This window comes from Sulfitobacter noctilucae (assembly GCF_000622365.1).
GTDB lineage: Bacteria > Pseudomonadota > Alphaproteobacteria > Rhodobacterales > Rhodobacteraceae > Sulfitobacter > Sulfitobacter noctilucae.
Window position 1 is genome coordinate 1,710,240 of the sequence record NZ_JASC01000014.1, and the last position, 55,637, is coordinate 1,765,876.

The following is a 55,637-nucleotide window of genomic DNA, read 5'->3' on the forward strand; positions in this document are numbered from 1 at the left end:
GCTTCAATCGCTTCCAAAGTACCGTCGGGCGTAAACGCAGGGATAACCACATGGGTGCCCGCCATCAGGGTTACAGCGGGAAACCAGATCAGGTCAGCGATGTGGAACATAGGGGCCGCGTGCAGATAGATCGTTCCGTCCTGCATGTTCAGCTCATGCGCATTGGCCACGGCACCGACATAGAAATTTTCGTGTGACAGCATCACGCCTTTGGGGAACCCGGTGGTCCCACCGGTATAGAATATCCCCGCCAGATCATCGCCACCGCGCCCTGCGTCCTCGACCGCCTCATGCGCCGCGATGATATCTTCGTAGCTCTCCATTCCTTCGGGCGTTTCGCCATCCCCGGCGTAGATCACTGTCTTCAGTCCCGGCACCTGCTCCCTCACCTCGGCACCCAAACCTTTGAACGCCTCGTCCACGATCAGGATCTCTGCCCCGGCATCATTCAACGCATAGGCGCATTCCGCTCCGGCCCAGCGGATATTCATCGGCATCATCGCCCCGCCGCCCCAGACCACAGCGAAATAGTACTCGATGAACCTGTCAGAGTTCAGTGATAGCAAAGCCACCCGGTCGCCCGGCTTCATGCCAAGCGCCTGCAAGCCCCCCGCCAGCCGCGCCACGCGGTCTTCCATTTGCACCCATGTCTGTTGCCGGTCTCCGCAAATTGTTGCGATGCCGCGCGGGTTGACCTGTGCTGCGCGGCTTAGAATGGATGTGATGTGCATGGTGTCTCTCCTTGGTGCCTCTGCGGGCGGGTTTCTCCCAGACTGCGCAACCCTGCGGGGAAGTGTCAATCGGTGTCGCTGGGTCTGTATTGCCGAATACAAAGCAGAATATCGCCGCCCTGCCCTTGAAACCCTACCCGGTCTGCGCAATGTGAATACCAACGCCGCGAACCGGAGAGACCCGATGGCCCTGCCAATCCGAGAACAACTGAAATACTGGGGCATCGCCACGGCGGTTTTCATCGTCGTGCTTTGGTTTGTCGGCGATGTGCTACTACCCTTTCTTTTGGGCGGGGCCATCGCCTATTTCCTTGATCCAGTGGCTGACCGGCTGGAACGGCTGGGCCTTAGCAGGACCCTTGCCACTGCTGTTATCACGCTGTTTGCCATCCTAATCTTTGTTCTGATGGCTCTGCTGGTGGTGCCGACGCTGATCAACCAGGCGGCAAGCCTTGTGGAAACTGCGCCGCAACTCTTCAAGGACTTCACCGCTTTCCTGACCGACCGCTTTCCCACGCTGCTGGTCGAAGGGTCCACTCTGCGTAATTCGCTGACCTCGATCGGGACCACAATCCAGGACCGGGGCGGGCAATTGCTGGAAACCGCCCTGTCGTCCTTCGCGTCGATCATCAATGTGGTGATCCTGTTTGTGATCGTGCCGGTGGTGGCGGTCTATCTGCTGCTGGATTGGGACCGCATGGTCGCCTCCGTGGACCGCTTGCTACCGCGTGATCACGCCCCCACCGTGCGCCGCTTGGCCCGCGACATCGATAGAACCCTATCGTCCTTTGTGCGCGGCATGGGCACCGTTTGCCTCATCCTCGGCACCTATTACGCAATTGCGCTGATGCTTGTCGGCTTGCAATTCGGGCTGGTGGTCGGGTTCATCGCAGGTCTGGTCACGTTTATTCCCTATCTCGGTGCACTTTTAGGCGGCGCATTGGCAATTGGTCTGGCGCTTTTCCAGTTTTGGGGTGACTGGGTCTCTATTGGGCTGGTCGCCGGTATTTTTGTGCTGGGTCAGGTCATAGAAGGCAACGTGCTGACCCCGAAACTGGTCGGCGATTCAGTCGGTTTGCACCCGGTATGGCTGATCCTCGCGCTCTCTGTTTTCGGCACGCTTTTCGGCTTTGTCGGTATGCTGGTCGCCGTGCCCGTTGCCGCGGCTTTGGGCGTCATCGCCCGCTTCGGCGTCGAACAATACAAGGAAAGCCTGCTCTATCGCGGCACTGGCAGAACTTAAGGCGACAGCTGACATGCCCCAACAACTTGGCCTTGACCTGCCCAGCCGAACGGCATTGGGGCGTGACGCTTTTCTTGTGGCCCCGTCCAACGCCGTGGCCATCGCCATGATCGACAGATGGCCAGACTGGCCCGGCGGCAAGCTCTTGCTCACCGGGATAGCTGGTTCCGGCAAAACCCATTTGACCCACGTCTGGGCTGAGAAATCCTCAGCCCGCATCATTGCAGCCGCCGATCTTGGCAAGGTTGACGTCGCCGATATTGCCCGCGGCCCCGTCGCGGTAGAAGACGTGGATCAAATCGCAAAGAACGGCAGCGCGCAAACCGCGCTTTTTCACCTGCACAACCTCGTCCTGGCCGAAGGCCATAGCCTGCTGCTCACCGGGACAGCCGATGTGGCACAATGGGGCCTTGCCCTGCCCGATCTGGTCAGCCGTCTGATGGGGACCACCACCGTGACGCTGCATGCGCCTGATGATGCGTTGCTCTCTGCGGTGCTGGTCAAGCTTCTGGCCGACCGCCAGCTTACCCCCAAACCGGCGCTGATCCCCTATCTGCTGGGCCGTATGGACAGATCGTTCGCTGCCGCAATTGATCTGGTGGCGCGACTTGATGCTGCCAGTCTGGCACAAAAGCGCCCGATCACCCGGGCCTTGGCCGCTGCAGTGCTGGACAAGGGTACCACCAGCGCGTGATACTCGCTGTGCACCTCGTGCCACCACCGTCATAAAACGATGACATTTCACCGTCAAAAGGCCCCCATGTCACAGACCGATTTCCTTCAGGGTTCTTTCCCGCCGCCCGCCGACTTGCCTGACCTCGATATCTCGGGACCGGGCAGGTTCTTTAATCGCGAACTCAGCTGGCTGGCCTTCAACTGGCGCGTCGTCGAAGAGGCCGAAAACCCTCGTGTGCCCCTTCTGGAACGACTGCGCTTTTTGTCGATCTCCGCGGATAACCTGGATGAATTCTACACTGTGCGCGTGGCCGGCCTGCGCGAACTGGCACATGCGGGCAATACGACCCCTGCCGCTGACGGGCTGACACCCGCCGAGCAGCTGGTGCTGATCAACGAAAACGCCCGCAATCTGATGATGACACAGCAGCGTGTGCTGGTCTCTTTGATGGCGGAAATGGATGCGCAGAACATCTATCTTGAACGGACCGCCGACCTCAGCAAAGAAGACAAGATCTTTCTCAAGGAAGTCTTCCTCAATCAGGTATTCGCGGTCCTTTCACCTCTGGCCATCGACCCCGCGCACCCTTTCCCGTTCATCCCCAACACCGGGTATGCGCTGGCCCTACAGCTTGAACGTGTAGCCAACAAGCGGCCCTTGCAGGCGCTGCTGCCGATCCCCGCGCAGATCGACCGGTTTGTGGCTCTGCCCGCGCCCGAAGGCACACTGCGCTACCTGCCCCTTGAAGACCTGTTGGTACTGCATACGCCAGACCTCTTTCCCGGCTACAAACTAAAATCCCACTTTGAATTCCGCGTGTTGCGCGACAGCGATCTGGAAGTCGAAGATGAAGCCGAAGACCTCGTGCGCGAATTCGAAGTAGCCTTGAAACGCCGTCGCCGGGGCGAAGTTGTCCGCCTGACCCATTCCGCCGGAGCACCTGAAAAGCTTAAGGAAGTCGTGATGGCTGAGCTTGGCGTGCATGAACGCGATGTGATCGAAATCGACGGCATGATCGGTGTCGACGACCTGTCAGAACTGGTCACCGATGCCCGCCCCGACCTGCTTTGGCCGCAATTCACTCCGCGCATTCCTGAACGCGTCACCGACCATGATGGCGATATGTTCGCGGCGATCCGGCAAAAAGACATGCTGCTGCACCACCCCTATGAAACATTCGATATGGTGGTGCGCTTTCTGGCACAGGCGGCACATGATCCCAATGTGGTCGCGATAAAACAGACGCTGTACCGCACCTCCCGCGACAGCCCGATTGTCGAAGCGCTGTGTGAGGCTGCCGAGGACGGCAAATCCGTGACTGCATTGGTCGAGCTCAAAGCCCGCTTTGACGAAGCTGCGAACATCCGCCAGTCGCGCAGGCTGGAACGCGCCGGTGCGCATGTGGTCTACGGCTTTATTGACCTGAAAACACATGCAAAAATATCGACAGTGGTGCGTCGGGAGGGCGACCAACTGGTGACCTATACCCACTACGGCACCGGCAATTACCACCCCATCACCGCCCGCATCTATACCGATCTGTCGCTCTTTACCTGCGACCAGAAACTTGGCCGGGATGCGACCAAGGTTTTCAACTTTCTCTCGGGCTATGCCCAACCCGATAGCCTCGACAACCTTGCCATCTCGCCCACCACTCTCAAACCCCGCTTGCTCGAAATGATCGCAGCCGAGGCTGAGCACGCCCGCGCTGGCCGCCCTGCGGTGATCTGGGCCAAAATGAACTCCATCATCGACGACGAAGTGATCGACGCGCTGTACGCCGCCTCCCAGGCAGGGGTTCAGATCAGCCTTGTGATCCGCGGCATCTGCGGATTGCGTCCGGGCGTCAAAGGGCTGTCCGAAAACATCCGGGTCAAATCAATCGTGGGCCGCTTTCTGGAACACTCCCGCATCGTGTGTTTCGGCAATGGCGCCGGCCTGCCTCATAAAAAAGCGCGGGTTTTTATGTCCTCAGCCGACTGGATGGGACGCAACCTCAACCGCCGCGTCGAAACCCTGGTCGAGATCGAAAACGCCACCGTCAAGGCCCAGATTGTCAGCCAGATCATGGCCGCCAACCTCGCAGATGTGGCGCAAAGCTGGGTCATGTCCCCCGACGGCACCTTCACGCGGCCCGCCTTTCAAGATGGTCAGTTCACCTTCAACTGCCACCGCTTTTTCATGGAAAACCCCTCCCTCTCCGGGCGCGGCTCTGCGGGGGCATCTGATGTGCCCAAACTTACTCACACTGAGGACTGAACCCCCAATTCACCCTTTTGCAAATACCCGACACTGCCACTTGCCACAGGTCTTTCCCCAGACCATCTGGCTCACCCTGCACCGTGGACCTATAAAAACAACAAGGGGCCTGAGGCCCCTTTCCGCCAGATCACAGCGCCTTAATGATTGACCCGGCTAGCCCGCTGCCGCATTTTGCGCCTCACACGCTGCCCCGCAGGAGACCGCATGGCCAAACTGACCAAGACCGCACGCGACACCGTTCCTGAAACAGGTGTTGCCGATCTCGGCCTCTTCGGAAAACCGCTGTTCGAAGACCCCTCTGCCCGGGCCCTGGCGCGGGTTGGCGTGGTCGATGTGGGATCAAACTCTGTGCGGCTCGTGGTTTTCGACGGCGCGGCACGCTCACCTGCATATTTCTATAACGAGAAAATCATGTGCGCCTTGGGGGCCGGCATGTCCGAAACCGGGCATCTGTCCCCTCAGGGGCGCACCCGCGCGCTCTCTGCCATGCGCCGCTTTAAAAAGCTTGCCGATGGCATGGGGCTTTCGGAACTCACGGTTGTCGCCACAGCCGCTGTGCGCGATGCAAGCGACGGGGCCGCCTTCCGCGATGAAGTTCTGCGCGAAACCGGCCTGCGCATCTGGGTCATCGACGGTGAGGAAGAGGCTCGTTTGTCTGCGCAGGGCGTCCTCCTGGGCTGGCCTGGTGCCTACGGTCTGGTGTGCGACATCGGCGGTTCTTCGATGGAACTGGCTGAGATATCCGGCGGCCGTGTGGGGCGCCGCGTCACCTCGCAACTGGGGCCGCTCAAACTGCGCGATCTCAAAGGGGGTGCAAAGGCCCGCAAGGCGCATATCACCGAAGTGATCACCAACCTCAAGGAACGCATGGGCGCCCAGCGGGATCGATTGTTCCTTGTGGGCGGCTCATGGCGGGCCATCGCGCGGATCGACATGCTGCGGCGGGGCTATCCGCTGCAGGTGCTGCATGAATACCGGATGACACCCCGCGCGGTCACATCGACGGTAAAATATATCAAGGAAACAGACATTGAAGAGCTGCGCGTGGCTGCAGGTGTCTCCAGCTCCCGCATGGCGTTGGTGCCCTATGCTGCCGAAGTTCTGAACCGGTTGGTCAAGACCTTCCGCCCAAAGGACATCGCCATCTCAAGCTACGGCATCCGCGAAGGCATGCTCTATGAACAAATGCCACAGCGCCTGCGCGACCGCGACCCGCTGATCGAGGCCTGCCGCTTTGCCGAAGCAAAGGACGCACGCATGCCGGGGTTCGGCAAGATCCTATATGACTTCATCCTGCCCTTGTTCTCTGGGGCCTCTGCCCCGCGCAAGCGACTGATCAAAGCCGCCTGCCTGCTACATGACGTCAGCTGGCGTGCACATCCCGACTACCGCGCCGAAGTCTGTTTCGACAATGCGACCCGTGCCAATCTGGGGGGACTGAAACATGCCGAGCGTATCTTCATGGGGCTGGCGCTATTGCACCGCTATTCCAACAAACGCGAAAACGCGCGCTTTGCCGACCTTTACGACATGGTCGACGAAAAAACCCGTGCCGAGGCCGAAGTCGTAGGCAAAGCGATGCGCTTTGGGGCGATGCTTTGGATGACACCAGAAGCCGAACGCGGTGAATTGCGTTGGTTTGCCAAGAAGAAACTGCTCCAACTGCGTCTGACCCCCGATATGATGCCACTTTTTGGTGAAGTGGCCGAAGCGCGGCTTAATTCACTCGCTGCATCTCTCGGGGCCGAAGTCGAGATCAAGACCATGCGCGCCAGAAAGTCTGACGCAGCCGTGACAAAAGTCTAAGCGCCAAATCACAAGTCGATTTGCGGTGCCGGTTCGGTGGGCGTGGCGGGTGGTACCATCGGTGCCTCCGGTTTGCGCCTGATGATGATATCACCATTGGGCAAGACTTCGGGCGGCAAATAGGCGCTCCAGTCTTCAATCTCGTTCATCAGATCGGCCAGTTTCGGCCCCATCTGATCGGCAAACTGGCGCAACGCCGGCCCCATCTCCTCGGCCAGCCCGGAGAAGTCTTCGATCGCCGGCTCCATTTCCTTAAGTATACCGTCAAGGAACATCTGCGCCCCCCACTCCATCAGCGATAACCCCTCAGAGGGCGGCGCATCGCTATCCTGCGCGAAAGCGGCAGGCACTGTGAGGAAAAAAGCAAAGAAGCAAGCGGCGATGTTTTTCATAGCCTGAATATAGCGCATCGCCCGCCCGATTACGAGCTTTCGTCAAAGTCGATGGTCACCGGGAAATGATCCGAGGCGGTGACCAAGGCATCGCGCAACACCGGGTTCGTCCAGCATTCGGGGTCATCCAGCGGATGCCAAATGCGCCACTGTGCCCCGCGCGCCCGGATCTCGTCACTCACCATGATGTAATCCAGAAGCGCCTGCAGAAACCGCTTTTCCGGCCTGATCCAGAACCGCGCCGTGGTCGGTGCTGCCCCCAGCTTGCGACTCAAGGCTTGCTTTGCATGAGGGTCAAACAGACGTGATGCCTTGCCCTCTCCCAACACAATCTCGACCGATGACCGGCCAAAGAGGTCTTCGAATTCGTCCAGCCCCACACCGTCATTCAAGTCTCCCAAGACCATCAACGGCGTGCTTGCACTCAGATGTTCCTCAATGCGCCCGCGCAACCAAATCGCCTGAGCCAACTGCTTGCGCCGGTTCGCAATATTTATGCGCAGCACCTCTGCAGGGGTCTTTGCCCCATGCGGTGCCTTGGATTTGAGATGCGCCCCGATCATGTGAAAGGCAAAGCCGCCCTTGGTTTCCACCGCGACCTCCAGCGGTGGTTTGGAAAACACCACTGTATCCTCGGTGGCGTCCACATCCAGATCGATTCGCAACGCACCATCAAACCGGGGCGCCCCGGCCGCACCTTCCATACCGGTGAAGGCCCCTTTGGGATCATGCCGTACCTGCAGCACTTGCGGATCATACAGCAACGCGATCTCTTGCTGCGTGTCGTTGCTAAACCCGATCAGCGCATCCGTGGTGCGCAACCCGAAAGCCACGGCAAATCCGGTCAATGCCGCCACGGTCGATCGACCACGGCTCTGATCCGGGGCCTCGATCACCATCACGGCATCTGCATTCAATGCCTGAAACACAACCCCGAGCGCTGCTGTCTGTTGTGCACGCGTCACATCGTACCGCGCTGACCATCCGCTATCGTTAAACAGCTGATCCGCGTCATCGAAAAGAGAAGAAAACCACTCCACATTATACGTGGCGATCCGCATCAGGCGTTTTTGCCGGAGAGTGTTTCCCAAGCGCGATTGATATCAATCATGCGTTTTTCAGCCATGCGCACCGCCTCTTGAGGCAGGCCTCGCGCTACCAACGCATCGGGATGATTGTCGCGCACCAACTTCCGCCAAGCCGCCCGCGCCTCGGTCAAATCGGCATCAGGCGCAATCCCCAAAACGGTATACGGCAAGGGCGAGGTATTCGGGACAAAGCGTGCTTTAAGAGCCGCAAACCGCGCCTCGGACAGGCCGAAAATATGCGCCACATCCTCCAGAAAAGCATCTTCATTCGGATGGTAGGTGCCATCGGCCATCGCGATATGAAACAGGCCTTCCAGCAAATCACACAGCATTTCAGGTTGATCCGCAAACATCGTCGAAATGCGGCGGGCATAATCATCAAAGCCCGCAACATCTTGTCGTGCCAGATCAAACACCCGCGCCGCGCCGGCCGTGTCCTGTTCAGCAATCTGGAACACCTCGCGAAAGGCCGTGACCTCGTCGCGGGTGACCTGCCCGTCCGCCTTGGCCATCTTGGCACCCAAGGCAATAACGGCGATGGTAAAAGCAACCGATCGCTCAGGCGGACTGCGCAACCGGTCAAAGACAGCGGCCAGCCCCTCTCCCGAGGTCAGCGCAGATAGCGCCTCTGTAATGCGGATCCAAATCGACATAACCGCAGTCTAGCCCAGCCCCGAACCGAAGTCAGCGTAGCGCAAGCGATTTATACACGATTGTCATGTCAGACGACGCGCCTGGCCCTCTACTGCAATATCCGCCTGCAAACCGGCCGTGCCGCGCTCAAACCGGATGCGGGCATCGGACAGATGGGGCGCCAAAAGGGCCGCAAGATCATCCGCGTCCGGGTGGCAGACCGTCAGACCTGTGAATGCGGCCCCCAACTGAGCCAGCCTCTCGGCCGGATGGTCGTCGCCCTCCCATTGCATCAATGCCGGCGCACAATTGTCAAAAGGCAAAATCCCATCCGCAGGCACCGCCATGCGCCAACGTAATGTCCCGCGCTGCAAGGCAACGGGCGTCCCGAACCCCGGAGGCAAAGCAGCCAACGTGGCGTCCAGATCATCACAACGACAGATCCAGTTGGTTAACCGCGCAGGCCCTGTAAATCGATCCAGATCGAACCAGCGCGGCCTGTCGGGCGCAGACGCATCGGGGTTGATTGCAATCGCCTCAAGGTACAGACCCTCCTCGATACCCAGCAAACGGTTGTGTGTGTGAAACACCGCATGGGCACCTCCTTCTTCAAGCGGCACACCAAGAGATGTCTCGACATATGTGGTGGCGAGGTCCAAGGTCGAACCCGCCACCGCAAGATGATCCAATGTGATCACGCCTCCCCCTTTCTCTTTTTGGCCTTATATACCGTCCGCACTCTCAACCCCGCGCCGCCCGGATGAGTTTGAGAATATCCTCAGCCGCCGCCGGGATATTGGTGCCGGGACCAAAAATCGCCTTCACGCCTGCGTCATAGAGAAACTGGTAATCCTGCTGCGGGATCACCCCACCGCAAATCACCAGAATATCCTCCGCACCCGCCTCTTTCAGCGCCTTGACCAGTTGTGGTGCGAGCGTCTTGTGCCCCGCCGCTTGCGACGAAATGCCGATCACATGCACGTCGTTGTCCACCGCATCCTGCGCCGCCTCGGCAGGTGTCTGGAACAGCGGGCCCACATCTACATCGAACCCGATATCCGCAAAGGCGGTCGCAATCACCTTGGCGCCCCGATCGTGACCGTCCTGGCCCATCTTGACGACCAGCATCCGCGGACGACGCCCCTCCTCTTCGGCAAAATGCTCGACCGATTTCTGGATCTTGGCAAAACCTTCGTCACCCTCATAGGCAGCACCATAGACACCCGCGAGCGTTTTCACCTCCGCACGGTGGCGGCCGAATATGTCTTCCATTGCCATGCTGATCTCTCCTACTGTGGCGCGCGCGCGTGCAGCTTCCACGGCCCCTTCCAGCAAATTCCCGCCTTCGCGCGCGCGGCGCGTCAGCTCTTCTAGCGCCGCGGTGCAGGCACTGTCGTCGCGGCTCGCGCGAATGTTCTCCAACCGCTTGATCTGGCTCTCGCGCACGGCGACGTTGTCGACATCCAGGATATCAATCGGGTCTTCGTTCTCGCGGCGGTATTTATTCACGCCGACGATGACTTCTGTGCCACGGTCGATGTTGGCCTGACGGGTTGCGGCCGCCTCTTCGATGCGCAGCTTGGGCATGCCGGTGGCCACAGCCTTGGTCATCCCGCCCAGTTCCTCGACCTCTTCGATCAGCTTCCATGCCGCTTCGGCCAGATCATGGGTCAGCTTTTCGACGTAGTAAGAGCCCGCCAGCGGATCGACCACATTGGTCACACCGGTTTCTTCTTGCAAAATCAATTGGGTATTACGGGCGATGCGGGCTGAATGATCGGTCGGCAGGCCAATCGCCTCATCCAGCGAATTGGTATGCAGGCTTTGCGTACCGCCCAAGACCGCCGACATTGCCTCGAACGCCGTGCGCACAACGTTGTTGTAAGGGTCCTGCTCGGCCAGTGACACACCAGAGGTCTGGCAGTGGGTCCGCAACATGGAGGATTTCGGATCCTTCGGCTCAAATTCCGCCATGATCTTGTGCCAAAGCAAACGCGCCGCCCGCAGCTTGGCCGCTTCCATAAAGAAGTTCATGCCGATGGCGAAGAAGAACGACAGGCGCGGTGCAAAGCGGTCCACATCCATCCCCGCCGCGATGGCGGTGCGCACATATTCGCGCCCGTCGGCCAGAGTAAAGGCAAGTTCCTGCACAAGGTTCGCACCTGCTTCTTGCATATGGTAGCCTGAAATCGAAATGCTGTTGAATTTCGGCATGTTATCAGAGGTATATTCGATGATATCCCCGATGATCCGCATCGAAGGTTCGGGCGGATAGATATAGGTGTTCCGGACCATGAACTCCTTGAGGATGTCATTCTGGATCGTGCCGGACAGCTTCGCACGGTCCACGCCTTGCTCTTCGCCTGCGACGATAAAGCTGGCCAGGATCGGGATCACCGCGCCGTTCATCGTCATGGACACACTGACCTTGTCCAGCGGGATACCGTCAAAGAGGATCTTCATATCCTCAACGGAATCGATCGCCACACCGGCTTTACCCACATCCCCCTCAACACGCGGGTGATCACTGTCATAGCCGCGGTGGGTGGCCAGATCGAAAGCGACCGAAACGCCCTGTTGTCCAGCGGCAAGGTTGCGGCGATAAAAAGCGTTGGATTCCTCGGCGGTCGAAAAGCCCGCGTATTGGCGGATCGTCCAAGGACGGCCTGCGTACATCGTGGCTTTCACGCCGCGCGTGAACGGCGCTTCGCCGGGCATTGAGCCAAGGTGGTCCAATCCTTCCAGATCATCGGCACCATAGACCGGCTGCACGTCGATCCCCTCAAGGGTCTTCCACGTCAGATCTTCAACGCTGCGTCCGCGCAGTTCAGCCTCAGCGGTGCTGCGCCAGTTGTCCTTTGTCATATCCTTGTCCTTTTATCAGGGCAGCCGGTGGCAGACTTATGTCCGCTCTTATCGGTTGCGACGTCTCTGTCAGTGTGGCCAGACCATCCGCACCGGCCATCAGCCAATGCATATCGTCTGCGTAATTCTCCGCCAGTCTCACGGATTGTTCGGTATCGAAGGGCTGCCAGCGGCCAGCGCCATCCGGCAACAGATCCGGGTCACTGCCCTGTTCCGCCAACCCAGCCCGCAAACTGCGCAGATCGGCTGAACGGTTCAACCAGCGACCCTGCGTGTCCGCTGGCGCTTCTCCGGCAAAGGCTGCGCCAAACACGGCTTGCGGTTGGCCCACATAGCCCTCGAACGGGAGCACATCAATCTCGGCTCCCGGTGCCGCGCAGGCCAGATCGGTGATCACATCCCGCCAACACCTCCTGCTGTGTGAAATTGCTTCGCGTTTGGCCGATGAGGGCACGGGATGCCCCCGCGAAACAGTCAGCGCACAGGCCGAAGCCCACCACAATTCCTGCGAGCGGATCGACAGGACAATGCGCCGCACCCGTCCGCCAAGGGCCGCCGAAATCCGTGCCGCGCGTTCTCCTGCTGCCGGATAAAGCTGCCCTGACCGTAGGTTCTGAGCGCAATTTCCCAGCATATTTTCGTCGCTCACCAAGAGTTGGCGTACGCCCCGTGCCTGCGCCTGTGCCGCAAACATGCGTACCCGGCCTTCGGCCCGCAGTGCAGGATTGCGGATTCTCTTGGACACGGTCGAACGAAAAAGCCCTGGAAATACAGACTTACGCGCTTCTTGTGGTCCCCAAAAGGCAACACCCTGTTTGGACAGATCAGCAAGATGATCGCGGATGTAGTACTGAAACGTGGTGGTCGCGGTACGATGCGCACCCATATGCAGAATGACGTCCATGATATGTCGGACCACCCTATGCCATAACGCCGCCCCGTTCGGCCATCCTGCGGGGATCACCCCGTTCATGGCCTACAACCTCTTGCACTGCGCTTAATGGCGTCCACAATCACATTTGCCATCGCATTTGCGCGGATCAGGCTTATATCAGGGTCAACAGGAGACACCATGAAACGCCTCATACCTATTGTTTTTGCTGCACTATTCGCCGCCCCGTTGCTGGCGCAGGAGACCGATGTGACCCAGTTGGAAACCCTATTCCGCCCCGCTGATATGGATGATTTGAGCGAATTTCGCTGGAAAAAACGGCCCGTGCTGGTCTTTGCCGATAGCGAGGATGATCCGGCATACATCGAACAGCTTGAACTGCTGGGCCAGCGGCCCGAAGAGCTGCTGGAACGGGATGTGGTTGTTCTGACGGATACCGATCCTGCGGCCCGCTCCCCCTTGCGGCTGATGATGCGGCCGCGCGGCTTTATGCTTGTGCTGGTGGGCAAGGACGGCGGCAACAAGCTACGCAAACCTTTTCCTTGGGACGTGCGCGAAATCACCCGAAGCATCGACAAAATGCCCATGCGGCAGCGCGAAATCCGCGAAGAAAAAGAGCAAGCACGAGACAGCTGAGACCACTGGAGGCCTTGGTCTTTATTGCATCTTAGGCCAAATGCGCCTATATATGGTCCATAGGCAAAGGAGTGTTCCCATGAGTACACCAAAATCACCGCGCCCCGTCCTTGGTCAACGCGGACCGCGCCCTGGATACTGACAAATGCGCTGACAGCGCGGCGATTGCGCTATTCCCGTCGTCCAACGCCTGCTTTTTCAACGAGATGTAATCGGTATAGACCGCCAACCGTATGTCACGGGATTCGGAGCGCAGAGCGTTTGACCGCAGATCAGCGATGATCGCATCAATGGCAAAAACCTGATTGTAATAACGTGTCACAGGCTGGATGACATCCTCTGGCAAGATATGAATATCCGCGAGGATTGCGGAAAAAATCGTGTCGTTCCGTTCTGTCGGAATGAAAGGTACATAGTCTTCGTTCTCTGACATCTCTTCGGCCACCGTCTCCCAAACCTCGTCCAGATCAAAGAACGTCAGCGCAGCGCGGTAATGCGTAATTTCGGCCAGCAAAGCAGTCGCAAGATCGTCCTGCTTTTCACGCCGGCGGCGGTCGTCGGCGCGGCGGTCCCGCAGGCTGGCGACAAACCAGCCTACCACGTTCACCAATCCGGCAATCGCTGCCGCTATGATGACCGGACCTATCCACGCCTCAACCGCCATCTGGCGTTATTCGAACTCCATAATCACATCATCCACTGCCAGACTGTCTCCGGCCTCTGCGTTGATCTTGGTCACGATCCCCTTGCGTTCGGCACGCAGATTGTTCTCCATTTTCATCGCTTCGATGGTACAAAGCGTCTGGCCTTCCTGCACCTCGTCTCCCACGGCCACGTCCATTTTGACAACCAGACCGGGCATCGGGCAGAGCAGCATCTTGGAAGTATCAGGTGCCACCTTCACAGGCATTTTCCGGGCCAATTCTGCCTGACGCGGGCTGCGCACATGCACACGCAGGTCGGCGCCGCGGGTGCGGATCCGGAACCCGCCCGAAATTTTGCCGACTTTCATCACCAAAGGCGCTTCATTCACCGTCATCGTGGCAAGTTGGTCCCCTGGCGTCCAATCCCCTGCGACACGCAAGACTGTCCCGTCATCAAACTCGACCGTAGCTCCGGCCTTGTCCGCCTTGATTACTACATCATAAGACTGGCCCTGCACCGCAACATTCCAATGGCTGCCCACTTTACGCTCGTGATTGTCCATCCGTCCTGACACACGTGCCCGGCGAATTTCACCGACGCGGTGCATCGCAGCGGAGGCAGCCGCGATCCGGTGCAGATCAGCCTCGGCCAGTTCAACACCTTCGAACCCGTCAGGATATTGCTCTTCGATAAAGGCGGTGGTCATGGTGCCATCGACAAAAATCGGGTGGTCCATCACGGCCGAGAGGAACGGCAGGTTGTGGCCGATACCCTCAACCTCGAAACTGTCGAGGGCTACGCGCATCGCCTCAATTGCTTCGGCACGGGTCGGGGCCCATGTACAAAGCTTGGCGATCATCGGATCGTAGTACATCGAAATCTCGCCGCCTTCATAGACGCCGGTATCATTGCGCACGGCCACAGCACCCGTAGGGGCGTTATCAGCCCATTTGCCATTGTCGCTCAGCGGACCGGCGGCAACCTCTTGCGGCGGGCGGTAGCGGGTCAAACGGCCAATGGACGGCAGGAACCCGCGATAGGGGTCTTCGGCATAAAGCCGGTTTTCAATGGACCAGCCGGTCAACTTGATATCATCTTGGGTGATCGTCAGCTTCTCGCCGTTCGCCACACGGATCATCTGTTCGACCAGATCGACACCGGTGATCAGCTCGGTTACGGGATGTTCCACCTGAAGGCGTGTGTTCATCTCAAGAAAGTAGAAGTTCTTGTCCCCGTCCACGATGAATTCCACCGTACCAGCAGAGGTGTAGCCCACTGCTTGCGCGAGGGCGACAGCTTGTTCGCCCATCGCTTTGCGCGTGGCTTCGTCCAGGAACGGCGAAGGCGCTTCTTCGACCACTTTCTGGTTGCGGCGCTGGATCGAACATTCACGCTCGCCCAGATAGATGCCATTGCCATGGGCGTCGCAAAGCACTTGTATTTCGATATGGCGGGGTTGCGTGACGAACTTCTCGATAAAGATGCGGTCGTCACCAAAGCTGTTGGCCGCTTCGTTCTTGGAGGCCTGAAACCCTTCGCGCGCCTCTTGGTCGTTCCACGCGATGCGCATGCCCTTGCCACCGCCACCCGCGCTTGCCTTGAGCATCACCGGATAGCCGACTTCGTTGGAAATCTTGACCGCTTCATCCGCGTCGGCAATCAAACCCATGTAGCCGGGCACAGTGCTGACGCCTGCTTCTTTCGCAATTTTCTTGGAGGTGATCTTGTCCCCCATTTTCTCGATCGCACCCACCGGCGGGCCGACAAAAGCCACACCAGCCGCCTCGAGCGCTTCGGCAAACTTGCTGTTTTCGCTGAGGAAACCGTAACCCGGATGCACGGCTTGCGCACCGCTTTCCTTGATCGCCGCCATCACCTTGTCGATCACGATGTAAGATTGGTTCGCAGGGGGCGGCCCGATGTGGATGGCTTCATCCGCCATTTGCACATGCAACGCCTGCGCATCCGCGTCCGAATAAATCGCGACCGAGGTCAGACCCATCTTGCGGGCGGTTTTGATAACGCGACAGGCGATCTCGCCCCGGTTGGCGATCAGGATTTTGGTGAACATGAGGTGTCCTTCTGGGTCTTAAGGGAAACGCAAAAACCCCGCGACAGCCAGGGCTGTGCGGGGTTCATAAATCGGGGAGCGCGCAAAGACTGCGCGTCGGTAAAGTGCTTAGCAGCGGTTGGGGTTGATCTGGCAATAGGCAATGTTGCCCGCAGCACCGATGGCCGCGCCTTGCGCAAGGCTGCCGCTGGTAATCGCCGCTGCGCCTGCACCAACTGCCGCACCGCCGAGGGCTTGATCGCCAATGGTATCGCCACAGGCCGATAGGCCGGCACATGCTGCAAGGGTGAGTGTAAGTGTCTTGATTGACATGATGAAATTCCTTCTCTGCTCTGATCTGGCGTATAAACGCAGGGCAAAGACATCTGTTCCATACTTGGTGCAGCTGGGCGGCGAATACCCGCCGGTGGCCGGGCCGTGAAAAAGCGGGGCAGCAGTATCGCATCGTGGATCTGCCGCCCCGTAGAGGAAGGGGTAAGTTTGGGGTGTCTGACAGGCCGCCACTGTGAAGCGTGCCTGTCGACACGTCGCAGGCTGGGGCTTTCTTCAGGGTGTGCCAAGCATGCGTAACCGGCTGGTCCAAAACCGGCCAAGCTACGCTTATTCGCGAGGCATCCAAGCAAGTTCATGCCGACCCCTCTTCAAAGGCTTCGGGGAAAGAAGCCCGTGCCATGCGTTCGTCAATCACCAGCATAGATTCGTAATGCGCAGGATCGAATGGATCGGTGGCGGGCAGAACTTCGCGCCCAAAGAGCCAGGACAAGCGCCCTGCATCCAGATTACCCCGCTCGAACGGCTGGTCGCCGAAATGCTCCCAGAGCGCCTTCATAAAGGCAGCATCTGCACGGCGATCTGGCGGACGGCGGTCGGAACGACGCTCGCGCCGCGATAGCGGTGTGACCCCCTTGGGGTTGGGACGGCGGATGGTGAATTGATAGTCGGTGCCGGGCAAACGTCCCGGAAATCCTCGATGTTTCAGCATATAGGCTGGCATCACATGGCCCTCCGACTAAGGACCAAGGCGGGTCGTTGGATCGAGGCAGGCGCGAACGCCTGCCCCGCAGCAAATTTACTTGTACTTGCCGGTGTATGTTGGCTCGACCGAGATGGGCTCGGGCTCGACAACAACGTATTCTTCTTCGCTTTGGCCGGACGTACAGGCAGCAACAGTGGCGATAAAGCCGATGGCTGCCAGGAATTTGATGCTCTTGGACATCTGAGTCTCCTGTCTATGTGAGTGGAACGCGCATCGTGTATTTGCCTCACGCGCCCCGTTACTTTTGAGGTAAGGGATACTTGGGTATTCCTTGATGCCACATTAGAGTAATGCGGGTTCAAATAATATCCAGTCCTAACCAATCGGCGGACTTGTGACGGTAAAGCCTCATTATACCATCCACATGAGAGTTGAACCGCAAGATGTTGTGGTTGCATTACAATCCCTCCCAGATGCAGGCGTTATCCACAGGGCGATATGCTTCGAAAAACTGGGTGGCATCCGGGTCTGCGGTGCCGAACTCGGTTTCGCGATCCGCCAAGGAAATGACAATCATATCACCACCAAGCGCAAATTCTTGAATGTAGTCCAGCGCCAAATGCTCACAGAGATATGTCATGTCAGCGGCGGCTGTTTCAATGCTGATGCCACTGGCGTCGCGGCTGATCTCGGGCGCGATGAAGCGAAACCGCAGCCACGTCTCGTCGCCAACCGTATCGACCAGCACCTCTTGCAACGCAACATTCAGGCCTGACGGCACGTCGGCTGCGTAAACTGGACCTGCTGCAACAAGCATAGGAAACAACAGCCGCTTCATACGACCATTCCCTTCGACGCTTCGCTACCGCAGCCCGCGTGAGTCTTGCTGTCCCTCAGGTGCTGCGCAGCGCCTCTATCAATTCGTCCTTGGTCATATCCGACCGTCCGTCGATCTCCAGCTCCTGCGCACGGGAATATAGATCGTCTTTGGTCCACTCCTCGTATGGCGGCTGCTTGCCGCCCTTCTTGGAGGGGTGCTGATCCTCGTTTGCCTGCGCATTGGCGATGGCGGCTGCTTTCTGCTTGGATGCACCGTCCTCGCGCAGGGCTTCGTATGTCTCGTCGTCCTTCACACTGGGGCCATGATCTTTGGTCATTGGGATCTCCTTTTTCACCCAACAGCCCGATTAGGCCCTCGGTTCCAACGCCCGCACATTTCGCGGGCGCACCCCGTGGGGCACAGCACTCTTCCAACGCCGGTAAGGCGCTGGAAGAGGGAGCAGGATTGGTATTTGAAAAAGGGTGAAGCAAAAGGTAATACCCTACAGCGGAATGTTGTCGTGTTTTTTCCACGGCATTTCTTTTTTCTTGTTCCGCAATGATGCGAATGCCCGTGCAATGCGTTTGCGGGTCATGCGTGGCTGGATCACCTCGTCGATAAATCCGCGTTCAGCGGCGACAAAAGGGTTCGCAAAGCGTTCTTCGTAATGCGCCGTATGCTCCGCGATCTTCTCGGGATCATCGCGGTCTGCACGGTGAATGATTTCGACCGCGCCCTTGGCCCCCATCACGGCCACTTCGGCCGTGGGCCAGGCATAGTTGAAATCAGACTGCAGGTGCTTGGACGCCATTACCACATAGGCACCGCCATAGGTCTTGCGCGTCGCCACGGTGACCATCGGCACTGTCGCCTCGCCATAGGCAAAGAGCAGCTTTGCACCGTGTTTGATCACGCCGCCGTATTCCTGCGTGGTGCCGGGCAGAAATCCTGGCACATCAACCAGCGTCAGGATGGGGATTTCAAAGGCATCGCAAAAACGCACAAAACGCGCCGCTTTGCGGCTGCTGTCGATGTCCAGCACGCCGGCCAGCACCATTGGCTGGTTGGCGACCACACCCACGGTACGGCCTTCGATACGCATGAAACCGGTGATGATGTTTTTGGCAAACTCCGCCTGGATCTCGTAAAAATCGCCCTCGTCGCTCAGCTTAAGGATCAATTCTTTCATATCGTAAGGCGTGTTTGCGTTCTCGGGTACCAGCGTATCCAGCGAAGGCTCGATACGGTCTGGCTCATCAAAGAAGGGGCGCACTGGCGGTGCTTCGCGGTTGTTGGCAGGCAGGAAATCGACCAGCCGGCGGACCTCTGCCAGCGCCTCCACGTCGTTTTCAAAAGCGCCGTCGGCGACGGATGATTTACGGGTATGGGTGGTGGCACCGCCCAATTCCTCCGAGGTGACCTGTTCGTTGGTCACGGTTTTCACGACTTCGGGGCCGGTCACGAACATGTAAGAGCTGTCTTTGACCATGAAGATGAAATCGGTCATCGCCGGTGAATACACCGCGCCCCCCGCACAGGGCCCCATGATTACACTGATTTGGGGAATTACACCGGACGCCATGATGTTGCGCTGGAACACCTCGCCGTATCCAGCCAGAGAGTCCACGCCTTCCTGAATACGCGCGCCGCCCGAGTCGTTGATACCGATCACCGGTGCGCCATTTTGCATGGCCATGTCCATGATCTTGCAAATCTTCTTGGCATGGGTTTCGGAGACGGAACCGCCCAACACTGTGAAGTCCTGAGAGAAGACATATACCAAACGGCCATTGATTGTGCCCCAACCGGTAACCACGCCATCGCCCGCAGGCTTTTGATTTTCCATGCCAAAGTCGGTGCAGCGATGAGTGACGAACATGTCGAATTCTTCGAAAGACCCCTCGTCCAGCAAGAGATCAACCCGTTCGCGCGCCGTCAGCTTGCCCCGCCCGTGCTGCGCGTCGATCCGGGCCTGGCCGCCACCCAGCCGTGCGGTTTCGCGGCGCTCTTCAAGCTGTTCGAGAATATCTTTCATGGTTTACCCCTGCTTAATATCCTTACCATAGTAACGAACTGAGCAGGGCTGAGGAAAGCACCTTTCTGCATATTTGCAAATTGTATGCAGTCTGACTGAAGCAAATCGCAAAATTGCAAATCGCCGACCGGAATATGGACAACCCTACGGCAACGGATTACTTGCATTTGCATGGATAAATTCCCCCCTCCACTTCCCGTCATCCGGTTTCTGGATCGCAAAACACCGCCAACGGTATTTACGCTGATCCTGTTGGCGGGGCTTTCCGCTTTGGTGATGAATATCTTTTTGCCCAGTCTGCCGCAGATGGCGGAGTTCTTTGGCACCTCTTACGCCACTATGCAGCTTTCAGTCCCGCTTTATCTTTTGTTCAGTGCGGTGATCCAAATTTTCATCGGGCCAATTTCAGACAATCTGGGCCGCCGACGGGTGATGATTTTCGGTTTGATCGGATTTATGATAGCCACATTGGGATGCATTTTTGCGCCGAACGCTTTGGTATTTCTCTGCTTTCGCATTGCACAGGCGGTGGTTGCCACAGCAATGGTGCTGAGCCGTGCGGTCCTGCGGGATCTCTATACCCAGGATCAGGCCGCCTCCAAAATCGGCTATGTCACCATGGGTATGGCACTGGTGCCGATGATCGCACCCGCGGTGGGTGGCGTGATAGAGCAATCCTATGACTGGCATGTGACATTCTGGCTGATGTTTGTAATTGCCGGCGGCATTCTCGCGCTTGTCATCACCGATATGGGAGAGACAGCACGCGCCACCGAGAACACCATTCTGGGTCAGTTTCGCGAATACCCCGAACTGCTGCGCTCGCCGCGGTTCTGGGGCTATGCAATGGCCGCTGCCTTCTGCTCAGGTGCCTTTTTTGCCTATCTTGGCGGTGCGCCCTTTGTCGGCTCTACCGTCTTTAACCTCGATCCCTTCTGGCTCGGTATCTATTTCGGCGCACCCGCAGTGGGGTATTTTACCGGCAACTGGATCACCGGCATGTACGCCATGCGATTTGGCATAAATACGATGGTGCTTTGGGGGTGCATGGCGAACGCATTGGGCAGCACCCTGTCTTTGTTCATTTTTCTTGCGGGTTACGGCTCGGCCGAAACGTTTTTCGGCTTGATGACCCTGGTTGGCCTTGGCAACGGCTTATGTATTCCGAACGCGACGGCTGGCATGTTGTCCGTGCGACCGCATCTCGCGGGCACTGCATCCGGACTGGGCGGCGCGATCATGATCGGGGGTGGTTCCGCACTGGCCGTACTGGCAGGGCTCTTGCTGACACCCGAAAGCGGTGCCTACCCACTGATCCTGATCATGTTGTTCACAGCAATTGCCGGTATTGCATCGATCCTTTTCGTCATCCGGCGCGCCCGCAACCTCGAGCTCAATCCGGTCTGACCGCGCTTGCAGCCCCGCTTTTGCAAAGCTAGGCTCTGTGTAACTGCAAAGTTGCAAAGGATGCGTGTGTGGCCAGTCAGAAACTCTATGCCGGGGCCAAGCTGCGCGAATTGCGTACAAAGATCGGGTTGACGCAGAAAGACTTTGCCGGCCGTTTGGGTGTCTCCCTGCCCTATCTCAACCAGATGGAGAACAACAACAGACCGGTGTCGACCACTGTTGTACTGGCACTGGCCAGCGAATTTGGTCTGGATGTCACAGAACTCAGCGCCGGCGATGGCGAGCGATTAATCAGCGATATGCGCGAAGCACTCGCTGATCCGGTGTTTCAAGGGAACCCGCCGCCACTTGCCGATATCAGGCTGGCCGCCTCCAACGCGCCGGGGTTGGTCCGGGCCTTTCTCGACCTTCACCAAAGTTACCGGCAAACCCATGAAAGGCTTGCTTCACTGGACGAAGCTCTCGGTCGTGAGGACGCCCGCGCCGCCCCCTCCCCTTGGGAAGAGGTGCGCGATTTCTTTCACTATTGCGACAATTACATCGACGCCGTGGACCGTGCCGCCGAGCATTTTGCGGACCGAGCGGGCACCCATCGCAACATGCGCGTGGCGGCCGTATCGGCCCTTGGCAATGCAGGCATTACCGTCAGCTTTGATGACACAGACACGCTGCGCCGCTTCGATCCCGACACAGGCACATTGCACCTGTCGACGCGGGTGGCACCCCAGACACAGACCTTCCAACTGCTGTTACAAGTCGCCCTCGCCCGTCAGGATGCACTGCTAGAGGCCACATTGGATCTGGCCCGCTTCACCACCTCCAACGCCCGCGACATCGCCAAGATCGGTCTCGCCAACTACTTTGCCGGGGCAGCTCTGATGCCCTATGCGAAGTTTCATAAGGCCGCGCAGACCTGCCGCCATGATCTCGAGCTTCTGGCCGGACAATTCGGTGCGTCCATCGAACAGGTCGCACATCGCCTGGCGACGCTGCAACGCCCTGGCACCAAGGGCATTCCGTTCTTTTTCGTGCGTGTCGATCAGTCAGGTACCATCACCAAACGGCACTCCGCCACGCGTCTGCAATTTGCGCGGTTCGGTGGGGCCTGCCCGCTTTGGAACGTCCATCAAGCTTTCGAAACGCCGGGACGATTTCTGCGCCAACTGGCCGAAACACCCGATGGCGTGCGTTATATTAGCCTTGCACGCGACATTTCCAAACCTGCGGGCCGGTATGGCGCACCTGTGCGCCGGTTTGCGATCGCGCTGGGGTGCGAAATGCGCCACGCGGGCCAGTTGGTGTACGCCGACGGGATGGATATGACCCGCGACAGCGCCTTTGAGCCGATCGGGATTTCCTGCCGCATCTGCGAGCGCAAGAACTGCCATCAACGTGCCGTGCCGCCGCTGGAACGGCATCTGGTCGTTGATCCGAACCGGCGCGACACCCTGCCTTACCGCGTTGAGTAGGCGCTAGCGCTTAGCTGCTCGCCAGCCGGACGCACGCGCCTGTGCCTCGGAACAGAACCACCGTTCTCCCTTTGCAGGCTGGATGCCGGTACGTTCATAAAACTTCTGCCCCGGCACGTGATAAATCCGTGCACCCTTGGCGCTGATGTTGCCTTTGATGACACAATTCGCATCGGGGGCCTGACGCCCCTTAATGCGCGTCAGTCGGTAGCGGGCGGGCGACTGCATCTTGAACCCGTGAATGCCGCGATCCGCGACAAAAGCAGCCTTTTCATCCAGATCATAATCGTCGGAATATTTGCGATAGGCATAGGCAAGCCCCTGCGCCACGATCTCGCGCCCGATGTCGCGGTTCTGTATGAAACAGCGGGCCACCACGCGGCCATGTCGGTCCTTGTCCAACGCGTCGCAGCGTGTCTGGGCCCCTTGATACAAGTCGGTGACCTGCCGCGTCACCCAATCACCGCAGCCCCAATTTTGGCCCGTCAAAGTAGTACAAGGCTGGTCGCGCTCCGGGGCGTCAATACCGTGCAAACGCACCCGTGTGCCCCCTACATCGACGGTATCTCCGTCAATCACCCGCAAAGTGCCCGTGATATCTTGTGCGACCACTGGCAATGCCGCCAAGCAGAACACCCCAAACCATGAACAAATCCTTAACATTCCGTCAACGTCGCGCAGAAGCCCGCACCGATCAACTGATTTTGTTAAGAAAGGTTAATCAATCGTTAACGCTGCGAGGTTTCCCAATCAGGATGCACCCAAGGCTCGTCATTAGCCCGCGCCAAGGGATCAAGACCCAGCAGGTGATCTGACACTTTCTCACCCACCATGATCGACGGTGCGTTTAGATTGCCATTGGTGATACGCGGAAAGATCGAACTGTCCGCCACCCGCAGGCCCTCGACCCCGATCACCCGTGCCTGCGGGTCAACAACCGCGTTTGGATCGTCTTCAGCGCCCATCCGGCAAGTACCACAGGGGTGATAGGCGCTCTCCGCGTGTTCGCGGATCACTGCGTCAAGCTCTGCATCGGTCTGGTGCGCCTCACCCGGCTGGATCTCGTGTTTGACGAAAGGCTTGAAGGCGTCCTGCGCAAAAATCTCGCGGGTCAGGCGGATGCAGGTGCGGAACTCTTCCCAATCCTGCGGATGCGACATGTAGTTGAACCGGATCACAGGCGCATCAGCGGGATCCGCGGAACGCAAGCTCACACTCCCCCGCGACCGCGAGCGCATCGGACCGGTATGGGCCTGAAACCCGTGGCCCTCTGCGGCGGCCTGACCATCATAGCGGACCGCAATGGGCAGGAAATGAAACTGGATATCGGGGTAAATAATGCCGGCCTTTGAACGAATAAAGCCCGCACTTTCAAATTGGTTCGAGGTCCCCATGCCCTTTTTAAAGAACATCCACTGCGCCCCGATCACCGCCTTGGACAGCAGGTTCCAGTGGCGATAGAGCGTGATGGGCTGGGACGACGCCATCTGGATATACATCTCCAGATGATCTTGCAGATTGGCCCCCACGCCGGGACGGTCGACAACCACCTCGATCCCGTGCTCTGCCAGATGCGCCGCCGGACCGATGCCGGACAACATCAGCAACTTGGGTGAATTGATCGAAGAGGCGGCCAAAACCACTTCCCGCTCTGCGTGGATCACTTCGCGTCGGCCCTTGCGGATCACCTCAACGCCCGTGGCGCGGCCCTCCTCAATAACGACCCGCTGCGCCAAGGCCTGAACCAGCGTCACATTCCCGGTCTTCTGCGCCGGACGCAGATAGGCATTGGCCGCCGACCAACGCCGCCCGGCCCAGACGGTTTGCTCCATCGGGCCGAAACCTTCCTGCTTTTGCCCGTTATAGTCATCGGTCACCTGGTATCCCGCTTGGCGTCCGGCATCGACAAAAGCCTGAAACAACGGATTGTGCCGTGGCCCCCTGCTCACATGCAGGGGTCCATCGCCCCCCCGCCAACTTGCATCCCCGCCATGGCCGCCATCATGCCAATGCTCCATCCGCTTGAAATAGGGCAGCACATCCGCATAGGACCAGCCCCGGGCACCTGATTCCTCCCAATGATCGTAATCATGGGCATGCCCGCGCACATAGACCATTCCGTTGATCGACGATGACCCCCCGATGACCTTGCCACGCGGGCAAGCCAACCGCCGGTTGTCCAGATGCGGCTCGGGCTCTGACATATAGCCCCAATCATAGCGCCGCATGTTCATCGGATAGCTGAGTGCAGCAGGCATCTGAATGAACGGACCAGCGTCGGTGCCCCCGTGTTCGATCACAATCACCTTGCGCCCGGCCATGGCCAAACGGTACGCCATCGCGCACCCAGCGCTGCCAGCGCCCACAATCACAAACTCTGCCTTCATCTCACCACTCCCGTGATTCTGCGTAGGGTCAAGGATCGCAAAGCGACCGGGGCTTGCCCCGGCTTGTCCTTGAGGCTACGCGGAATCGCACCTTCAAAATTGATCAGGTGTCTTGAGCCACAGATTGTGGCCTCAAGCACCTCTCAGCATATTCCGCAAACCGCGAAACCAGTTCAAAAACAACGGATTGGGGCTCACACCTCACCCCGCACCAAGGTTGTAAAGCGCGTTAGCGCTCCGCTGGATCACGCCCCCTCAGAAAGGCGCTTCCACATCGTCCATCCGCACAAAGACTGATTTCAGCTGGCTATAATGCTCGATTGCGGCCTTTGAATTTTCCCGTCCCACGCCCGAATTTTTGGACCCGCCAAAAGGCGCCTCCACCGGCGCGTCATTGTAGGTGTTGATATAGCAAGTACCTGCCTCAAACCGCGCAGCGACCCGGTGAGCGCGGGCCAGATCGCGGGTGAAAACGCCGGCTGCCAAACCGAATTCCGTATCATTCGCGCGGGCCATCACATCGTCTTCGTCTTCAAAATCCAGCACCGCCATGACGGGGCCGAAAATCTCCTCGCGGGCGATGGCCATGTTGTCGGTCACATCGGCAAAGACGGTGGGTTGTACAAAGAACCCTTCGCGGTCGAGCCGCGCACCGCCCGTTACCAAACGCGCCCCTTCGGCTTGGCCTTTTTCAACGTAGCCCAAGACGATTTTCATCTGACGTTCGGATACCATCGGGCCAAAGCTGGTGTCGGGGTCCATCGGATCACCGATGACCGCATTGCCCAGCCGTTCGGTCAGCCGCTTGAGGAATTGCTCCTTGATCGCCTCGTGCACAAAGACCCGTGTCCCGTTGGAGCAGACCTGACCGGAGCTGTAGAAGTTGCCCAGGATGGCACCGCCCACGGCATTTTCGATGTCTGCATCCTCGAAAACGATCATCGGGGATTTGCCGCCCAGTTCCATCGTGACATGTTTGATGCCTTCAGCCGCAGCCGCATAAACCTTGCGCCCTGTGGGCACCGATCCGGTCAGCGAGACCTTGTCGACGCGGGGGTCCGTGACCAGCGCGTTGCCGACCTCGCCCATCCCCTGCACCACATTATAGAGGCCAGCAGGCAGCCCCGCCTCGTGCAAAATCTCGGCTACTTTCAGGGCGCAGAGCGGTGTTGTCTCGGAAGGTTTGAAGATCATCGCATTGCCGCAGGCCAGCGCAGGTGCCCCTTTCCAGCAGGCGATCTGAGTAGGATAGTTCCACGCCCCGATGCCGACACAAAGGCCCAGTGCTTCGCGGCGCGTATAGACCCAGTTTTCGCCCAGCTGGATATGCTCACCCGTCAGGGTCGCGGCCATGCCGCCAAAATATTCCAGCGCATCCGCACCCGAGGTGGCATCGACCAGGGACGTTTCCTGATAGGGTTTGCCGGTGTCGTAGGTTTCAAGCACACTCAGATCGTGATTGCGGTCGCGCATGATTTCGGAAGCGCGGCGCAAAATCCGGCCCCGCTCGGTGCCGCTCATTGCGGCCCAGGCGGCTTGGGCGCTCTTCGCTGATTCTATTGCCTGTTCGATGATCGCGGGCGTCGCCGCGTGCGCGGTGGCAATTTTTTCGCCCGTCGCGGGATAGATCACCTCGATGGGCGTGCCGGCTGTATCTTCGACATAGGCACCGTTGATGAAATGGCTGGCGGTCGGTTGTGTATCATAAGGCATGTGGTGCACGTCTCCGGTGGGGTGTCGGGTATTTTTAACAGGGTGAATTGGGGGTCAGGTACTTTTGGGGGCGCGTTTGCTGTCTTCCAGCACGTTCAGGTCCATATGGTTGCGCATGTACTGCTCTGAAGCCTTGCGCAGCGGCTGATAATCCCAGGGGTAGTAACCGCCCGTGCGTAGCGCCTCGTAGACCACCCAGCGGCGGGCTTGGGATTTGCGCACCTCGGCGTCGTAAGCTGCGAGGTCCCAGCGGGCTTCGGATTTCGCCCGTAGGGAAGTGAGGGTGCCCTGATGCGCGGGATGCTCCGCGAGATTTGTCAATTCGAGCGGGTCCGTTTCCAGATCGAAAAGCTGATCGGGGTCGATGAGGCAGCGATTGTATTTCCATTTGCCGTAGCGCAGGGAAACCATCGGCGTTTGGGTGGCTTCGGCGGCATACTCCATTGCCACGGGTTCGCTGCGCTCCGCCCCCTGCCCCAGCGGCACCAGTGATTGCCCGGTCGTCCATGGCATGACCTCGGCCATACTGACGCCAGCAAGGTCGCAAAGCGTGGGACAGATATCGATGTTACTGACAGGCGAGGTGGTTAGTCCGGCCTGCATCTGGGGCGCGGCGATCATCAGCGGCACACGGGCAGAGCCTTCAAAGAAGGACATTTTGAACCACAATCCCCGTTCGCCCAGCATATCCCCGTGGTCGGAGACGAAGACCACAATGGCCTCTTGCTGCGTATCCTCCAGCACCTTCAAAATCTCGCCGATCTTGTCATCGAGATAACTGATGTTGGCGAAATAGGCACGGCGGGACCGCTTGATGTCGTCTTCCGTGATGTCAAAGCTGCGCCAGTCATTAGCGTCAAAAATACGCTGGCTGTGCGGATCGTGATCAGCATAGTCCATGGCAGGCACCTGCGGCAGCAGGTGATCGCAATTTTCGTACAGATCCCAATACTTCTTGCGTGCCACATAGGGATCATGCGGATGGGTAAAGCTGACCGTCAGGCACCAGGGCCGCGCATCCTCTTGCCGCGCATACTCGTACAGTTTGCGGGTCGCGTTATAGGCAACTTCATCGTCGTATTCCATCTGGTTCGAGGTCTCGGCCACACCGGCCCCCGTCACCGACCCCATGTTGTGATACCACCAATCGATCCGCTCGCCCGGTTTGCGGTAATCCGGCGTCCAGCCAAAGTCCGCCGGGTAGATGTCTGTGGTCAGGCGTTCCTCGAACCCGTGTAGCTGGTCGGGACCGACGAAATGCATCTTGCCCGACAAACAGGTGTGATAGCCCGCCCGCCGCAGATGATGCGCGTAGGTAGGAATGGAAGAGCAGAACTCTGCTGCATTGTCATAGACGCCGGTGGCCGAGGGCAGTTGCCCTGACATGAACGCCGCGCGCCCCGGCGCGCAAAGCGGCGAGGCCGTATAAGCATTGGCAAAGCGTGTCGAGCGGGCTGCGAGGGCCTTAAGGTGCGGCGCGTGAAGCCAGTCGGCGGGACCGTCGGGAAAAAGCGTACCATTCAGTTGGTCAACCATCACGATCAGGATGTTCGGTTTGCTCATGCGCCCGCCTCCAACAGCAAATGCAGGATCGACAGCGCTGTAGCACGCGCACTTGATGCGGTGCCTGCATCAGACAGAGCTGCGCGCAGGTAGAGACCGTCGATAAGAGCGGCCAGTGTCTCGGCATCGGCTTCGGGCGTGGCACTGATCGGGCGCAAGGCATGGGTCAGGTTTGACCGCAGGCGGCGCTGGTACAGACGCAGCAGGCGGCGGGTTTGCTCGTTCGTGGGGGCCGCCGCGTAAAGTGTCATCCACGCATTTACGGTCCCCGGCGCGAAGCAGGTCTCGTCGAAGCTCGCGATGATAATGGCAGCCGCGCGGTCACGCGGGCTGCGGGCTTCGGCCAGACGAGCGTGCACCTCGGCTTTGTATTCGGAGAGGATGTGCCGCATCGCTGCGAGGAAGATCTGGTCTTTGCCGCCGAAATAGTGATGCGCCAGTGCGCTGGACATGCCCGCACGTTTGGCAATCTGGCCTACGGTCACATCGAGCGAATGCGCGGCACCGATCTCGGCGATGGTGGCTTGCACCAATGCAGAGCGGCGAAGGGGTTCCATTCCGACTTTGGGCATGGCGGATTCGGGCTTTCCTGTCAGGGTCGCCCTATCGTAATTCGTTTTTAATTAACTCGTCAATCAATGAAAATGTTCATACCTTGGTCGCATGGGGGTTCGGCGTGACCTGCCGTTTCAACGTGGCTTCGCGCCAGGTGATGAAGGTCACCGATGACAGGATCACAAAGCCGCCGAGCACCACCCAGATGTCCACCGGTTCGGCGAACATCACCGCCCCCAGCGCCGTGGCCCAGACCAGTTGCAAAAATGTGACCGGTTGCGTGACCGTAAGCGGTGCCGCGGCAAAGGCGAGAGTCATGGTATAGTGCCCCGCCGTGGCAAAGATCGCGACCATGAACAGGATGCTGACTTCTGTCATGGTCGGCATGATCCAGACCGGCAGAGCAAAGGGCGCAAGACCCAAGGTCACGAACACCGACAGCAGGCCGACAACAATCCCCGGACGGACCTCATCGGCCATCACTTTGGCGATCAGATAGGAGCCTGCAAAAACCACTGCGGCAATCAGCATTGCCAGATGGCCTGTGCTGATCTCACGGAACCCGGGCCGCAGGATGATCGCAGCCCCTGCAAGCCCCATCAAAACCGCCACAATCCGCCGCAAAGCCAGCCTTTCCCCTAGAAATAGCGCCGCTCCGATGGTGACGTAAATCGGTGCAAGATAGTTCATCGCCGTCACTTCGGCGATGGCGATACGGGTCATGGAGTAGAACCACAGGATCACGCCCAGCGCGTGGCAAAAGCCGCGCAATCCGAACAGCGACCACTGCCGCCGTGTCAGGCGGGCTTGGCGCAAGGCACCCAGCGTGGGCAGCAGGAATACCAACCCCATACCATATCGTAAAAACGCAGCCTCTGCCGCGGGCAAGCGGGGGCCCATGTATTTCACCAGCGCCGTCACCATGATGAAACACAGTCCCGTCACCAGCATCCACAGAATACCCGTTACGGGACGATGAGGGAGGGCTGTCGTCATGGCGCTACACTGCGCAGGGATGACAGGAAGGGCAAGATCACATCAGCAAAAGTTTCGCTGCAATCGCCCACATGGTCAGCGCGATGAGGCCGTCCAGAATTTGCCAGCTGACAGGGCGCGCAAACAAAGGGCTCAGCAGCCGCGCCCCATAGCCCAAGGCAAAGAAAAACGTGAGGCTGGCCAAGACCGCACCGCTGCCAAAGGCAAGCCTGTCGGGGTATTGCGCCGAGATTGATCCGATCAGGACAACTGTATCCAGATAAACGTGCGGATTCAGCCATGTGATCGCCAACAGCGTCAGGATCGTTTTACGCAGACTTTGCGTGGCGGTACCCGATGTATCCAATACCGCCCCCCCGCGCCAGGCGGATTGCGCATTGCGCCAGCCGTACCAAATCAGGAACGCCGACCCGCCATAGAGCATGGCTGTCTCGAACCAGGGCGCAGCCTGCGCCAATGCGCCAAAGCCTGCCACACCTCCGATGATCAAAACGGCATCAGATACGCCACAGGTCGTGCAGACCCAGAACACATGCTCGCGCCGCAGCCCTTGCCGCAGCACAAAAGCGTTCTGCGCTCCAATAGCAAGGATCAGTGTCAGGCTAAGTGCAAAGCCGGGCAGAAACGAAGATATCATAGCAAGTCACCTACGCTTTGCGGCATCGAACACGTGCTGTCGGCCTACAGGGTTTTGCCCCCCCGGTGCAATCCTTAGGCCAAACGCGCTTCGATGACAGAAAGAACACAAGTCGGTTATCCGGCGATCGGACATTGGAAAGTCTGACAGACGCGCCTATATGCCTGTTCAGAACAAAGGAAAAAAGATGTTTCGCAAAACACATAAGGTCGATCTGACCGCTGCCGATCTGGCGGTAATCGAAAGCGCGCTGCATACGCAGTCCAAGATTTTGGATGTTCAGGCCGGGGCCGGTGGCACGGATGCGCATGCGCGGCTCAATGAGGTAAAGCGCGTTATGGCGCAAGTGGCCCATATCGCGCCGAAGCAAGAGGCCCCTGCACGCGCTGGCGGTCTTGGTGTTTTCGGGATGCTGCGCCGGTCCGGCTGAACTAGCCACATCCTGCGACGTATGAAAAAGCCGCCCCCGATGAGGGGCGGCTTTTGCGTTCAGCCTTCAGCTTCTTCGAACTGCTGCATCACCTCGTCAGAGGCTTCAAAATTCGTCGTGACACGCTGAACGTCATCATCGTCTTCCAGCGCATCTACCAGCTTCATCAGCTTTTGCAGGCTTTCCAGATCCATCTCGGTGGTGGTTGTCGGCTTCCAGACCAGCTTGGTCGATTCCGACTCGCCCAATTCGGCCTCAAGGGCTGTGGCCACATCGTTAAGGTCTGTGTCCGCACACCAGATCACATGACCTTCCTCTGTGCTCTCCACATCCTCTGCCCCGGCCTCGATGGCCGCCATCATCACGGTGTCGGTGTCGCCGACCTCTGCTGGATAAGTCACTTCGCCTTTACGGTCGAACATAAAGCCCACGCTGCCCGTCTCGCCCAGATTGCCGCCATTCTTAGTAAAAGTAGACCGTACCGTGGACGCCGTGCGGTTCAGGTTGTCAGTCATCGTCTCAACGATCACCGCGACGCCGTTGGGACCATAGCCCTCATAGCGGATTTCTTTGTAGTCCTCGCCCTCGCCCGCCACGGATTTCTTGATCGCGCGGTCGATATTGTCCTTGGGCATAGAGGCTGATTTCGCCTCCTTGACCGCCAGCCGCAAACGCGGGTTCTTGTCAGGATCGGGGTCGCCCATCTTGGCGGCCACCGTGATTTCCTTGCTGAACTTTGAAAACAGCTTGGCGCGGATCTTGTCCTGACGCCCTTTGCGGTGCTGGATATTTGCCCATTTGGAATGGCCGGCCATGATGTACCTCGTCTGCAATATGTGGCTTTGCGCCTCTATAGGCCAGCGCCGCCCGCGCGACAAGCGTCCGACAGGGGCAGGTCATATCTCCACTTGCCCTGCTGCCGGATACACAAGATGGTGCAGCATGAGCACAGATCAAATCATCCTCTTCTCTCTCTTTGGCGGCGTTTTCGGAATGTTGCTCTGGGGTAAATTCCGCTACGATATTGTGGCCTTCACGGCCCTGATGCTGGGTGTGGTGTTGGGCGTCGTCCCGACCGAGAACGCCTTTTCCGGGTTTGGCCACCCGGCCACCCTGGTGGTGGCACTGGTGCTTGTCGTCTCGGCAGGGCTGGTGCGCTCTGGCGCGGTGATGCTGATCACCCGAACGCTGGTCGATGCCTCGCGGTCCTTGGGCGCGCATATCACGTTGATGGGCGCGGTGGGCGGTGTCCTTTCCGCATTTATGAACAATGTGGCTGCCCTCGCGCTGCTGATGCACGTCGACATCCAGACCTCGCGCAAGGCAGGCCGCGCGCCGGGGCTCAGCCTGATGCCGCTCAGCTTTGCCACCATTCTGGGCGGCATGGTCACGCTTATTGGCACACCACCCAATATCATCATCGCCTCGATCCGGGAGCAATCGCTGGGCGAACCTTTTCGCATGTTCGATTTTGCGCCCGTGGGCGGTGTCGCTGCAATTGCTGGCCTGACCTTTGTGGCGCTGATCGGCTGGCGGCTGATCCCGGCGCGGGAAGACAGCGCGCTCAGCACCGAAGACCTCTCGCAATATATCGCCGAACTGGTGATCCCCGAAGACAGCAAGCTTATCGGCAAACGGCTCGCTGAACTCTCCGAGACCGCCGAAAGCGCGGATGTGGCCATCCTTGGACTGATGCGCGATGGCAAACGCCGTTATGGCCAAGCCCGCAACGTCGCACTGCAAGCAGCAGATGCGCTGGTACTAGAAGCAACCCCCGATGCACTGGACGAATTCCGCAGCACGCTGGATCTGGCACTGGCCGACAGCACCCGCGAAGAACGCCTGAAAGCTGGCGGCGAAGGTGTGGAAATTGTTGAAGTCGTTGTGACTGAAACCTCTCGGTTGAATGGCCGGACAGCACAGGCGGTCGGCCTGGCATGGCGCAGACGCACGATCCTCTTGGGCATCTCGCGTCAAGGCCGCAAGATCACCTCGCAGCTGCGCTCCACCCCGCTCAAGCCCGGCGATATCCTGCTTTTGCTGGTCCCGCGGGATACGGCGGCGGACGTGACAGAATGGCTTGATGTGCTGCCACTGGCCGACCGGGGCCTTGCTGTCACGGAAAACGCCAAGGTCTGGTTTGCCATCGGCCTGTTCGCCGCGGCCGTGACCGCAGCGAGCATCGGATTGGTCTATCTGCCCGTGGCGCTGGGGCTGGTGGTCATCGCCTATGTTCTGGCCAAGATCGTTCCCCTGAACGAACTCTACACCCACATCGAATGGCCGGTGATCGTCCTTCTGGGGTCCATGATCCCGCTGGGTGCCGCATTGGAAACCTCGGGCGGCACCGAACTGATTGCGGGCAGCCTGCTCAGCCTGACCGAAGGCATGGCCCCCTGGATCGTCCTCACGGTGCTGATGGTCGTCACAATGACCCTGTCGGATGTGCTGAACAACACGGCGACTACAATTGTCGCGGCCCCCGTCGGCATCCAGATGGCCCAAACGCTGAATGTCTCGCCTGATCCGTTCCTGATGGCCGTGGCCGTTGCCGCCTCCAGCGCCTTCCTCACGCCCATCGGCCACAAGAACAACACGCTGATCCTCGGCCCCGGCGGTTACGGTTTCGGTGATTACTGGCGCATGGGTCTGCCGCTTGAGATCATTGTGGTGGCCGTTTCCATCCCCGCAATCATGTTCTTCTGGCCATTGTGACGCGCCACCGCCTGCCGCTTTCTCTTTTTGGCCTTATATCCCGCGGGGTCCGGGGCAGAGCCCCGAATGGCCCGACGTCTCCTCCGGCATTGGTCTCGACTGCAGGGCATTTACCTACCAGATCACCGGGATGACCAAGCTCGCCAGTACCGACATTGAAAGGTTCAGCGGAATACCCACACGCATGAAGTCGGTGAACTTGTACCCCCCCGGACCATAGACCAGCGTATTGGTTTGATAGCCAATCGGCGTGGCAAAGGCACAAGATGCCGCGATCATCACCGCCACCACCAGCGGCCGCGCGTCAATGCCCAGCGCCGTCGCAAGCGAGATCGCAATCGGCGTCATGATTACCGCAACCGCATTGTTCGATACAATCTCGGTCAGGATCGTGGTCAAGAGAAACACGCAGAAAATGACCAACCCGACCGGCAAAGTGCTGAGCGTTGGCGAAATGGCATCCACGATCAGCGCAATCGCGCCCGAGTTCTGCAGGCCCGCCCCGACGGCCAGCATCGAGAAAATCAGCGCCAGCAATCGTCCGTCGACAAAAGAAAATGCCTCTTCCGCGTCGATACAGCCTGTCACCAGGACCAAGGCCACAGCGATGACCGCCAACAACAGGATCGGTGCCACGTTCAGCGCGGCCAGGATCACGATGCCTGCAAGCGCCGCGATGGCAATCGGTGCATGGCCACGACGGTACGCCCGCGCGGTGGGATGGCTGACATCAACCATATCCATGTCGGAAGCCAGTCTCGAGATGTCCTCAGCCGCCCCTTCCAGCAAAAGCGTGTCACCGACTTTCACAATCAAATCATCAAGTTGCCGGCCGATGTTCTGATTGCGCCGGTGCACCGCCAGTGGATAGACACCGTAGCGCCGGCGCAGACGCATCGCGCCCAGCGTCCGACCCACCATGCGGCAACCCGGGGTGATCAACACTTCCACCGTACTCGTCTCGACCGCCGAAAGCTGGTCGACCCGCTTCAGTTCCTTGTTGGCCTGCAGGCTCAGCAATTCCGTCATCTGCGTGCGCAGCACCACGCGATCCCCGATTTGCAGTTCGACCCCGGCCAAATTTCGGCGCAAGGAGTCGTCGCCCCGGATCACGTCAATGAGCCGCACGCCATCGCGTTTGAACAACTGCACATCCAGTACTTCACGGCCAATCAGGTTACTCTCTGGCGGGATCACGGCTTCGGTAAAGAACTTCATTTTGGACCGGTCCGACAGCATCATCGCCATACTGTCCCGGTCCGGCAGCAGCTTGCGCCCGAAAAGCGCCATATACGTCAGTCCCCAGGCGCAGACCACCAAACCAATCGGCAAGATCTCGAAGATGCCGAAAGGTTCCATCCCCTGGCTGCGCGCCACACCGTCGACCAACAGGTTTGTCGATGTCCCGATCAGCGTCAGCGACCCGCCCATGATCGCCGCATAAGACAGCGGGATCAGCAGCTTGGAGGCCTTCGTGCCCAACGTCTTGCTTAGCTGCACCACGACCGGAATCATCACCACCACCACCGGCGTGTTGTTCATGATGGCACTCGCCCCCATGACCGAGATGATCACCCCCACAACGGCTGATTTGGGGTGTGTGCGGGCATAGCGTTCGGCAAGCCGCGTCAGCACATCGAGCGCCCCGGTCCGTACCAATGCGCCCATCACGATGAACATCGCGGCAATCGTCCAGGGGGCAGAGTTGGACAGCACCATCTGCGCATCCGCATAGGGCAGCACACCAGTGGCCAGCAACACGGCTGCCCCTGCCAGTGCGACCACCTCTGTCGGGAAGTATTCGCGCACGAACAGGATGAACATGATCACGACCACGCTCAGTGCCAGTACCGCCTGTGCGGTGCCAGATAGGGAAAGAATGTCCATTAGGTGCCTCAGCGCAGCCGCATGTTTCGGATCAAGTTTCGCCCATCCCGGCATCCGCAGCAAGGGCTGGTCGGGGCTGGACCAGATACATGCCGACAAAGATTGCAGCGAGGGCCAGCCACAGCGTCGAGGCATAGGCCTCGCCCAGCAAAAACCAGGCCCAGATCAGCCCGAAACCAGTGACCATATAGCTGACCTGCACGGCAAACACAGCGCCCGCCCGTCCTGCCAGCCAAACGTAGGTGGCATAGACAAAAATATGGATCACATTGGTCGCGATCACAGCAAGTTGTGGCAACGGCATCGGAAATTCCGGAGCGATATACTGGCCACTCAACAACATCAGCGGGGTCGAAATGATCAGCCCGGCGAGCGACGCCCCCAACATGACCTGAAACGGCCCCAGCCCTTCGGTCCCCCATTTGGCAATATAATTGCCCTCAAACGCATAAAACGCTGCCGTCACAAGATATAGCGCGGCCCAGAAGACAGGAATGCTTTGCCCCAGATCAACCGATGGCACGATGATGATCAGAACCCCTACCAGTCCGAAACACAGCCCCGTCAAGCGGCGCCACTGGAACTGGTCCGTGCCCAGCGCCAATGCGATGACAAAGGCAAACATCGGGATCACACTCAGCAGAAGCGACATGATGCCCGCCGGCAGATGCACTGCGACCTGATAAGAAATGGTATTGGGCACGACTGCGCCGATCATGGCCAGAATGACATAGAGGCGAAGTACCCGTGGCCCCAAGGGCAATGGCAGGCGGCGCAGAAGGCAGATAACGCCCATCACTGCGGCCCCGATCACAGATTGCCAGAACAGCAGTCCAAACGGCTGATAGCCGGTGCTAACCGCCACCTTTGTCATCGGCTGGCTCGCTCCCCAACCTGCGCCCATCAGCATCAGGACAAGGCTGAAGAACGCGATGTCGCGGCGGGTCATGGTGCGCTGGCTTGCAACGCGCCACCGTCCCGCACCGGCACGATCCGAGTGGCACGACCGGTTTTGTCGTCGGTTTCAATGTAGACGCCCGACAGGGTCGCTTCGTTGTTGGCGGGGGTGAACCGTTCTTTGGGCATGCCGGTAATGAAACGGCGCATGGGTTCGGTCTTTTCCATGCCGATGACAGAGTGATAGTCGCCACACATGCCTGCATCGCTGAGATACGCAGTACCGCCCGGCAGGATCATCGCGTCCGCCGTAGGGACATGGGTATGCGTGCCCACAACAAGGCTCGCGCGCCCGTCACACCAATGCCCGGTCGCCATCTTCTCCGATGTCGCCTCGCAATGGATATCCACGATGATCGCCGATGCCATCCCGCCCAGCGGATGTGTCTTGAGCACCTGATCCAGAGCGGAAAACGGATCGTCGAAGGGTCGTTTCATAAACACCTGGCCCAGCGCCTGCGTGACCAGAACCTTGCGCCCGTTCTTTGACGTGAACAGCCGCGCGCCCTTGCCCGGCGCGTTCTTGGAGAAATTCAGCGGCCGGATGATACGCGGTTCTTGCTCGATGAAACTAAGCATATCCTTTTGATCAAAGGCATGATCGCCCAGCGTCAGACAATCGGCACCGGCCTCCAGCAGCAACTTGGCATGCCCCGCAGACAGCCCCATACCAGAGGTGGCATTTTCGCCGTTCACCACGACAAAATCGAGCTTCCACGCGTCCCGCAGACGCGGCAGGTTTTCCGAAATGGCCCGCCGTCCGGCACGGCCCATCACATCGCCAAGAAAGAGTATTTTCATAAGGCCAGCGTTATGCCGCTTAGCCAAAGGGAGCAAGATGCAAATGCGCGGTCGATCAGCGCATCGGTGGGTCCACGTGCCAGATCAAATATACAGCATACACATATCGTCGTTGAACGGCACAGCATGGATCGGATCATCCCCAATCCTGAACCCTACCACCAACAAGACATTATTGGCTTTCATGGGCGTCGACTGGAAATTCTTGCAAAGCTTCTTGCGGATTTCAAAATTCGCCATGCGCATCACGTCCCAAGGCCGCCCATGCAGGCCGTTGGCATAAGCAGAAAACTCTTTGGTTGGTCCAGTGTAGATAATATCGACCCGGTCATCATCCGGATGCGTCTCAATCCCCGCAAAACTGAGGGGCCCATTGCCAACTGCTGATTTGGCGACGGCACGGTCAATTTTTGGCGCGTATCTTTCCGCCTGTTGGTACAACCACTCGTCTTTCTGGGCTCGTTCCGAGGGCATCGTGGTACTTGGGGTCGTCACGAAATAGATCACTACAGCCGTGATTAACAACAAGACACCGGCGATGCCGGACATGAGTGCGATGGTCGTACGTTGCATGAGACGTTCCTCGGGCTGCATATAGGTTTTGACCGTCATTGCCCCCCTAGCAAGGCAATCTTTTGACCTCGCGAAGGTAAGTTCAAGTAAATTCGCGCCCCTTGCGTTCAATCATCCCGCCTCAGTCGCGACCAGGTCCAGCGGCTTTAGCAGCAGATGCTCTTTCTCCAGCTCTGCAACGGCGAAACCGATCCCAAGCGTCACGCGTTTGCTGCGCGATCAAAACCGGCGGGGACCGATTGCATCACATCGCGGGTCGCGGCATAGATGGGCCATGTATTCCACGCTGCGCCCTTTCCTGATCCTGCTGATTTGTTTCAGCATTGTCCTGCCCAAGGCGACAGCGGCCCTTGCGGTGGTCTTGCCGGATTATGGTCAGATCCTGACGATCTGTACGCCCGACGGAATCATGACCTTGCGGGTGGATGCAAACGGAAATCCCGTTGAGGACACTTCTGTTGAACGGGCACCATGTCTGCTGGCGCATGCGGACCTTGCACCACCATCCCGCAGCCCTACTTGGGTCGCTGTGGCACGGCAGTTCGATACAACGACGGCCCTTCATGCGCGCCCTTCAGGCGTGGAGCATCCAGCCCGTCTTCGTCCTCCGGCACGGGCACCGCCCAACCTCTGACCCTCATAATCCAACTTTAAAACGCCCGCCCGATCGCCTTCTGGCGCAACAATGGGTGTGGCGTATGACACTTTATGACAGGAACAGAAATGTATCTTAAATCAATAGCGTGCGGGCTCATCCTCACCCTTTCGACAACCTCTGCCGGCCTCGCCCATGCAACCCTCGAAACGCAGGAAGCCGCCGTTGGCAGCACCTACAAAGGTGTCATGCGGGTCGGCCATGGCTGCGACGGTCAAGCCACGCAAAAACTCTCGATCCGCATTCCCGAAGGCGTGATTTCGGTCAAACCGATGCCCAAAGCGGGCTGGACGCTCGAGACAACCATCGGGGCCTACGATGAGCCGCAGGATTACTACGGCATGACGCTGACCGAAGGTGTGCGAGAGATCATATGGACAGGCAACCTGGAAGACTCGCATTACGACGAGTTCGTGTTCCGCGGCACATTGGCAAAAACACTGGAGGCCGGAAAAACCATCTACTTCCCAACGGTCCAGACCTGCGCAGATGGAAGCGAAGACTGGGTTAACATTCCTGCTGAAGGCCAGGACCCCCATGATGTGGACGGCCCGGCGCCGGGCCTTGCGCTGACGGGCGGAGGCCACGCCCACCATTAACCGAACTGTCTGATCCTGCTCACCTGAGCAGGGTCAGGCGACCTCGATCACTCCGGTTTCGGTCACGATCATGTCCAGCGGTTGATCGGTCGGCTCCAGCGGCAAATTCTCTTCTTCCTGCCCTGCAAAGGCGAAACCGATGGCCAAGGTGGCGCGCTTGCTGCGCAACTTCTCGAGCGTGCGGTCATAGAACCCGCCACCATAGCCCAGCCGCCCGCCCTGTCGGTTGAATACCAGCAAGGGCACAATCAGAATTTCGGGTTCGAAGTAAGTCGGATCCTTGGGCACCAATGCGCCAAAAATCCCCGGCTCCATCACCGTCTCAGGCGTCCAATGGGCGAACAGCAATGGCGCATTTGCGCTTTGAATGACGGGCACACCCACAGGCCCGTGCGCCGCCGCCTCGGCCATCGCCGGGGTCGGATCAATCTCTGTGCGGATTGGCATAAAGCCAGACAAGGGCACGCCGCGATAACCGGCCAAAACTTCGCTCAGATAGCCCGCCTGCGCGCCCGTTGCTCTCTCGAACAGCGGCTTGCGCCGCGCAAAAGCCGCCCTGCGCATCACCGCCTTGGCCGATGCAATATCGCTCATAGCAGCACCGCTGCTGCCAGCCCCAGAAAGGCAAAGAACCCGACGACATCTGTCACCGTCGTCACGAAAGCGCCCGAGGCCAGTGCCGGATCGACGCCGACCCGCTCCAGCAGGATCGGGATGCCTGTACCCGCCAGCCCCGCCACAACCATATTGATCACCATCGCCACCGCGATGACATAGCCCAGCGCAGGCGAGCCGAACCAGATGATACCGACAACCCCCATGACCACCGCAAAGATCATCCCGTTGATCAAGCCCACCAGACATTCACGCCGGATCACGCGCCAGACGTTCGACCCGGTCAAATCTTTGGTCGCAATAGCCCGCACGGCGACAGTCAGACTTTGGGTGCCTGCATTGCCCCCCATGGACGCCACGATGGGCATTAAAACGGCCAGTGCCACAATCTGCGCGATCGCCACCTCAAACTGTGAAATCACCATTGACGCGGCAATCGCGGTCACAAGGTTCACCGCCAACCACGGCAAACGCTGCTTGGTCGTCTCGATCACCCGGTCCGACAAAGAGCTTTCACCTACACCCGCAAGGCGCAAGATATCTTCTTCATGTTCTTCGTCCAGCACCGCCATGGCGTCGTCGATGGTGATGATCCCGATCAAACGACCCTCATCATCAACCACCGGCGCAGAAATCAGGTGATACTGGTTGAACGCATAGGCGACATCGCCTTCGTCCTGCATCGCGGGAATAATGCGGAATGTCTCTTCCAGGATATCCTTCAACAGAGTGGCCCGCTTGGACCGCATCAGCTTACCCAGTGTCACATTCCCAACAGGATGCAGGCGCGGATCAACCATCACGATGTGATAGAATTGATCCGGCAGGTCCTCTTCAGGCGTGTTGCGCAGGTGATCAATCGCCTGCCCCACGCTCCAATGCTCGGGTGCCATCACCACTTCGCGCTGCATCAAGCGCCCGGCGGAATACTCCGGGAACGTCAGTGCCTGCTCAACAGCCGCCCGGTCCACCTCTTCCAACACATCCAGAATGACGTTCTGCTGCGCGTCTTCCAGATCTTCGATCAGATCGACAACGTCGTCGCTGTCCAATTCGCGGACAGCCTGGCTCAACACCTGCGGTGTCAGGATCGCGATCACTTCCTCGCGGATGGACTCGTCCAGTTCCGAAAGAATCTCGCCATCGAATTCCATGTCGTAAAGACGGATCAGCTTGCTGCGCTCGAAACTGTTGATCTGTTCCAGCAAATCCGCAATGTCAGCCGCATGCAGCGGCTCCATCAGCTCGATCAGCCGCGCGCGGTCGTCAATTTCAACCGCATACAGTACCGAAGCGACAACTTTCGGCTCCAGCTTATAGGCCTGCGCTTCCTCTTCGGGAGAGGCTTCGTGCATTTGCTCTTCCTGATCCAACATCGCCTGCCTCCCCGGTTTTGCCAGACCATAGGCAAGCCCTCTGTCAGAAACAATGCCGCTTGACCGTTGTTCCCCGGCGCTTCGCGACATATGACAATTGCATGAGCATTTTGACCCTCCTGACCGGCCCCGTCCTGCGTTTTTCCGGCAATCCGTTTGACCAACCCTGGTCCGAGGTGGTGCAGATCGACACCAGCGGTGCAGTGCTTTTGCAAGATGGCAAGATCGCAGTCGTCGGACAGGCGGATGCCCTGCGCCAGACCCATCCCACAGCCCGCCATGTCGCCTATGACGAAAATCACCTGATTTGCCCGGGCTTTGTCGATGCCCATGTACATTATCCTCAAACCGCGATCATCGCCTCTTGGGGCAAACGGCTGATTGACTGGCTGAACGACTATACCTTTCCCGAAGAAATGCGCCTTGCCGATCCAGACTACGCGCGCGAGATCGCCAGCCGCTATCTCGATCTGACACGCGCCCAGGGCACCACCACTGTCGCGTCCTATTGCACCATCCACCCGCACAGCGCCGATGCCCTCTTCGAAGCCGCAGCCACCCGAAATCAACGCATTGTCGCGGGCAAAACCTGTATGGACCGCAATGCGCCCGAAGGTCTGCGCGACACAGCACAATCGGCCTATGACGACAGCAAGGCCCTTATCGAGCGCTGGCATAAAAAGGGCCGCGCAAGCTACGCGATCACCCCGCGGTTCACGCCCACTTCAACACCTGATCAACTGGCCGCACTCGGTGCGCTTTGGGCCGAGCATCCCGACTGCCTGATGCAAACCCACCTGAGCGAACAGACCGACGAAATTGCATGGGTCAGCGACTTACACCCTCAGGCTCGCGACTACCTCGACACCTATGAGGGACATGGTCTTCTTGGCGACCGCGCCCTTTTCGGTCACGCCATCCACCTTGAACCGCGCGAGATCGACCGTTTAAAGGAAACCGGTGCGGCCTTGGTCCATTGCCCCACCTCAAACACCTTCATCGGATCGGGGCTGTTCGACATGGCGGGGCTCAGCGACCAGCAAATGCCCATCGGGCTCGCCACTGACACCGGCGGCGGATCATCCTTTTCCATGCTGCGCACCATGGCAGCCGCTTACGAGATCGGCCAGTTGCGCGGCACACCGCTGCACGCAGCGCAACTTCTCTGGTGGGCCACCGCCGGCTCCGCCCGCAGTCTGCACCTTGATGATAAAATAGGCACAATATCAGAAGGCTACGAGGCAGACCTCACCGTGCTTAATCTTTGCTCGACCTCCGCCATCGCACAACGCCACGCAAATGCAACGCACCACTGGGACAGCCTTTTTGCCACTATCATGATGGGTGACGACCGCGCCATCGCCGATACCTGGATCGCCGGTTCAAACGAAAAACCCAGCCTCTTGGTTTCAGCCTTTTAAGAATACCCGACACCGTCCCAGGCACCAATACGCCTTCGATCAAACGGGCTCACGCTGCGAAATGAACCAAGAATGTCATGCCGCGCATGCGGCACCGTCGGATCACGCCAGCCCCCGTGCCAGGACATTCTGCCGGGCGATCACGGTGCCCAGATCAAGCGTTGTCACATGCCCGTCGCGCACAATCTGGCGACCCTCGACAAACACATCCCGCGCGGTCAAAGGCCCGGCCAATAGCAGCGCCGCAGGATCCCAGGACCCCGCAGACGCAATCCCGGTCACATCCCAAATTGCCACATCCGCGCGCGCGCCCACTGCCAGACGGCCGCAATCGGATCGACCCAGCATATCCGCCCCGCCCCTCGTAGCGATCTCCAGAGCCTCTCGCGCGCTCATTGCATCGGCACCTTGTGACACCCGCTGCAGCAACATGGCCATCCGCGCCTCGGCCATCAGGTTGCCCGCGTCATTGCTGGCTGATCCATCTACGCCCAAACCCAGCGTGACGCCTGCATCCCGCATCGCCCGTACAGGCGCAATCCCGGATCCAAGGCGACAGTTGGAACAGGGGCAATGCGCCACGCCGGTGCCCGTCTCGACAAAAAGCGCAATCTCAGCAGCGTCCAGCTTAACACAATGGGCGTGCCAGACATCGCGCCCGACCCAGCCCAGCTGTTCGGCATATTCGCCGGGACGACAGCCAAAGGTTTCCAGACTATAGGCGATGTCCTCGTCGTTTTCGGCCAGATGGGTGTGCAGCATGACGCCCTTGTCCCGCGCCAGCAGTGCCGTTTCCCGCATCAGATCGGTGCTGACCGAAAACGGTGAACAGGGTGCCAGGCCAACGCGACACATCGACCCTTCAGAGGCATCGTGAAAGCCGTCGACCACACGAATGCAATCCGACAAAATCGCAGCCTCATTCTCGACCAGATCGTCGGGAGGCAACCCGCCTGCACTCTCCCCGATGCTCATCGAGCCGCGGGTGGGATGAAACCGCATTCCCAGTTCCGCCGCCGCGTGAATTGTATCCTCGAGCCGGGCTCCGTTGGGATAAAGGTACAAATGATCCGTGCTCAACGTACACCCCGACAGCGCCAGTTCGGCCAATCCCACCTGCGCCGAGACATGGAAATGCTCCGGCGTCATTTGCGCCCAGATCGGATAGAGTGTCTTGAGCCACCCGAACAGCAGCGCGTCTTGCCCTCCGGGCACGGCGCGGGTCAGGCTTTGATAAAGGTGATGATGGGTATTCACCAAACCGGGCGTCACCACACAGCCCGCCGCGTTGATCACCTCGCCATCGGTATGCAGCCCCTGCCCGATTTCCGTGATCACCCCGTTCAATAGCCGTATGTCGGCATGAGACAACTCGCGGCGATGGTCGTCCATTGTGACGATCACATCGGCGTTGCGGATCAGTATTTCGGCCATGAAAGCCACCTTACAGCAAGATAGGACCCATCTCATGTAAATTCGTGGCGCAGGTGGAAAACGGGGAAGAACCTTGCGGTTGTACTCTACCGCCAACCTACAATCGAGGTCAACAATGCTCGAATGCGTCAGTACCCCTTGAGAATAGCCAGCGCCTCTGCATGAATCCGCTCATTCGCCGCCGCCAATGCCCGTCCGCCCGCATGCACCGGCCCACCGCGCCAGTCAGTGACAATACCGCCTGCGGCCTCAACCACCGCAATCGGGGCCTGGATGTCATAGGCTTGGAGGCCTGCTTCGATTACCAGATCCACCTGCCCCGCCGCCAGAAGCGCATAGGCATAACAGTCCATTCCGTAGCGTGTCAGCTTGGCCTGCGCGGAAACGGCACGAAATCCCTCGGCGTCCACCTGTTCGCCCACTTCGGGAAAGGTCGTAAAGAGGATCGCATCGGACAAGTTCTTTGTCCTTTTCGTGTGCAAATCACGCGAACCCAAAGGCCCTTCCATGCGGGCACCATCCGGCGCACCCTCAAAACGCTCACCAATATAGGGCTGGTCAATGATGCCGTAGAACGGCCCTGTGTCGTCGGACAGTGCAATAAGCACACCCCAGGTGGGCGTACCGCTCACAAATCCACGCGTGCCATCAATCGGGTCCAAGACCCAGGTCAGCCCCGAAGTGCCTGCCGCCGAGCCGTATTCCTCGCCCAATATCGCATCATCTGGTCGCTCTGCTGCCAGTATATCGCGCATCACGCGTTCGGCGGCACGGTCCGCAATCGTCACGGGATCAAAGTCCGCAGGCCGCTTGTTCTCTGTTCCCAGATCATCGCCGCGAAAATACGGTAGGATGGCAGCCCGTGCCGCATCCGCCATCATATGCGCGACACGGCGCACATCGTCGTCAAACCGGGGGTGATCCATCTAATCGCGCATCCTGAACGCTAAACCGAGATACCTATCGTCAGGCGACATTGCTCAGCACACGCGCCAGTTCAAACAGGCGCCGGCGCTGGTCTTCAGGAATGGAGTAGTAAGAGCGAATGAGTTCCATCGCCTCTTTGTCACCCATCAAATCCGTTGGGACATTCTCGGCAGGCTCGGTTTGCTCGACGTTCTTGATGCCTTCAAAGAAAAACGCGACATTCACACCCAATGCTTCTGCGATGTCCCACAAGCGGGACGCGCTGACGCGGTTTGCGCCGGTTTCGTATTTCTGGATCTGCTGGAACTTGATACCAACAAGCTCCGCAAGCCGTTGCTGGGTCATCCCAGTCAGCCACCGCCGTTGGCGGATTTTCTGCCCGACATGGACGTCGACCGTATGTGCCATTGTGTTCATCCTTAAGCTTGACTGGCTTTCAGAGCGTTATAGCGACGCAGCAACACGGCGCAAGCGCAGGAAGTCAGTGACCGCTTTACCCTACAGCGCGATGGCCGTTACGCAAATAACTTCTATGAAACTAGGCTTTTGCCGGTCGTTTCGCCCGCAAAATTGGCACAGCGCCAAGATCGCCCAAGTCGATCCGGACAACGCGGTAGCATCTGCAAGCTGGCGCAGGACGTAGCGTTAGGGCCGTTCAAGCGGCGCATCCGATCGTTGTTTCGCAATGACTTGCACCCGCATAGGTGGTGTTGCGACGGGTCGGTAGCATCTGCTTGAGTCTCTGCGGATGCTGTCGCCAAAGTCATGTCGCCATCTGTCGGCAGGTTTCTGCCGATCCTCATTCACACCGGGGAAACTCGAGTCAGATACCCATGTCTTAACCCGCCCGCAAGCGCGCAACAGGTGTGTCACAAAACGCATGGCGTAGCAGATTGACCAGAGTCTCGCGCACCTCGCCTGTCCCTGCGCCCCCGCCGTAGAGATTAATCTGCTGGCTTGGCAAGCCAGGCAGATCTCCGCCGTGGTCGATCACCTCAAGATAAGGCGGTTGGGTGCCCTCGATCATTGCATGGATGGCCAGGTCGGCGCTGACTGTCGCCTCGATCGTACGGTCGCTTTCTGTATCAACCGTCATATCAAATCCGATGCCCTTCCCGTCCAACGCATCGATCACCGAACCGCGAAACAGGCAATGGCGGCAGAATGCCAGAGGCAGAGGACGTTGCCGCCATGCGGCCCCTCCCGGTGCACCGACCCAAACCAGCGGTTTTGTGCACAGCCGCTCACCATCCTGATCCACGCCAATCTCTGTTGTCAGAATGATCTCACAATCGCCTTTCGTAAATTGCTCTTTGAGTTCGCGTGTATAGCACGCCTCAAGCCGGACCTTTACCCGTGGAAAGGCCGCATGAAACTGTTTCAGTACCTGCGGGATGACGGGATAAACGACATCATGCGGCACCCCTAAAGTGATCTCGCCCTCGTACGCGTGATCGGTCAACCGGGTAATCACCTCATCGTTCAACGCCACCATGCGGCGCGCCTGTACCAACAATTGCTCGCCCGAAGCGGTCAATGCGATGCTGCGCCCGCTGCGGTCCAGCAAGGGCAGACCCAGCATTTCTTCCAAACGCTTCAACTGCATGGAGACTGCGGATTGGGTCAGATGCAGAAATCCTGCGGCGCGGGTAACGCCGCCTGAATCGGCGACTGCCACGAAGGACCGGAGCGTTGTGATGTCGAGATTTCGCATATATCAACCTTAGTGATGCTAGGCAGATCAAACATTCATTTTCATCATGCATCACGGGATGACATATATCAAGCATCAAGATGCGAAACAATTTTGCATCACAAAAATTGAAAGGTACACCATGTCCTCCGCTTTGAAGATCACCCACCGCCACATTGGACAGTCCCGTCCTTCCTTGTCCGTTTTGCTTCTATCGATGCACGCCAATTGGCGCAGCCGTCGTCAGCTGGCGCAACTGGACGCGCATTTGCGGGACGATATCGGGGTCACCGATAGCCAAGCCGAACAGGAGGCCGGACGCCCAGTCTGGGATGTTCCTGCACATTGGCTGCAATAATCGGCCTTTTTGCTGCACTCCGCCGCAGGTTACTGCTTGAATTACGCGCCATCAGTACCGATATTCACTGCAAGTTCGCGCGTCCATGCGTGGATCGGAACCCTTTTGCCAATTGGAGGTCTTGAATGGCTGACGTGAATACAATCCGGAGTGCAGCCGGAGCCCGCGCCGCCGATATTGATGCGGGTCTGCGCGCGCATATGAACAAAGTCTACGGCACGATGTCCGTAGGAATGCTGATCACATTTGCTGCGGCCTGGGCCATTTCTGGCCTAGCAGTTACAACCGACCCTGCCGGTGCTGCCGGACAGATCGGCACTGATCGCTATCTGACAGATATCGGTTATGCGCTTTATGCGTCGCCGCTGAAATGGGTGGTGATGTTCGCGCCGCTGATCTTTGTGTTTGGCTTCGGTGCCGCCATCAATAAGATGTCCGCCGCCACCGCTCAAACAGTATTCTACGTCTTTGCTGCTGTGATGGGCATTTCGATCAGCTCGATCTTCCTGGTCTTCACCGGCTATTCCATTGCGCAGATCTTCCTGATCACATCCATCGCTTTTGCGGGCCTGTCCCTGTGGGGCTACACCACAAAGAAGGACATCTCGGGCTGGGGCACTTTCCTGATCATGGGCGTTATCGGCTTGATCGTGGCATCCATTGTGAACATCTTCCTCGCCTCTTCCGCGCTGATGTTCGCGATCTCTGCCATTGGTGTTCTGATCTTTGCCGGTCTGACCGCCTATGATACGCAGCGTATCAAGACCGAGTACATCGCCCACGCCCATCATGGTGACACCGAGTGGCTTGGCAAAGCGGCCATCATGGGTGCGCTCAGCCTCTACCTGAACTTCATCAACATGTTCATGATGCTGCTTCAGCTGTTTGGTCAGCGCGAGTAACTACTGACAAAAATCTCAACAAAGAGCCCGCCCAGCCCTCGCTGCGGCGGGCTTTTAATTGCGAACCCTCAAAGGGCAGTTGAGCGAGATAGGCTGCCACTTCTGACAGCCGGGTGAGGTGAACGAATTGCGGCGTCCCCAGGTGGCCCCTATTCAGCTCCCTACTGGTTGCGCGACCGATCCCTTCAGCCAACGTTTATGACCCGCTTGATGAGACTCCCCCAAACGAAAAAAGCCGCGCATATTGCGCGGCCTTCAAACACCAAATCAGGCTGATTTTACTTGATTTTGCCTTCTTTGTACTCAACGTGCTTGCGCGCTACGGGGTCGTACTTCCGGATGACCATCTTCTCGGTCATCGTGCGTGCGTTTTTCTTGGTAACGTAGAAATGGCCTGTGCCCGCGGACGAGTTCAGACGGATCTTGATCGTGGTTGGCTTCGCCATGATAGTATCTCCTGCTGCACGACCGCCCTTGGCGGGATGCGTGAATTCTAGGTGTTGGCTTTTACTTGGTTAGGGGTGCGAGTCAACAGCAAAAGCTGCAGGACCGGATCGGGACTGCCCTATCGTGCGGGTGGCGGAAATTTTCAAAATTTCCGGGACCGTTTTCTTTGAAAGAAACCGGGGTGGAATACGCGCGGAAGGCCTGTAAGCCGGATTTTGTCCAAGGCGTAAGCCTCTGGATGATCATTCCTCTGACTGCCGCGTTGCCGCGGCAGCTATAGCTGCCAACCCGGACCTGCTGGGGCAAAAGCAGCCCTGTCCCCATCCCGAAGGCTGGCAACACGCGGTCCCTATTTGGCATTGCTCCCGGTGGGGCTTGCCGTGCCGGGACTGTTGCCAGCCCCGCGGTGGGCTCTTACCCCACCGTTTCACCCTTTCCCCGGTTGCCCGGGGTGGTTTCATTTCTGTGGCGCTTTCCGTCGGGTTGCCCCGCCCGGGCGTTACCCGGCACCGTCTCTTTTCGGAGTCCGGACTTTCCTCGGTACAGTTGCCCGTACCGCGACCATCCAGCCTTCCGCGCGTGTGTCGGCCTAGCGTGTCATTGCACGCGTCGTCAATGGGGCAGAAGGCGCACTACGGTATATAAGGCCAAAGCGAGGAGAATGGCGCGCGCCTAAGGACGGGGCAGAGTATAGTCATCCGGGTGCAAAGGGCCTCTACGCCACGGGGCTGTGCGCAGGCGCGTGCTGTGCAGCAGGCTGTCGAAGGGCACATCGGCGGGGTAGCCTGCCTGTTGGGCGACCGTGCGGAAGCTGTCGCAGCTGGTCTGGTGCGGCGGGCTGCCGCTGAGCGGTGCGGCGAGACCCTTGCTTGCCAGCCTCGCCCAGTCAAAATGCGGCCCAGGATCGGTCTTGCGGCCCGGAGCCATATCAGAGTGGCCGATGACGCCCGCCGGAGCAATGTCCCACCGCTTCATCAACTGTTCGAGCAGAGTCTCCAAAGCCTGCATCTGCGGGTGCGGAAAAGGGTGGGTGCCGGTGTTGTCCAGTTCCACGCCGAGGGAGCGTGAATTGATATCGTCCTGACCGGCCCAAGTGCCCTGCCCCGCATGCCAAGCGCGGTCGGCCTCAGGCACCAGCCGGGTGACTTTACCACTACGGCATATCACATAATGGGCCGACACCTCGGCTTCGGGATCGCACAGCCTCTCGATCGCCGCCTCAACGCTATGCATCGCGGTATAATGCAGAACGATCAGGGTGGGCGTCAGCCCGCCCCGGCGCGGGCCGCAATTGGGGGAAGGATGGTCGTAAATACGAAGCGGTGGCACCGCTCAGCCCTGCTGGGCAGCCCGCCGGAATGGGGTCGGATCCCAGGCGCAGGCATAGCCATCGCCATCGGGGTCCATGCCTTTTCGGTCACGTTCCGGGCCACCGCGGCTGAGGAAATCAATCTGCGCCTGATCGGCGCTGGCAAATTCAGCGCAAGACCGCTCAAATTTGGCCTGTTTGTTAAAGCCTGTGCGACGGTACCGCTGGGTGCCCCGCGCGTGCTGGGTTTGCAGCGCATAGGCCACAATATTCGGCCCGCTCTCGGTCCGGTCCGGCAGCGCTTCGGGCTGGATCACCTGATATTGCGAGCGATTGGATGCCAGACGGGCGGCATCCGCATCAATGCTACGCTGGCCAGAGACCGCATCAAAGTTGTTCTCGTTCGAGATGCCGGCCGAGTTCACCACCGGCGGCGGCGCGTTGAGCGGGCTCGCGTTAAGCGGCGCAGCGCCTGAATTGCCCGCGCTACCCGCACGGGTGGCGGCCAGAACGCGCGCGGTCTCGGCCGCGGTGGCTTCTGCCGAGCCGGGCGCTGGCGACGTTGCACCGAGTGGTGCCGATGCCACAGACGACGGCGCGGGTACACCAGCAAGAGCGGCATCGCGTGCACGCTGCTGCTCGACAAAATCATCGCCAAACCCGACACCACGGGCGGAATCAGGTATCGAGGGCTGACAGGCAGCCAGTGTCACGCCAGCGGCGAGAACGAAAAAGGTGCGTTTGATCATGTGTCCTGCTTTGTCTTTCCGACTGCTTGTTGGCAATTTCTTACCACCATTTGTCCGGCTTGGCTACAAATCCGGCCCGCTGTTCCAGCGCATAGGCGGAGGAGAGCAAATCGGCCTCTTCCCATGGCCGACCGATCAATTGCAGACCAAGCGGCAGACCTTGATGATCCGTCCCAGCAGGCACGGCAATGCCCGGCAGGCCCGCGAGGTTAACAGTTACGGTAAAGACATCGTTCAGATACATCTGTACCGGGTCGGCATCCGCCATTTCGCCCAGGCCAAAGGCTGCCGAAGGGGTTGCAGGTGTCAGGATACTATCGATGCCTTGGGCAAAGACATCTTCGAAATCCTTTTTGATCAACGTCCGCACTTTGCGCGCCCGGTTGTAATAGGCGTCATAGAAGCCGGCCGAAAGCACATAGGTCCCGACCATCACACGGCGCTGAACCTCTGGCCCAAAGCCTTCGGCGCGGGTTTTTTCGTACAACTCTGTGATGCCGTCACCCTGCTCCAGCTTGGCGCGATGTCCAAAGCGCACCCCGTCGTAGCGCGCGAGATTGGACGAGGCTTCGGCGGGGGCGATCACATAGTAGGCAGGCAGCGCGTATTTGGTATGTGGCAGCGAGATGTCGACGATCTCGGCACCGGCGTCCTTCATCATCGCGATGCCGTCCTGCCAAAGCGCTTCGATCTCCTGCGGTGTGCCTTCCATCCGGTATTCCTTGGGAATACCGATCTTCTTGCCGCGCACATCGCCGGTCAGTGCCGCTTCGAAATTCGGAACGGCCAGGTCGGCAGAGGTGCTGTCTTTCTCATCATAGCTGCACATCGCCTCCAGCATGATGGCCGCATCGCGTACCGATTTGGTCATCGGTCCGGCTTGATCAAGCGAGGACGCAAAGGCGACGACGCCCCAGCGCGAACAGCGCCCATAGGTTGGCTTGATGCCAACGGTGCCCGTGAAAGCCGCAGGCTGGCGGATCGATCCACCGGTGTCCGTCCCCGTGGCTGCCAGACACAGGTCTGCAGCAACCGCAGCGGCAGAGCCGCCGGAAGAGCCGCCGGGCGTCAGGGCGGTCGCGTCATCGCTGCGCCGCCAAGGATTGACTGCATTGCCATAGACGGACGTCTCGTTCGACGATCCCATAGCAAATTCATCCATGTTGAGCTTGCCCAACATGACCGCGCCGGCATCGAACAGGTTCTGGCTTACCGTGCTTTCGTACTCGGGCAAGAACCCTTCGAGGATACGCGATCCGGCCTGCGACGGCACACCCTTGGTGCAAAAAAGGTCTTTGATCCCGATGGGCAGGCCGCACATCGCCGGCGCATTCCCCGCCTTGATCCGGGTGTCAGCGGCTTCTGCCTGCTTCAACGCAATCTCAGGCGTGTGATGCACAAAGGCGTTCAATGCCCCGGCACCTTCGATGGCTGTCAAACATGCCTCTGTCAGCGCCTTGGATGTTGTCTCGCCCTTGCGCAGTGCATCGCGGGCATCCGCCAAGCCCAGTTTATTCAGATCCGTCATTATTCAACTACCTTTGGCACCGCAAAAAAGCCTTCGCGTGCGTCTGGCGCATTCGCCAGCACTTTGTCCTGCTGATCGCCGTCCGTCACCACATCCGCGCGCCGCTTCAACCGCTGCGGCGTGACAGACGTCATCGGCTCCACGCCGTCGACATCTACTTCACTCAACTGCTCGATAAAGCCCAGAATGCCGTTGAACTCTTGCGCCAGCGCCGGCAGCGCCTCGGGCTCAACCTTGATACGGGCCAGCTTTGCCACCCGCGCGGCGGTGTTTTCGTCGATGGACATGCAAGCGCCCCCTTCACGATCATATCTGTTTCCTCGCCGTTTACCGCCCCGCGCCCTCCCTCGCAAGGGTGCTGACCCCCATCCCTTCACCCTTTTAAAAATACCAAAGATCAACGGACAGATTTTGCGCAATGCTCCGCAGAATGAGGTGCCCATCGTCCCCCAAACCCGCTAATCTAAGCTCAACCACAACAGGAGACCCCAAGATGAACATTCTCTGGCTCGGCCATGGCTCATTCCGCATCGAAATCGAAGATCAGGTTGTGCTGGTAGACCCTTGGCTGTCCGGCAACCCGATGCTGGGCGAAGAAAAACACTCAGAGGCGACCCAAGGCGCGACCCACATCCTTGCCACCCATGCCCATTTTGATCACATTGCGGACGTGGTCGAGATTTCCAAAACCACCGGGGCACCGGTATCCGGCATGTATGAACTGGCCAACCACCTGATCAAACAGGGCGCGGTCGAGGGGATGGCCTTTAACCTGGGCGGCACGATTTCATTGGGCGATACGGTCACGGCCAGCATGGTGCCTGCATCCCATTCGTCGACCACAGAAGTGAGTGATCTACCGGTCAGCATGGGGTCTGAGACAGGTTTCATCCTTCGGGGTGAAGGGCATACGATCTATATTTCCGGGGATACCGGCATCATGGCCGACATGGACTGGATCGGGGATTACTACAAACCTGACGTGGGCATCCTTTCGGCGGGCGGACACTTTACGATGGGCATGGCCGAAGCAGCCTATGCCGCAAAACGCTACTTCGATTTCAAGACGGTGATCCCCTGCCACTACCGCACTTTTCCGCTGTTGGAGCAATCCGCAGAAGTCCTCGCGGAAGGACTGCCCGATGTGCAGGTCATTGAGCCGGAAGTTCTGGTCCCGATCAGGCTATAGTGTCGCAGGCGGCTATAGAGGCGGAACTCCGCGAGTGCTGACCAGTTAGGGTGTAACCATTCACAGGAGATCCTCATGTCAGACACCGCTAAACCCACCCCGACCCTCGTTATTTTTGGCGGTGGTGGGGCCACCGGACAAGCTGCGATCAAGGCTGCGAGGTCCAAGGGTTTCCTGGTCCGCGCAGTGGATCACACTGCACCGGAAAACCCCAGCGCAGACGAGGGCATTACTTATGTCACTGCCGATGTTCTGGAGGATGACCTGCGCGCTCAGGTCAGGGGGGCCGATGCGGTGGTGTCTTGTCTTGGTGTCGGCAATGACCCGCAAACACTGCTGGACCCGCCACCGCTTTATACCAAAGGGACAGAAGCAATTTGCGATGCGATGAAAGCCGAAGGCATTACCCGTTTGGTCGTCATTTCCGCAAGCTTCGTCGAAGAAAAGAACCGCGGCCCGATTTGGTTCAAGCTTCCCGCCATGGTTGCCCTGCACCGCGTCTTTGAACAGATGGCCGAGATGGAGAGAAACCTCGTACAGCGCCCATGGCTGGCATGGACAGCCGTACGGCCTGGCTGGCTGATGGAGGCCGAAGCCAGCAACGACTATACTGTGCAGGCCGATGTCATTCCCGAAAATATGATCCGCACGCGCCATGCAGATCTTGCCGACTTCATGGTTAGCCTTGCGCAAAACGACGAATGGGTGCGCGCCACTCCGGCTATTGCCCGTGTGGAGCCACCGGAAGCCAGTTCCTTGGAAGAAGTCGCGAAGGAAATGCTGCCCGGCTAGACGCGTTTGCTTGAAAAGAAGTTCTTGAGCAGCTTTTCCGATGCTGCGGCACCGATACCGTCAAAAACTTCGGGCGCGTGGTGGCACTGGGCCTGGGCGAACACCCGCGCACCTTGCGCCACGCCACCTGATTTAGGATCCGCCGCACCGTAGTACAGCCTGCCGATCCGGGCCGCGGCGATGGCTGCCGCGCACATCGCACAGGGCTCAAGCGTGACGTAAAGATCATAACCCACCAACCGCTCCGATCCGACGGTAGTACAAGCTGCGCGAATGGCCAGCACTTCGGCATGCGCGGTGGGATCGTGTAATTCCCGTGTGCGGTTGCCCGCCTGCGCGACGATCTCCCCTGAAGGATCGACGACCACCGCGCCCACGGGCACTTCGCCCCGCGCACCGGCTGCCACTGCCTCTTGCAACGCCTGATCCATGAAACTGCGAAAAACCATCCTGGCACAGGACCGCAAAAGCCACCCTTTCGCAAGACTGCCAAAGCCGCTAAGGCGGGAGTATGACACAGAACCCAAGCCCCGATACGCCTAAGGGCGACCGCATTGCCAAAGTCCTCGCCCGTGCCGGTGTCGCCAGCCGACGCGAAGCAGAGCGCATGATTGAAGCAGGTCGCGTCAGCGTGAACGGCGCCCAGATCACCTCGCCCGCGCTGAATGTGTCGGAAAATGACAAAATCACTGTGGATGGAAAGCCTGTATCCGAGCCTGAGCCGCCCAGAATGTGGCTTTATCACAAGCCCGCTGGCCTCGTGACGACCACGCGGGATGAAAAAGGCCGCGAGACAATCTACGATTCCTTCCCCGAAGACCTGCCGCGCGTGATGACCGTGGGGCGGCTTGACCTGAACTCCGAAGGACTGCTGCTGCTGACCAACGACGGTGGTATAAAGCGCAAGCTGGAACTGCCCAGCACTGGCTGGCTGCGGCGCTACCGGGTACGGGTGAACGGACGTCCGTCCGATGAAGCACTGGAGCCGTTGCGCCGGGGCATCACCGTGGACGGTGAACAATTTCAACCGATGACTGTAGCAATTGATCGCCAGCAAGGCGCGAACGCCTGGCTGACCGTTGGTCTGCGCGAAGGCAAGAACCGCGAGATCCGACGCGCAATGGAAGCGGTGAACATGAGCGTTAACCGATTGATCCGCATCAGCTATGGCCCGTTCCAACTGGGCGAGTTGAAGCAAGGCGAGATCGAAGAGCTGCGCCGCAAGATCGTGCGCGATCAGCTGGGTCTGGTACTCGAAGACGACAGCGGCACAGCCGCGAAAAAGCCCAAGGCTGTGCGCCGCCCGCCGCGCAAACCCACCAAACCCCGCCGCTAGATCGCGGCCGGCTTCGCCCACCAGCCCAGGACGCTCAATACCCGCGCAAAACGACGTCGCTATCTGGTGAAACCGTCCCGGACCGCCTATGCTAGGCGCGAAAGAGGTAAAATGGCCCGATTGTTCCTGATTGTGATCGCGATCGTCATCATGCTGGTTATGGTGGCGGTGATCTATTCGGTGGTCAGGTCGATGGCGCAATCAGCGCAAGACGGCTTACGCACTATGACCGGCAGTGGTGAGGGAACCCAGATGGCACCAAGCGGCATCCAGAAAACGGCTTATATCGCGCTGATCATCGTGCTTTTCGGCACGGCGGCCGGCTGGCTAGGGGGACTTTGACGCATGGCGCAGCGATTCGGCGGCAAGTTTAGCCCGGATGATGCGGGCCAGTCGGCTCAGGGCAAGTCCCGCAAACGGCGGGTCGAGGTGTCGCCCGCAGGAGG

58 protein-coding genes and 1 other RNA gene (2 of these 59 cut by a window edge) are annotated in these 55,637 nt (G+C 59.0%); 19 read left to right on the forward strand and 40 right to left on the reverse strand.

All coding sequences use genetic code 11. The features are described from left to right. On the reverse strand, positions 1–731 hold the start of the coding sequence (locus Z945_RS0118440; protein WP_025053571.1) for a long-chain-fatty-acid--CoA ligase. 829 nt of this gene lie to the left of the window's left edge; only the first 731 of its 1,560 coding nucleotides appear in the window; its start codon is at positions 729–731; its stop codon lies off the left edge, out of view. Positions 732–915: 184 nt separating this feature from the next. Between Z945_RS0118440 and Z945_RS0118445 the strand changes: the two genes are divergently transcribed. From Z945_RS0118445 to Z945_RS0118460, 4 genes are all read left to right on the forward strand, one after another. Further along, entirely contained in the window at positions 916–1,974 is a 1,059-nt protein-coding gene (locus Z945_RS0118445; RefSeq protein WP_025053572.1) for an AI-2E family transporter, read from the forward strand. A 13-nt stretch (positions 1,975–1,987) separates the two neighbouring features. Next, positions 1,988–2,668: an HdaA/DnaA family protein gene (locus tag Z945_RS0118450; protein ID WP_025053573.1), complete on the forward strand. Its 681-nt coding sequence runs from the start codon at positions 1,988–1,990 to the stop codon at positions 2,666–2,668. 66 nt (positions 2,669–2,734) lie between these two features. Then, positions 2,735–4,909, forward strand: a complete 2,175-nt coding sequence (locus Z945_RS0118455) for an RNA degradosome polyphosphate kinase (protein WP_025053574.1) — start codon at positions 2,735–2,737, stop codon at positions 4,907–4,909. Positions 4,910–5,116: 207 nt separating this feature from the next. Further along, on the forward strand, positions 5,117–6,718 hold the full coding sequence (locus tag Z945_RS0118460; protein WP_025053575.1) for a Ppx/GppA family phosphatase: 1,602 nt from the start codon (positions 5,117–5,119) through the stop codon (positions 6,716–6,718). Positions 6,719–6,726: 8 nt separating this feature from the next. Here Z945_RS0118460 and Z945_RS0118465 read toward each other — a convergent pair whose 3' ends face one another. From Z945_RS0118465 to Z945_RS0118490, 6 genes are all read right to left on the reverse strand, one after another. Next, a complete protein-coding gene (locus Z945_RS0118465; RefSeq protein ID WP_241434530.1) occupies positions 6,727–7,128 on the reverse strand; it encodes a hypothetical protein in 402 nt (133 codons plus the stop codon). Positions 7,129–7,139: 11 nt separating this feature from the next. Further along, the gene (locus Z945_RS0118470; RefSeq protein ID WP_025053577.1) at positions 7,140–8,171 is read right to left on the reverse strand and encodes an endonuclease/exonuclease/phosphatase family protein; all 1,032 of its coding nucleotides are present in this window, start codon (positions 8,169–8,171) and stop codon (positions 7,140–7,142) included. Continuing rightward, positions 8,171–8,851 carry a molecular chaperone DjiA gene (locus tag Z945_RS0118475; protein WP_025053578.1) on the reverse strand — a complete coding sequence of 227 codons (681 nt, stop codon included), beginning with the start codon at positions 8,849–8,851 and terminating at the stop codon, positions 8,171–8,173. The genes Z945_RS0118470 and Z945_RS0118475 overlap by 1 nt, the downstream gene beginning before the upstream one ends. A gap of 63 nt (positions 8,852–8,914) precedes the next feature. Beyond that, a complete protein-coding gene (locus Z945_RS0118480) occupies positions 8,915–9,529 on the reverse strand; it encodes a VOC family protein (protein WP_025053579.1) in 615 nt (204 codons plus the stop codon). Positions 9,530–9,572: 43 nt separating this feature from the next. After that, positions 9,573–11,696, reverse strand: a complete 2,124-nt coding sequence (gene scpA / locus Z945_RS0118485) for a methylmalonyl-CoA mutase (RefSeq protein WP_025053580.1) — start codon at positions 11,694–11,696, stop codon at positions 9,573–9,575. After that, complete coding sequence (locus Z945_RS0118490; RefSeq protein ID WP_025053581.1) at positions 11,665–12,600, reverse strand: hypothetical protein; 936 nt, start codon at positions 12,598–12,600, stop codon at positions 11,665–11,667. Before Z945_RS0118490 ends, scpA begins: the two co-directional genes overlap by 32 nt. A gap of 168 nt (positions 12,601–12,768) precedes the next feature. Here Z945_RS0118490 and Z945_RS0118495 point away from each other — a divergent pair, with 168 nt between their 5' ends. Continuing rightward, positions 12,769–13,224, forward strand: a complete 456-nt coding sequence (locus Z945_RS0118495) for a DUF4174 domain-containing protein (RefSeq protein ID WP_025053582.1) — start codon at positions 12,769–12,771, stop codon at positions 13,222–13,224. Between the two features lie 94 nt (positions 13,225–13,318). On the opposite strand, the gene Z945_RS0118500 is transcribed toward Z945_RS0118495, so the two are convergent. From Z945_RS0118500 to Z945_RS0118535, 8 genes are all read right to left on the reverse strand, one after another. Then, positions 13,319–13,888, reverse strand: coding sequence for a hypothetical protein (locus tag Z945_RS0118500; RefSeq protein WP_025053583.1), 570 nt, complete (start codon positions 13,886–13,888; stop codon positions 13,319–13,321). A 6-nt stretch (positions 13,889–13,894) separates the two neighbouring features. After that, a complete protein-coding gene (locus Z945_RS0118505; protein WP_025053584.1) occupies positions 13,895–15,940 on the reverse strand; it encodes an acetyl-CoA carboxylase biotin carboxylase subunit in 2,046 nt (681 codons plus the stop codon). A 108-nt stretch (positions 15,941–16,048) separates the two neighbouring features. Then, the gene (locus tag Z945_RS0118510) at positions 16,049–16,252 is read right to left on the reverse strand and encodes a hypothetical protein (RefSeq protein ID WP_025053585.1); all 204 of its coding nucleotides are present in this window, start codon (positions 16,250–16,252) and stop codon (positions 16,049–16,051) included. 313 nt (positions 16,253–16,565) lie between these two features. Beyond that, on the reverse strand, positions 16,566–16,922 hold the full coding sequence (locus Z945_RS0118515) for a hypothetical protein (RefSeq protein WP_025053586.1): 357 nt from the start codon (positions 16,920–16,922) through the stop codon (positions 16,566–16,568). An 87-nt stretch (positions 16,923–17,009) separates the two neighbouring features. Next, a complete protein-coding gene (locus Z945_RS20740) occupies positions 17,010–17,156 on the reverse strand; it encodes a hypothetical protein (protein ID WP_169736953.1) in 147 nt (48 codons plus the stop codon). A 217-nt stretch (positions 17,157–17,373) separates the two neighbouring features. Further along, positions 17,374–17,754 (reverse strand): DUF6497 family protein, encoded by a 381-nt coding sequence (locus tag Z945_RS0118525; protein WP_025053587.1) that lies wholly within the window; start codon positions 17,752–17,754, stop codon positions 17,374–17,376. 55 nt (positions 17,755–17,809) lie between these two features. Continuing rightward, positions 17,810–18,073: a DUF7218 family protein gene (locus Z945_RS0118530; protein ID WP_025053588.1), complete on the reverse strand. Its 264-nt coding sequence runs from the start codon at positions 18,071–18,073 to the stop codon at positions 17,810–17,812. Positions 18,074–18,238: 165 nt separating this feature from the next. Beyond that, positions 18,239–19,771 carry an acyl-CoA carboxylase subunit beta gene (locus Z945_RS0118535; RefSeq protein WP_025053589.1) on the reverse strand — a complete coding sequence of 511 codons (1,533 nt, stop codon included), beginning with the start codon at positions 19,769–19,771 and terminating at the stop codon, positions 18,239–18,241. A 171-nt stretch (positions 19,772–19,942) separates the two neighbouring features. Here Z945_RS0118535 and Z945_RS0118540 point away from each other — a divergent pair, with 171 nt between their 5' ends. Next, positions 19,943–21,178, forward strand: a complete 1,236-nt coding sequence (locus tag Z945_RS0118540; RefSeq protein ID WP_025053590.1) for a multidrug effflux MFS transporter — start codon at positions 19,943–19,945, stop codon at positions 21,176–21,178. 68 nt (positions 21,179–21,246) lie between these two features. Then, a complete protein-coding gene (locus Z945_RS0118545; RefSeq protein WP_025053591.1) occupies positions 21,247–22,647 on the forward strand; it encodes a helix-turn-helix domain-containing protein in 1,401 nt (466 codons plus the stop codon). Positions 22,648–22,650: 3 nt separating this feature from the next. Here the strand turns inward: Z945_RS0118545 and Z945_RS0118550 are convergent, their stop codons facing one another. The 7 genes from Z945_RS0118550 to Z945_RS0118580 form a co-directional block, all read right to left on the reverse strand. Next, entirely contained in the window at positions 22,651–23,283 is a 633-nt protein-coding gene (locus Z945_RS0118550) for a thermonuclease family protein (RefSeq protein ID WP_338152109.1), read from the reverse strand. A gap of 92 nt (positions 23,284–23,375) precedes the next feature. Then, on the reverse strand, positions 23,376–25,034 hold the full coding sequence (gene betA, locus Z945_RS0118555; RefSeq protein ID WP_025053593.1) for a choline dehydrogenase: 1,659 nt from the start codon (positions 25,032–25,034) through the stop codon (positions 23,376–23,378). 255 nt (positions 25,035–25,289) lie between these two features. Further along, entirely contained in the window at positions 25,290–26,747 is a 1,458-nt protein-coding gene (gene betB, locus Z945_RS0118560; RefSeq protein ID WP_025053594.1) for a betaine-aldehyde dehydrogenase, read from the reverse strand. Positions 26,748–26,801: 54 nt separating this feature from the next. Next, positions 26,802–28,310 (reverse strand): choline-sulfatase, encoded by a 1,509-nt coding sequence (betC, locus tag Z945_RS0118565; protein WP_025053595.1) that lies wholly within the window; start codon positions 28,308–28,310, stop codon positions 26,802–26,804. Next, positions 28,307–28,882 (reverse strand): choline-binding transcriptional repressor BetI, encoded by a 576-nt coding sequence (gene betI / locus Z945_RS0118570; RefSeq protein ID WP_025053596.1) that lies wholly within the window; start codon positions 28,880–28,882, stop codon positions 28,307–28,309. The genes betC and betI overlap by 4 nt, the downstream gene beginning before the upstream one ends. A gap of 76 nt (positions 28,883–28,958) precedes the next feature. Then, positions 28,959–29,861: a DMT family transporter gene (locus Z945_RS0118575; RefSeq protein ID WP_025053597.1), complete on the reverse strand. Its 903-nt coding sequence runs from the start codon at positions 29,859–29,861 to the stop codon at positions 28,959–28,961. A gap of 37 nt (positions 29,862–29,898) precedes the next feature. After that, entirely contained in the window at positions 29,899–30,498 is a 600-nt protein-coding gene (locus Z945_RS0118580; RefSeq protein ID WP_025053598.1) for a LysE/ArgO family amino acid transporter, read from the reverse strand. 187 nt (positions 30,499–30,685) lie between these two features. Here Z945_RS0118580 and Z945_RS0118585 point away from each other — a divergent pair, with 187 nt between their 5' ends. Beyond that, entirely contained in the window at positions 30,686–30,928 is a 243-nt protein-coding gene (locus Z945_RS0118585) for a hypothetical protein (RefSeq protein ID WP_025053599.1), read from the forward strand. A gap of 59 nt (positions 30,929–30,987) precedes the next feature. Here the strand turns inward: Z945_RS0118585 and Z945_RS0118590 are convergent, their stop codons facing one another. After that, complete coding sequence (locus Z945_RS0118590; protein WP_025053600.1) at positions 30,988–31,743, reverse strand: YebC/PmpR family DNA-binding transcriptional regulator; 756 nt, start codon at positions 31,741–31,743, stop codon at positions 30,988–30,990. A gap of 127 nt (positions 31,744–31,870) precedes the next feature. On the opposite strand from Z945_RS0118590, the gene Z945_RS0118595 reads away from it, so the two are divergent. Then, entirely contained in the window at positions 31,871–33,643 is a 1,773-nt protein-coding gene (locus Z945_RS0118595) for an SLC13 family permease (RefSeq protein WP_025053601.1), read from the forward strand. Between the two features lie 114 nt (positions 33,644–33,757). On the opposite strand, the gene Z945_RS0118600 is transcribed toward Z945_RS0118595, so the two are convergent. The 4 genes from Z945_RS0118600 to Z945_RS0118615 form a co-directional block, all read right to left on the reverse strand. Further along, positions 33,758–35,530: an SLC13 family permease gene (locus tag Z945_RS0118600; RefSeq protein ID WP_025053602.1), complete on the reverse strand. Its 1,773-nt coding sequence runs from the start codon at positions 35,528–35,530 to the stop codon at positions 33,758–33,760. Between the two features lie 31 nt (positions 35,531–35,561). Continuing rightward, positions 35,562–36,479 carry a DMT family transporter gene (locus tag Z945_RS0118605; RefSeq protein WP_025053603.1) on the reverse strand — a complete coding sequence of 306 codons (918 nt, stop codon included), beginning with the start codon at positions 36,477–36,479 and terminating at the stop codon, positions 35,562–35,564. Continuing rightward, positions 36,476–37,288, reverse strand: coding sequence for a TIGR00282 family metallophosphoesterase (locus Z945_RS0118610; RefSeq protein ID WP_025053604.1), 813 nt, complete (start codon positions 37,286–37,288; stop codon positions 36,476–36,478). The genes Z945_RS0118605 and Z945_RS0118610 overlap by 4 nt, the downstream gene beginning before the upstream one ends. A gap of 84 nt (positions 37,289–37,372) precedes the next feature. After that, the gene (locus Z945_RS0118615) at positions 37,373–37,900 is read right to left on the reverse strand and encodes a hypothetical protein (RefSeq protein WP_025053605.1); all 528 of its coding nucleotides are present in this window, start codon (positions 37,898–37,900) and stop codon (positions 37,373–37,375) included. A gap of 235 nt (positions 37,901–38,135) precedes the next feature. Here Z945_RS0118615 and Z945_RS0118625 point away from each other — a divergent pair, with 235 nt between their 5' ends. Then, positions 38,136–38,495 carry a hypothetical protein gene (locus Z945_RS0118625; RefSeq protein ID WP_025053606.1) on the forward strand — a complete coding sequence of 120 codons (360 nt, stop codon included), beginning with the start codon at positions 38,136–38,138 and terminating at the stop codon, positions 38,493–38,495. 89 nt (positions 38,496–38,584) lie between these two features. Then, positions 38,585–39,115: a YcnI family copper-binding membrane protein gene (locus tag Z945_RS0118630; RefSeq protein WP_025053607.1), complete on the forward strand. Its 531-nt coding sequence runs from the start codon at positions 38,585–38,587 to the stop codon at positions 39,113–39,115. Positions 39,116–39,148: 33 nt separating this feature from the next. On the opposite strand, the gene Z945_RS0118635 is transcribed toward Z945_RS0118630, so the two are convergent. Together Z945_RS0118635 and mgtE are read right to left on the reverse strand one after the other, a co-directional pair. Continuing rightward, positions 39,149–39,709: a 5-formyltetrahydrofolate cyclo-ligase gene (locus tag Z945_RS0118635; protein ID WP_025053608.1), complete on the reverse strand. Its 561-nt coding sequence runs from the start codon at positions 39,707–39,709 to the stop codon at positions 39,149–39,151. Further along, positions 39,706–41,106: a magnesium transporter gene (gene mgtE, locus Z945_RS0118640; protein WP_052862685.1), complete on the reverse strand. Its 1,401-nt coding sequence runs from the start codon at positions 41,104–41,106 to the stop codon at positions 39,706–39,708. Before mgtE ends, Z945_RS0118635 begins: the two co-directional genes overlap by 4 nt. A gap of 101 nt (positions 41,107–41,207) precedes the next feature. Between mgtE and guaD the strand changes: the two genes are divergently transcribed. After that, a complete protein-coding gene (gene guaD, locus Z945_RS0118645) occupies positions 41,208–42,527 on the forward strand; it encodes a guanine deaminase (protein WP_025053610.1) in 1,320 nt (439 codons plus the stop codon). 102 nt (positions 42,528–42,629) lie between these two features. Here guaD and Z945_RS0118650 read toward each other — a convergent pair whose 3' ends face one another. The 4 genes from Z945_RS0118650 to Z945_RS0118665 form a co-directional block, all read right to left on the reverse strand. Next, positions 42,630–43,961, reverse strand: a complete 1,332-nt coding sequence (locus Z945_RS0118650; protein WP_025053611.1) for an 8-oxoguanine deaminase — start codon at positions 43,959–43,961, stop codon at positions 42,630–42,632. A 128-nt stretch (positions 43,962–44,089) separates the two neighbouring features. Continuing rightward, complete coding sequence (gene hisN / locus Z945_RS0118655; RefSeq protein WP_025053612.1) at positions 44,090–44,887, reverse strand: histidinol-phosphatase; 798 nt, start codon at positions 44,885–44,887, stop codon at positions 44,090–44,092. Between the two features lie 40 nt (positions 44,888–44,927). Next, on the reverse strand, positions 44,928–45,296 hold the full coding sequence (locus Z945_RS0118660; RefSeq protein ID WP_025053613.1) for a helix-turn-helix domain-containing protein: 369 nt from the start codon (positions 45,294–45,296) through the stop codon (positions 44,928–44,930). A gap of 430 nt (positions 45,297–45,726) precedes the next feature. Then, positions 45,727–46,602: a LysR family transcriptional regulator gene (locus Z945_RS0118665; protein WP_025053614.1), complete on the reverse strand. Its 876-nt coding sequence runs from the start codon at positions 46,600–46,602 to the stop codon at positions 45,727–45,729. 121 nt (positions 46,603–46,723) lie between these two features. Here Z945_RS0118665 and Z945_RS20405 point away from each other — a divergent pair, with 121 nt between their 5' ends. Both Z945_RS20405 and Z945_RS0118675 read left to right on the forward strand, forming a co-directional pair. Then, positions 46,724–46,939 (forward strand): DUF1127 domain-containing protein, encoded by a 216-nt coding sequence (locus Z945_RS20405; RefSeq protein WP_037971519.1) that lies wholly within the window; start codon positions 46,724–46,726, stop codon positions 46,937–46,939. A gap of 125 nt (positions 46,940–47,064) precedes the next feature. Further along, positions 47,065–47,841: a Bax inhibitor-1/YccA family protein gene (locus Z945_RS0118675; protein ID WP_025053615.1), complete on the forward strand. Its 777-nt coding sequence runs from the start codon at positions 47,065–47,067 to the stop codon at positions 47,839–47,841. Between the two features lie 278 nt (positions 47,842–48,119). On the opposite strand, the gene rpmG is transcribed toward Z945_RS0118675, so the two are convergent. The 6 genes from rpmG to gatC all read right to left on the reverse strand — a co-directional run bounded on the left by rpmG (position 48,120) and on the right by gatC (position 52,161). Next, a complete protein-coding gene (rpmG, locus tag Z945_RS0118680) occupies positions 48,120–48,287 on the reverse strand; it encodes a 50S ribosomal protein L33 (RefSeq protein ID WP_013961079.1) in 168 nt (55 codons plus the stop codon). A 189-nt stretch (positions 48,288–48,476) separates the two neighbouring features. Further along, positions 48,477–48,865: RNase P RNA component class A (gene rnpB / locus Z945_RS20175), an RNA gene on the reverse strand. A 95-nt stretch (positions 48,866–48,960) separates the two neighbouring features. Continuing rightward, on the reverse strand, positions 48,961–49,617 hold the full coding sequence (locus Z945_RS0118685) for an N-acetylmuramoyl-L-alanine amidase (protein WP_025053616.1): 657 nt from the start codon (positions 49,615–49,617) through the stop codon (positions 48,961–48,963). 3 nt (positions 49,618–49,620) lie between these two features. Beyond that, complete coding sequence (locus tag Z945_RS0118690; protein ID WP_025053617.1) at positions 49,621–50,346, reverse strand: excalibur calcium-binding domain-containing protein; 726 nt, start codon at positions 50,344–50,346, stop codon at positions 49,621–49,623. 40 nt (positions 50,347–50,386) lie between these two features. Beyond that, positions 50,387–51,874: an Asp-tRNA(Asn)/Glu-tRNA(Gln) amidotransferase subunit GatA gene (gene gatA / locus Z945_RS0118695; protein ID WP_025053618.1), complete on the reverse strand. Its 1,488-nt coding sequence runs from the start codon at positions 51,872–51,874 to the stop codon at positions 50,387–50,389. Next, on the reverse strand, positions 51,874–52,161 hold the full coding sequence (gatC, locus tag Z945_RS0118700; protein ID WP_025053619.1) for an Asp-tRNA(Asn)/Glu-tRNA(Gln) amidotransferase subunit GatC: 288 nt from the start codon (positions 52,159–52,161) through the stop codon (positions 51,874–51,876). The genes gatA and gatC overlap by 1 nt, the downstream gene beginning before the upstream one ends. Positions 52,162–52,367: 206 nt before the next feature. Here gatC and Z945_RS0118705 point away from each other — a divergent pair, with 206 nt between their 5' ends. After that, positions 52,368–53,063 carry a metal-dependent hydrolase gene (locus Z945_RS0118705; RefSeq protein WP_025053620.1) on the forward strand — a complete coding sequence of 232 codons (696 nt, stop codon included), beginning with the start codon at positions 52,368–52,370 and terminating at the stop codon, positions 53,061–53,063. A 75-nt stretch (positions 53,064–53,138) separates the two neighbouring features. After that, a complete protein-coding gene (locus Z945_RS0118710) occupies positions 53,139–53,855 on the forward strand; it encodes an NAD(P)-dependent oxidoreductase (protein WP_025053621.1) in 717 nt (238 codons plus the stop codon). On the opposite strand, the gene Z945_RS0118715 is transcribed toward Z945_RS0118710, so the two are convergent. After that, on the reverse strand, positions 53,852–54,304 hold the full coding sequence (locus Z945_RS0118715; RefSeq protein WP_025053622.1) for a nucleoside deaminase: 453 nt from the start codon (positions 54,302–54,304) through the stop codon (positions 53,852–53,854). The genes Z945_RS0118710 and Z945_RS0118715 overlap by 4 nt on opposite strands. A 62-nt stretch (positions 54,305–54,366) precedes the next feature. Between Z945_RS0118715 and Z945_RS0118720 the strand changes: the two genes are divergently transcribed. From Z945_RS0118720 to Z945_RS0118730, 3 genes are all read left to right on the forward strand, one after another. Continuing rightward, positions 54,367–55,191, forward strand: coding sequence for a pseudouridine synthase (locus tag Z945_RS0118720; protein ID WP_025053623.1), 825 nt, complete (start codon positions 54,367–54,369; stop codon positions 55,189–55,191). Positions 55,192–55,302: 111 nt separating this feature from the next. Then, on the forward strand, positions 55,303–55,533 hold the full coding sequence (locus tag Z945_RS19885) for a hypothetical protein (protein ID WP_037971163.1): 231 nt from the start codon (positions 55,303–55,305) through the stop codon (positions 55,531–55,533). Between the two features lie 3 nt (positions 55,534–55,536). Then, positions 55,537–55,637: the 5' portion of a 5-bromo-4-chloroindolyl phosphate hydrolysis family protein gene (locus tag Z945_RS0118730; protein WP_025053624.1), read on the forward strand. 790 nt of this gene lie beyond the right edge of the window; the window shows 101 of its 891 coding nt (coding positions 1–101); its start codon is at positions 55,537–55,539; the stop codon falls past the right edge of the window.

What these genes read in the sequence shown, in the direction of transcription:
- Z945_RS0118445 (WP_025053572.1), top strand. Translation starts at nt 916, where the DNA reads ATGGCCCTGCCAATCCGAGAACAACTGAAATACTGGGGCATCGCCACG.
- Z945_RS0118450 (WP_025053573.1), top strand. Translation starts at nt 1,988, where the DNA reads ATGCCCCAACAACTTGGCCTTGACCTGCCCAGCCGAACGGCATTGGGG.
- Z945_RS0118455 (WP_025053574.1), top strand. Translation starts at nt 2,735, where the DNA reads ATGTCACAGACCGATTTCCTTCAGGGTTCTTTCCCGCCGCCCGCCGAC.
- Z945_RS0118460 (WP_025053575.1), top strand. Translation starts at nt 5,117, where the DNA reads ATGGCCAAACTGACCAAGACCGCACGCGACACCGTTCCTGAAACAGGT.
- Z945_RS0118465 (WP_241434530.1), bottom strand. Translation starts at nt 7,128, where the DNA reads ATGCGCTATATTCAGGCTATGAAAAACATCGCCGCTTGCTTCTTTGCT.
- Z945_RS0118470 (WP_025053577.1), bottom strand. Translation starts at nt 8,171, where the DNA reads ATGCGGATCGCCACGTATAATGTGGAGTGGTTTTCTTCTCTTTTCGAT.
- Z945_RS0118475 (WP_025053578.1), bottom strand. Translation starts at nt 8,851, where the DNA reads ATGTCGATTTGGATCCGCATTACAGAGGCGCTATCTGCGCTGACCTCG.
- scpA (WP_025053580.1), bottom strand. Translation starts at nt 11,696, where the DNA reads ATGACAAAGGACAACTGGCGCAGCACCGCTGAGGCTGAACTGCGCGGA.
- Z945_RS0118490 (WP_025053581.1), bottom strand. Translation starts at nt 12,600, where the DNA reads ATGGACGTCATTCTGCATATGGGTGCGCATCGTACCGCGACCACCACG.
- Z945_RS0118495 (WP_025053582.1), top strand. Translation starts at nt 12,769, where the DNA reads ATGAAACGCCTCATACCTATTGTTTTTGCTGCACTATTCGCCGCCCCG.
- Z945_RS0118500 (WP_025053583.1), bottom strand. Translation starts at nt 13,888, where the DNA reads ATGGCGGTTGAGGCGTGGATAGGTCCGGTCATCATAGCGGCAGCGATT.
- Z945_RS0118505 (WP_025053584.1), bottom strand. Translation starts at nt 15,940, where the DNA reads ATGTTCACCAAAATCCTGATCGCCAACCGGGGCGAGATCGCCTGTCGC.
- Z945_RS0118510 (WP_025053585.1), bottom strand. Translation starts at nt 16,252, where the DNA reads ATGTCAATCAAGACACTTACACTCACCCTTGCAGCATGTGCCGGCCTA.
- Z945_RS0118515 (WP_025053586.1), bottom strand. Translation starts at nt 16,922, where the DNA reads ATGCTGAAACATCGAGGATTTCCGGGACGTTTGCCCGGCACCGACTAT.
- Z945_RS20740 (WP_169736953.1), bottom strand. Translation starts at nt 17,156, where the DNA reads ATGTCCAAGAGCATCAAATTCCTGGCAGCCATCGGCTTTATCGCCACT.
- Z945_RS0118525 (WP_025053587.1), bottom strand. Translation starts at nt 17,754, where the DNA reads ATGAAGCGGCTGTTGTTTCCTATGCTTGTTGCAGCAGGTCCAGTTTAC.
- Z945_RS0118530 (WP_025053588.1), bottom strand. Translation starts at nt 18,073, where the DNA reads ATGACCAAAGATCATGGCCCCAGTGTGAAGGACGACGAGACATACGAA.
- Z945_RS0118535 (WP_025053589.1), bottom strand. Translation starts at nt 19,771, where the DNA reads ATGAAAGATATTCTCGAACAGCTTGAAGAGCGCCGCGAAACCGCACGG.
- Z945_RS0118540 (WP_025053590.1), top strand. Translation starts at nt 19,943, where the DNA reads ATGGATAAATTCCCCCCTCCACTTCCCGTCATCCGGTTTCTGGATCGC.
- betA (WP_025053593.1), bottom strand. Translation starts at nt 25,034, where the DNA reads ATGAAGGCAGAGTTTGTGATTGTGGGCGCTGGCAGCGCTGGGTGCGCG.
- betB (WP_025053594.1), bottom strand. Translation starts at nt 26,747, where the DNA reads ATGCCTTATGATACACAACCGACCGCCAGCCATTTCATCAACGGTGCC.
- betC (WP_025053595.1), bottom strand. Translation starts at nt 28,310, where the DNA reads ATGAGCAAACCGAACATCCTGATCGTGATGGTTGACCAACTGAATGGT.
- betI (WP_025053596.1), bottom strand. Translation starts at nt 28,882, where the DNA reads ATGCCCAAAGTCGGAATGGAACCCCTTCGCCGCTCTGCATTGGTGCAA.
- Z945_RS0118575 (WP_025053597.1), bottom strand. Translation starts at nt 29,861, where the DNA reads ATGACGACAGCCCTCCCTCATCGTCCCGTAACGGGTATTCTGTGGATG.
- Z945_RS0118580 (WP_025053598.1), bottom strand. Translation starts at nt 30,498, where the DNA reads ATGATATCTTCGTTTCTGCCCGGCTTTGCACTTAGCCTGACACTGATC.
- Z945_RS0118585 (WP_025053599.1), top strand. Translation starts at nt 30,686, where the DNA reads ATGTTTCGCAAAACACATAAGGTCGATCTGACCGCTGCCGATCTGGCG.
- Z945_RS0118590 (WP_025053600.1), bottom strand. Translation starts at nt 31,743, where the DNA reads ATGGCCGGCCATTCCAAATGGGCAAATATCCAGCACCGCAAAGGGCGT.
- Z945_RS0118595 (WP_025053601.1), top strand. Translation starts at nt 31,871, where the DNA reads ATGAGCACAGATCAAATCATCCTCTTCTCTCTCTTTGGCGGCGTTTTC.
- Z945_RS0118600 (WP_025053602.1), bottom strand. Translation starts at nt 35,530, where the DNA reads ATGGACATTCTTTCCCTATCTGGCACCGCACAGGCGGTACTGGCACTG.
- Z945_RS0118605 (WP_025053603.1), bottom strand. Translation starts at nt 36,479, where the DNA reads ATGACCCGCCGCGACATCGCGTTCTTCAGCCTTGTCCTGATGCTGATG.
- Z945_RS0118610 (WP_025053604.1), bottom strand. Translation starts at nt 37,288, where the DNA reads ATGAAAATACTCTTTCTTGGCGATGTGATGGGCCGTGCCGGACGGCGG.
- Z945_RS0118615 (WP_025053605.1), bottom strand. Translation starts at nt 37,900, where the DNA reads ATGACGGTCAAAACCTATATGCAGCCCGAGGAACGTCTCATGCAACGT.
- Z945_RS0118625 (WP_025053606.1), top strand. Translation starts at nt 38,136, where the DNA reads ATGTATTCCACGCTGCGCCCTTTCCTGATCCTGCTGATTTGTTTCAGC.
- Z945_RS0118630 (WP_025053607.1), top strand. Translation starts at nt 38,585, where the DNA reads ATGTATCTTAAATCAATAGCGTGCGGGCTCATCCTCACCCTTTCGACA.
- Z945_RS0118635 (WP_025053608.1), bottom strand. Translation starts at nt 39,709, where the DNA reads ATGAGCGATATTGCATCGGCCAAGGCGGTGATGCGCAGGGCGGCTTTT.
- mgtE (WP_052862685.1), bottom strand. Translation starts at nt 41,106, where the DNA reads ATGTTGGATCAGGAAGAGCAAATGCACGAAGCCTCTCCCGAAGAGGAA.
- guaD (WP_025053610.1), top strand. Translation starts at nt 41,208, where the DNA reads ATGAGCATTTTGACCCTCCTGACCGGCCCCGTCCTGCGTTTTTCCGGC.
- Z945_RS0118650 (WP_025053611.1), bottom strand. Translation starts at nt 43,961, where the DNA reads ATGGCCGAAATACTGATCCGCAACGCCGATGTGATCGTCACAATGGAC.
- hisN (WP_025053612.1), bottom strand. Translation starts at nt 44,887, where the DNA reads ATGGATCACCCCCGGTTTGACGACGATGTGCGCCGTGTCGCGCATATG.
- Z945_RS0118660 (WP_025053613.1), bottom strand. Translation starts at nt 45,296, where the DNA reads ATGGCACATACGGTCGACGTCCATGTCGGGCAGAAAATCCGCCAACGG.
- Z945_RS0118665 (WP_025053614.1), bottom strand. Translation starts at nt 46,602, where the DNA reads ATGCGAAATCTCGACATCACAACGCTCCGGTCCTTCGTGGCAGTCGCC.
- Z945_RS20405 (WP_037971519.1), top strand. Translation starts at nt 46,724, where the DNA reads ATGTCCTCCGCTTTGAAGATCACCCACCGCCACATTGGACAGTCCCGT.
- Z945_RS0118675 (WP_025053615.1), top strand. Translation starts at nt 47,065, where the DNA reads ATGGCTGACGTGAATACAATCCGGAGTGCAGCCGGAGCCCGCGCCGCC.
- rpmG (WP_013961079.1), bottom strand. Translation starts at nt 48,287, where the DNA reads ATGGCGAAGCCAACCACGATCAAGATCCGTCTGAACTCGTCCGCGGGC.
- Z945_RS0118690 (WP_025053617.1), bottom strand. Translation starts at nt 50,346, where the DNA reads ATGATCAAACGCACCTTTTTCGTTCTCGCCGCTGGCGTGACACTGGCT.
- gatA (WP_025053618.1), bottom strand. Translation starts at nt 51,874, where the DNA reads ATGACGGATCTGAATAAACTGGGCTTGGCGGATGCCCGCGATGCACTG.
- gatC (WP_025053619.1), bottom strand. Translation starts at nt 52,161, where the DNA reads ATGTCCATCGACGAAAACACCGCCGCGCGGGTGGCAAAGCTGGCCCGT.
- Z945_RS0118705 (WP_025053620.1), top strand. Translation starts at nt 52,368, where the DNA reads ATGAACATTCTCTGGCTCGGCCATGGCTCATTCCGCATCGAAATCGAA.
- Z945_RS0118710 (WP_025053621.1), top strand. Translation starts at nt 53,139, where the DNA reads ATGTCAGACACCGCTAAACCCACCCCGACCCTCGTTATTTTTGGCGGT.
- Z945_RS0118715 (WP_025053622.1), bottom strand. Translation starts at nt 54,304, where the DNA reads ATGGTTTTTCGCAGTTTCATGGATCAGGCGTTGCAAGAGGCAGTGGCA.
- Z945_RS0118720 (WP_025053623.1), top strand. Translation starts at nt 54,367, where the DNA reads ATGACACAGAACCCAAGCCCCGATACGCCTAAGGGCGACCGCATTGCC.
- Z945_RS19885 (WP_037971163.1), top strand. Translation starts at nt 55,303, where the DNA reads ATGGCCCGATTGTTCCTGATTGTGATCGCGATCGTCATCATGCTGGTT.